Annotated in this window: 47 protein-coding genes and 1 tRNA gene (1 of these 48 cut by a window edge); 36 read left to right on the top strand and 12 right to left on the bottom strand. The window is 31.7% G+C overall.

Going from position 1 to position 48,477, the window contains the following annotated elements; all coding sequences use genetic code 11:
- Positions 1 to 136 precede the first annotated feature (136 nt).
- From ACE3PD_RS02505 to ACE3PD_RS02480, 6 genes are all read right to left on the bottom strand, one after another.
- Positions 137 to 541 (bottom strand): Arm DNA-binding domain-containing protein, encoded by a 405-nt coding sequence (locus tag ACE3PD_RS02505; protein ID WP_374399218.1) that lies wholly within the window; start codon positions 539 to 541, stop codon positions 137 to 139.
- 272 nt (positions 542 to 813) lie between these two features.
- Positions 814 to 888: transfer RNA gene (locus ACE3PD_RS02500), tRNA-Val, on the bottom strand.
- Positions 889 to 970: 82 nt separating this feature from the next.
- Positions 971 to 1,357: a DUF4258 domain-containing protein gene (locus tag ACE3PD_RS02495; protein WP_374399216.1), complete on the bottom strand. Its 387-nt coding sequence runs from the start codon at positions 1,355 to 1,357 to the stop codon at positions 971 to 973.
- Between the two features lie 58 nt (positions 1,358 to 1,415).
- Positions 1,416 to 2,612, bottom strand: coding sequence for an alanine dehydrogenase (locus ACE3PD_RS02490; RefSeq protein ID WP_374399214.1), 1,197 nt, complete (start codon positions 2,610 to 2,612; stop codon positions 1,416 to 1,418).
- Positions 2,613 to 2,713: 101 nt separating this feature from the next.
- The gene (gene tsaE, locus ACE3PD_RS02485; protein WP_026725814.1) at positions 2,714 to 3,127 is read right to left on the bottom strand and encodes a tRNA (adenosine(37)-N6)-threonylcarbamoyltransferase complex ATPase subunit type 1 TsaE; all 414 of its coding nucleotides are present in this window, start codon (positions 3,125 to 3,127) and stop codon (positions 2,714 to 2,716) included.
- Positions 3,128 to 3,175: 48 nt separating this feature from the next.
- Positions 3,176 to 4,729 carry a bifunctional response regulator/alkaline phosphatase family protein gene (locus tag ACE3PD_RS02480; RefSeq protein ID WP_291109426.1) on the bottom strand — a complete coding sequence of 518 codons (1,554 nt, stop codon included), beginning with the start codon at positions 4,727 to 4,729 and terminating at the stop codon, positions 3,176 to 3,178.
- 132 nt (positions 4,730 to 4,861) lie between these two features.
- On the opposite strand from ACE3PD_RS02480, the gene ACE3PD_RS02475 reads away from it, so the two are divergent.
- The 33 genes from ACE3PD_RS02475 (at position 4,862) to ACE3PD_RS02315 (ending at position 39,125) form a co-directional block, all read left to right on the top strand.
- Entirely contained in the window at positions 4,862 to 6,097 is a 1,236-nt protein-coding gene (locus tag ACE3PD_RS02475) for an HD domain-containing protein (RefSeq protein WP_374399212.1), read from the top strand.
- Positions 6,098 to 6,217: 120 nt separating this feature from the next.
- Positions 6,218 to 7,237 (top strand): UDP-3-O-(3-hydroxymyristoyl)glucosamine N-acyltransferase, encoded by a 1,020-nt coding sequence (lpxD, locus tag ACE3PD_RS02470; protein WP_374399210.1) that lies wholly within the window; start codon positions 6,218 to 6,220, stop codon positions 7,235 to 7,237.
- A 15-nt stretch (positions 7,238 to 7,252) separates the two neighbouring features.
- Positions 7,253 to 8,641, top strand: a complete 1,389-nt coding sequence (locus ACE3PD_RS02465) for a bifunctional UDP-3-O-[3-hydroxymyristoyl] N-acetylglucosamine deacetylase/3-hydroxyacyl-ACP dehydratase (protein WP_374399208.1) — start codon at positions 7,253 to 7,255, stop codon at positions 8,639 to 8,641.
- Between the two features lie 9 nt (positions 8,642 to 8,650).
- On the top strand, positions 8,651 to 9,436 hold the full coding sequence (lpxA, locus tag ACE3PD_RS02460; RefSeq protein ID WP_374399206.1) for an acyl-ACP--UDP-N-acetylglucosamine O-acyltransferase: 786 nt from the start codon (positions 8,651 to 8,653) through the stop codon (positions 9,434 to 9,436).
- A gap of 54 nt (positions 9,437 to 9,490) precedes the next feature.
- Positions 9,491 to 10,057, top strand: a complete 567-nt coding sequence (gene efp, locus ACE3PD_RS02455; RefSeq protein WP_026725820.1) for an elongation factor P — start codon at positions 9,491 to 9,493, stop codon at positions 10,055 to 10,057.
- An 87-nt stretch (positions 10,058 to 10,144) separates the two neighbouring features.
- The gene (locus ACE3PD_RS02450) at positions 10,145 to 11,086 is read left to right on the top strand and encodes a UDP-3-O-(3-hydroxymyristoyl)glucosamine N-acyltransferase (protein ID WP_374399203.1); all 942 of its coding nucleotides are present in this window, start codon (positions 10,145 to 10,147) and stop codon (positions 11,084 to 11,086) included.
- Positions 11,076 to 11,438 (top strand): nuclear transport factor 2 family protein, encoded by a 363-nt coding sequence (locus ACE3PD_RS02445; RefSeq protein WP_374399201.1) that lies wholly within the window; start codon positions 11,076 to 11,078, stop codon positions 11,436 to 11,438. Before ACE3PD_RS02450 ends, ACE3PD_RS02445 begins: the two co-directional genes overlap by 11 nt.
- An 84-nt stretch (positions 11,439 to 11,522) precedes the next feature.
- Positions 11,523 to 12,395 (top strand): succinate--CoA ligase subunit alpha, encoded by an 873-nt coding sequence (gene sucD / locus ACE3PD_RS02440; protein ID WP_026725823.1) that lies wholly within the window; start codon positions 11,523 to 11,525, stop codon positions 12,393 to 12,395.
- A 107-nt stretch (positions 12,396 to 12,502) separates the two neighbouring features.
- A complete protein-coding gene (gene fabG / locus ACE3PD_RS02435) occupies positions 12,503 to 13,249 on the top strand; it encodes a 3-oxoacyl-[acyl-carrier-protein] reductase (RefSeq protein WP_374399199.1) in 747 nt (248 codons plus the stop codon).
- 40 nt (positions 13,250 to 13,289) lie between these two features.
- Entirely contained in the window at positions 13,290 to 13,667 is a 378-nt protein-coding gene (locus tag ACE3PD_RS02430; RefSeq protein ID WP_374399197.1) for a four helix bundle protein, read from the top strand.
- Positions 13,668 to 13,698: 31 nt separating this feature from the next.
- Positions 13,699 to 15,726, top strand: coding sequence for a hypothetical protein (locus ACE3PD_RS02425; RefSeq protein WP_374399195.1), 2,028 nt, complete (start codon positions 13,699 to 13,701; stop codon positions 15,724 to 15,726).
- An 85-nt stretch (positions 15,727 to 15,811) separates the two neighbouring features.
- Positions 15,812 to 17,770 (top strand): LTA synthase family protein, encoded by a 1,959-nt coding sequence (locus ACE3PD_RS02420; RefSeq protein ID WP_374399193.1) that lies wholly within the window; start codon positions 15,812 to 15,814, stop codon positions 17,768 to 17,770.
- 121 nt (positions 17,771 to 17,891) lie between these two features.
- Positions 17,892 to 18,329 carry a thioredoxin family protein gene (locus ACE3PD_RS02415; protein ID WP_374399191.1) on the top strand — a complete coding sequence of 146 codons (438 nt, stop codon included), beginning with the start codon at positions 17,892 to 17,894 and terminating at the stop codon, positions 18,327 to 18,329.
- Positions 18,326 to 19,309 (top strand): FAD:protein FMN transferase, encoded by a 984-nt coding sequence (locus ACE3PD_RS02410; protein ID WP_374399189.1) that lies wholly within the window; start codon positions 18,326 to 18,328, stop codon positions 19,307 to 19,309. The genes ACE3PD_RS02415 and ACE3PD_RS02410 overlap by 4 nt, the downstream gene beginning before the upstream one ends.
- 2 nt (positions 19,310 to 19,311) lie before the next feature.
- Positions 19,312 to 19,521, top strand: coding sequence for a DUF4266 domain-containing protein (locus ACE3PD_RS02405; protein WP_374399187.1), 210 nt, complete (start codon positions 19,312 to 19,314; stop codon positions 19,519 to 19,521).
- Positions 19,522 to 19,539: 18 nt separating this feature from the next.
- Positions 19,540 to 20,862: a DUF3570 domain-containing protein gene (locus ACE3PD_RS02400; protein ID WP_374399185.1), complete on the top strand. Its 1,323-nt coding sequence runs from the start codon at positions 19,540 to 19,542 to the stop codon at positions 20,860 to 20,862.
- A gap of 11 nt (positions 20,863 to 20,873) precedes the next feature.
- Positions 20,874 to 21,539: a response regulator transcription factor gene (locus tag ACE3PD_RS02395; RefSeq protein ID WP_374399183.1), complete on the top strand. Its 666-nt coding sequence runs from the start codon at positions 20,874 to 20,876 to the stop codon at positions 21,537 to 21,539.
- A 1-nt stretch (position 21,540) separates the two neighbouring features.
- Positions 21,541 to 22,425 carry a cation diffusion facilitator family transporter gene (locus ACE3PD_RS02390; protein ID WP_374399181.1) on the top strand — a complete coding sequence of 295 codons (885 nt, stop codon included), beginning with the start codon at positions 21,541 to 21,543 and terminating at the stop codon, positions 22,423 to 22,425.
- Positions 22,426 to 22,428: 3 nt separating this feature from the next.
- Positions 22,429 to 23,817 (top strand): sensor histidine kinase, encoded by a 1,389-nt coding sequence (locus ACE3PD_RS02385; protein WP_374399179.1) that lies wholly within the window; start codon positions 22,429 to 22,431, stop codon positions 23,815 to 23,817.
- Positions 23,818 to 23,902: 85 nt separating this feature from the next.
- A complete protein-coding gene (locus ACE3PD_RS02380) occupies positions 23,903 to 24,280 on the top strand; it encodes a hypothetical protein (RefSeq protein ID WP_374399177.1) in 378 nt (125 codons plus the stop codon).
- Between the two features lie 91 nt (positions 24,281 to 24,371).
- Entirely contained in the window at positions 24,372 to 28,706 is a 4,335-nt protein-coding gene (locus ACE3PD_RS02375; protein ID WP_374399175.1) for a CusA/CzcA family heavy metal efflux RND transporter, read from the top strand.
- A gap of 9 nt (positions 28,707 to 28,715) precedes the next feature.
- Complete coding sequence (locus ACE3PD_RS02370) at positions 28,716 to 29,831, top strand: efflux RND transporter periplasmic adaptor subunit (RefSeq protein WP_374399173.1); 1,116 nt, start codon at positions 28,716 to 28,718, stop codon at positions 29,829 to 29,831.
- Positions 29,832 to 29,844: 13 nt separating this feature from the next.
- The gene (locus tag ACE3PD_RS02365; protein ID WP_374399171.1) at positions 29,845 to 30,345 is read left to right on the top strand and encodes a hypothetical protein; all 501 of its coding nucleotides are present in this window, start codon (positions 29,845 to 29,847) and stop codon (positions 30,343 to 30,345) included.
- Between the two features lie 261 nt (positions 30,346 to 30,606).
- Positions 30,607 to 31,464, top strand: a complete 858-nt coding sequence (gene hisG / locus ACE3PD_RS02360; protein WP_374399169.1) for an ATP phosphoribosyltransferase — start codon at positions 30,607 to 30,609, stop codon at positions 31,462 to 31,464.
- Positions 31,465 to 31,499: 35 nt separating this feature from the next.
- Positions 31,500 to 32,774, top strand: a complete 1,275-nt coding sequence (gene hisD / locus ACE3PD_RS02355) for a histidinol dehydrogenase (RefSeq protein ID WP_374399167.1) — start codon at positions 31,500 to 31,502, stop codon at positions 32,772 to 32,774.
- 5 nt (positions 32,775 to 32,779) lie between these two features.
- Entirely contained in the window at positions 32,780 to 33,841 is a 1,062-nt protein-coding gene (hisC, locus tag ACE3PD_RS02350; RefSeq protein ID WP_374399165.1) for a histidinol-phosphate transaminase, read from the top strand.
- A complete protein-coding gene (gene hisB, locus ACE3PD_RS02345) occupies positions 33,813 to 34,964 on the top strand; it encodes a bifunctional histidinol-phosphatase/imidazoleglycerol-phosphate dehydratase HisB (protein ID WP_374399163.1) in 1,152 nt (383 codons plus the stop codon). Before hisC ends, hisB begins: the two co-directional genes overlap by 29 nt.
- Positions 34,965 to 35,042: 78 nt before the next feature.
- Positions 35,043 to 35,624, top strand: a complete 582-nt coding sequence (gene hisH / locus ACE3PD_RS02340; protein ID WP_374399161.1) for an imidazole glycerol phosphate synthase subunit HisH — start codon at positions 35,043 to 35,045, stop codon at positions 35,622 to 35,624.
- Positions 35,625 to 35,648: 24 nt separating this feature from the next.
- Positions 35,649 to 36,392: a 1-(5-phosphoribosyl)-5-[(5-phosphoribosylamino)methylideneamino]imidazole-4-carboxamide isomerase gene (gene hisA, locus ACE3PD_RS02335; RefSeq protein WP_374399159.1), complete on the top strand. Its 744-nt coding sequence runs from the start codon at positions 35,649 to 35,651 to the stop codon at positions 36,390 to 36,392.
- 62 nt (positions 36,393 to 36,454) lie between these two features.
- The gene (gene hisF, locus ACE3PD_RS02330; RefSeq protein WP_374399157.1) at positions 36,455 to 37,210 is read left to right on the top strand and encodes an imidazole glycerol phosphate synthase subunit HisF; all 756 of its coding nucleotides are present in this window, start codon (positions 36,455 to 36,457) and stop codon (positions 37,208 to 37,210) included.
- Between the two features lie 76 nt (positions 37,211 to 37,286).
- Positions 37,287 to 37,886 (top strand): bifunctional phosphoribosyl-AMP cyclohydrolase/phosphoribosyl-ATP diphosphatase HisIE, encoded by a 600-nt coding sequence (gene hisIE, locus ACE3PD_RS02325; protein WP_374399155.1) that lies wholly within the window; start codon positions 37,287 to 37,289, stop codon positions 37,884 to 37,886.
- 78 nt (positions 37,887 to 37,964) lie between these two features.
- Entirely contained in the window at positions 37,965 to 38,354 is a 390-nt protein-coding gene (locus tag ACE3PD_RS02320; protein WP_026725850.1) for an acyl-CoA thioesterase, read from the top strand.
- 102 nt (positions 38,355 to 38,456) lie between these two features.
- Positions 38,457 to 39,125, top strand: a complete 669-nt coding sequence (locus tag ACE3PD_RS02315; RefSeq protein WP_374399153.1) for a DUF2461 domain-containing protein — start codon at positions 38,457 to 38,459, stop codon at positions 39,123 to 39,125.
- 74 nt (positions 39,126 to 39,199) lie between these two features.
- Here the strand turns inward: ACE3PD_RS02315 and ACE3PD_RS02310 are convergent, their stop codons facing one another.
- From ACE3PD_RS02310 to ACE3PD_RS02290, 5 genes are all read right to left on the bottom strand, one after another.
- Positions 39,200 to 39,586 carry a glyoxalase gene (locus ACE3PD_RS02310; protein WP_374399151.1) on the bottom strand — a complete coding sequence of 129 codons (387 nt, stop codon included), beginning with the start codon at positions 39,584 to 39,586 and terminating at the stop codon, positions 39,200 to 39,202.
- A gap of 99 nt (positions 39,587 to 39,685) precedes the next feature.
- On the bottom strand, positions 39,686 to 40,933 hold the full coding sequence (locus tag ACE3PD_RS02305; protein ID WP_374399149.1) for a mechanosensitive ion channel family protein: 1,248 nt from the start codon (positions 40,931 to 40,933) through the stop codon (positions 39,686 to 39,688).
- On the bottom strand, positions 40,933 to 41,211 hold the full coding sequence (locus ACE3PD_RS02300) for a DUF3817 domain-containing protein (protein WP_374399147.1): 279 nt from the start codon (positions 41,209 to 41,211) through the stop codon (positions 40,933 to 40,935). Before ACE3PD_RS02300 ends, ACE3PD_RS02305 begins: the two co-directional genes overlap by 1 nt.
- Positions 41,208 to 41,816: a YqaA family protein gene (locus tag ACE3PD_RS02295; protein WP_374399145.1), complete on the bottom strand. Its 609-nt coding sequence runs from the start codon at positions 41,814 to 41,816 to the stop codon at positions 41,208 to 41,210. The genes ACE3PD_RS02300 and ACE3PD_RS02295 overlap by 4 nt, the downstream gene beginning before the upstream one ends.
- A 117-nt stretch (positions 41,817 to 41,933) precedes the next feature.
- On the bottom strand, positions 41,934 to 42,302 hold the full coding sequence (locus ACE3PD_RS02290) for a hypothetical protein (RefSeq protein ID WP_374399143.1): 369 nt from the start codon (positions 42,300 to 42,302) through the stop codon (positions 41,934 to 41,936).
- 194 nt (positions 42,303 to 42,496) lie between these two features.
- Here ACE3PD_RS02290 and ACE3PD_RS02285 point away from each other — a divergent pair, with 194 nt between their 5' ends.
- The 3 genes from ACE3PD_RS02285 (at position 42,497) to ACE3PD_RS02275 (ending at position 46,748) form a co-directional block, all read left to right on the top strand.
- Positions 42,497 to 44,416: a DUF294 nucleotidyltransferase-like domain-containing protein gene (locus ACE3PD_RS02285; protein ID WP_374399141.1), complete on the top strand. Its 1,920-nt coding sequence runs from the start codon at positions 42,497 to 42,499 to the stop codon at positions 44,414 to 44,416.
- Between the two features lies 1 nt (position 44,417).
- Positions 44,418 to 45,026: a PolC-type DNA polymerase III gene (locus tag ACE3PD_RS02280; protein ID WP_374399139.1), complete on the top strand. Its 609-nt coding sequence runs from the start codon at positions 44,418 to 44,420 to the stop codon at positions 45,024 to 45,026.
- A gap of 171 nt (positions 45,027 to 45,197) precedes the next feature.
- Positions 45,198 to 46,748 (top strand): hypothetical protein, encoded by a 1,551-nt coding sequence (locus tag ACE3PD_RS02275; protein ID WP_374399137.1) that lies wholly within the window; start codon positions 45,198 to 45,200, stop codon positions 46,746 to 46,748.
- A gap of 506 nt (positions 46,749 to 47,254) precedes the next feature.
- On the opposite strand, the gene acs is transcribed toward ACE3PD_RS02275, so the two are convergent.
- Positions 47,255 to 48,477, bottom strand: partial view of an acetate--CoA ligase gene (acs, locus tag ACE3PD_RS02270; protein ID WP_374399132.1) — the 3' portion only. 685 nt of this gene lie beyond the right edge of the window; the window shows 1,223 of its 1,908 coding nt (coding positions 686–1,908); its start codon lies off the right edge, out of view; the stop codon is at positions 47,255 to 47,257.

Here is a 48,477-nt window from a genome sequence, read left to right as displayed (position 1 = left end):
GTGTATTTCTACGAATGTCTTTGATGAAATTCTCTGCTGTTTTTTTCTTAGGTGTTTTCATACTATTTCAAAGTTAATAATTTTTGAAAACACTCTCTTAGTTTTGAACTAAATCAGTCCACTTTTTGCTGATGATTTACACTAAAGTTCCATAGGCATAACCATTTCCAATTAGGTCTTTAATTTTATCATTATGACTTTGATAAATTTGAATGATCATTCGCTCACGTTCTTGTGTTCCAGTTAGTTTTGATTTAAAATTTTCTATTGTCAAATCTTCATTTTTGTGGAGCAATTCCATCTGAATATCAATAACTTTTGATTTCATTAAATCAAGATAGTTATTTATTGTCCTAGCTTCTTCTGAATTACCTTTCATTTTTGATTGTTCAGGGGACCATTTGGATTTTTCAATGAATTTTTTAGTACTGAATTCAAAACGTTCTCCGTTTACAGTTAACCTGAAATAAATTGGTAATTGACCATTTTTGTTGGCTTTTGAAGTTTTTGCATAAATATGCACAGTGATTTTTGCTTTCATGGTGGTGACCTTTTAATTAGTATTCAATTTAATTTTTAAACTTTTAGTAAACAAGATGTACACTTTTTGAACAAGCATTGAACAGGTTGTTAGCACAGTGTTTACAGTGCTTGAGTGAATTTAGCGAGACCCAAAATTGTAGAAATTTTTAGGGTCTCGATTTTGTCCCTTTCGCATTAAGATTGAATGAATAATTTGGTATATGCCCCAAAGCAAAAAGCCGATAAATCATAAGATTTATCGGCTTTTGAAACCATTTGTTTTTAAATATGTGGGCGATGAGGGGTTCGAACCCCCGACCCCCTCGGTGTAAACGAGGTGCTCTGAACCAGCTGAGCTAATCGCCCCAATAAAGTGCTTTACTATTTCTGTATTGCGAGTGCAAATATACAAGGAATATTTGTTTCTGCAAGCAATTTTAAATAAAAATTACTTTTTTTCTATCTTTTCTAACAAGACTTTGTTTGAATAATTCACCATAGTTATGGTAATTTCTTCATTATTAGAAGTTTTGCCTTCAATTACATAAACTTTGCCTTTTCTGTAGGCTTCATTACTTTTTGAAAAATCGACATCACCATAGCGTAAACTGTTACGAATATCTTCTAAGGTAACCCATTTTCCATCTAAAGACTTTTGCGCTAGTGAATCAATTTCTAGTGATTTACTTCTTAAATCTTTCAAAACTCTACAATTTGGAAAATAGCAAAATTCAACACCTTTGTCTGTTGCCTTGGCTTTTAAAAACCACATTACAAAAACGCCACCTAAAAATAAGCCAAAAAGGTAATATGCTAAACGAAACTGAAATTTCATAAAATTATAATTTCCGCAAATTTAGTTCAAATAAAGAACAAAAGGAATATTTTTTGGTTTAAAAAACAATCAGATTAATATCGCGATACTCTAAATTAAACCAGTCGGCAATAGCTTTATTGGTAAGTAATCCGTGATAGCTATAAATACCATTTTTCAAACCTCTGTTACAACGGATAGCACTTTCAATTCCGCCATCTTCTGCAATGTGCAGCAAGAAAGGAGAAATAATATTACTAATCGACATGGAAGCCGTTTTAGAATAACGAGAAGGGATATTTGGAACACAATAATGAATCACCCCGTTTTTAATGAAAGTTGGTTTTTCATGTGTAGTAACTTCTGAAGTTTCAAAACAACCACCTGTATCAATGCTAACATCTACAATAACAGCTCCTTTTTTCATGTGTTCTACCATGGTTTCTGTAACCACAACAGGAGCTCTGTTTTTTCCTTTCATTGCGCCAATAGCAACATCACATCGTCTCAGTGCTTTTAAAAGCGATTTTTCTTGAATGGTAGAAGTAAATATTCTTTGATTTAAGGTGTTTTGTAAACGACGTAATTTGGTAATCGAATTATCAAATACTTTTACATGTGCGCCTAATCCTAAAGCAGTTCTTGCAGCGTATTCCGCTACAGTTCCAGCACCAATAATAACAACTTTAGTAGGAGGGACGCCAGTAATATTTCCGAAAAGTAAGCCTTTACCAATATTTTCACCAATCATCAATTCGGAAGCGATTAGAACAGATGCGGTTCCTGCAATTTCTGATAATGATTTTACTGCGGGATACGAGCCATCTTCATCTTTTATAAATTCAAATGCTAAAGCCGTAATTCTTTTAGCAGCTAAAGCTTCAAAATATTCTTTTTTCTGCGTTTTTAATTGAATTGCCGAAATCACAATCGTTTGCGGATTCATCATTTCAATTTCAGTAAGGGTAGGTGGCTCTACCTTCAAAATCATTGGGCAACCCAACACTTTTTTTCTGTCTTGCGTGATTTCTGCACCTGCATCGCTGTATTCTTTGTCGGTATAACTTGAAGTTTCTCCAGCTCCTGATTCTAACATTACGCGATGTCCGTGCGAAACTAATGAAGAAACCGCATCAGGCGTTAAGCAAATTCTTCTTTCTTGATAGGAAGTTTCTTTTGGAATTCCTATAAATAATTCGCTTTTATGACGCGCTACTTCAAGTTTTTCTTCTTGTGGAAGCAATTGCGAAGCAGAAAAAGGAGTGTATATCGACATTACTTTTGATTTTGAGGTTCTAAATTAGGAATTATTTTAGACTTGGGAAATAGATTCACAAAAAAAGAGAATAGAAGTTGATTTTCTATTCTCTTTCGTATTTAATTTTTGAGCGTTAGTTCACGTTTACCATTTGGTAAAATTTTTATAGAAATACTCGCATGGTCAATCGGAATTAAGTTTGGCGTTTTTTCAGGCCATTCGATAAAGCACCAATTATCAGAATAGAAATATTCGTCTAATCCCATATCATATCCTTCTTCTTCCGAATTTAAACGATATAAATCAAAGTGATACACCGTTTCGCCTTCAAAAGTTCTGTATTCGTTTACTAAAGAAAATGTTGGGCTGCTTGAATTATCTTTTACGCCCAACTCTTTGACCAATTCTTTAATCAAAGTCGTTTTTCCAGCGCCCATTTGCGCATGAAACGTGATGATTTTCTTTAACGAAGGTGTAGCAAGAATCTGTTTTGCAATGGCATTTATTTCTTCTAAACTGTAAATTACGGTCATACTAAATTTTGCTTTTACTGAACACTTTTGACTGAATACTGAACACTTTTACCTCGGCTCTAAAACTAAGAATGGAATCACCATTTCTTCTAACGAAATTCCTCCATGTTGATAGGTATTTCGGTAATAACTCACATAATGATTGTAGTTGTTTACGTAAGCCAAAAATAAATCGTTTTTCGCAAAAATAAAAGAGCTACTCATGTTTAGTGCTGGTAACCCAATTTTCTTCGGATCTTTCACGGCGTAAACATCTTTGTCTTCATAAGTTAAACTTCTTCCTGTTTTATAGCGAAGATTTAAACTCGTGTTTTTATCACCAATAACTTTCGACGGATTTTTACAATTGATAGTTCCGTGGTCGGTAGTTATAATCAATTTAAAACCAAGTTGTTGAGCTTGTTGAATCATATCCAAAAGCGGAGAATTCTTGAACCAACTTGCCGTTAAAGAACGATACGCTTTATCGTTTGAAGCTAATTCTTTCACCACATCCATTTCGGTTTTAGCGTGCGATAACATGTCTACGAAATTGTAAACAATTGTTGTCAAATCATTGTTTTTTAACGATTTGAAGTTGTCTGCTAATTTTTTTCCCGAAGCAAAATTCGTAATCTTATAATATTCTTGTTTGATGTTTAATCCTAAGCGTTTTAATTGCTCGGTTAAAAATTCGCCTTCATAGAGGTTTTTTCCACCTTCATCAGGATCGTTTTTCCAATATTGCGGAAATTTTTTTTCCATTTCCAAAGGTGTTAATCCTGAGAAAATAGCATTACGAGCATATTGAGTAGCAGTTGGTAGAATAGAGAAGTAGCTCACTTCTTTTTCTAATTTGTAGTGATTGTTTACAACACTTTCAAACGCTTTCCATTGGTCGTAACGTAAATTATCGATAACTACAAACAATATAGGTTTGTCTTTTTTACGGATTTCAGGCGCTACTAATTCACCAAAAATTTCATGAGAAAGAATCGGTTTGTCTGCTTTTGGTTGGAACCAATCTTCGTAATTACGTTCGATGAATTTTCCAAATTGCACATTAGCTTCGATTTTTTGACTTTCCAAAATTTCTACCATGCTTTGGTCTTCGATATTTTCCAGCTCTAATTCCCAAAATAATAGTTTTTTGTACAATTCTACCCAATCTTCATAAGTACGAACCATTGCCATATCCATCGCAATTTTTCTGAATTCTTTCTGATAATCTAATGTTGTTTTTTCAGAAATCAATCGCGAATGGTCTAAATTCTTCTTTAAACTCAATAAAATCTGATTTGGATTAACCGGTTTTATCAAATAATCGGCGATTTTAGAACCGATGGCTTCTTCCATGATGTACTCTTCTTCACTTTTAGTAATCATAATCACCGGAACCGAAGATTTCTTTTCTTTTAATTCAGATAAAGTTTCTAAACCGCTTAAACCTGGCATATTTTCATCTAAAAAAACAATGTCGAAGTTATTTTCTTCGAACAAATCGATAGCGTCTTGTCCGTTATTGCAAGTGGTTACGTGATAGTTTTTCTTTTCTAAAAACAAGATATGGGGTTTTAATAAATCAATTTCATCATCTACCCAAAGTATTTTTATCTGACTCATATTTCTTAATTTGTGTGCAAGTTACTATTTATTAAACGAGGTTTGTATTAAATATTGTATAAAATTTTCAATACTTTTTAACGATTTCATTTTGTAAAAAATCGCTACATTTGTTACTAAAATTTTCAAATTGTGAGCCAAACCAATAAACTCAAAATATTTAACGATCCTATTTATGGTTTTATTACCATTCCCAATAGTTTAATTTACGATTTAATTCAGCATCCTTACTTTCAACGTTTACGAAGAATTTCTCAAATGGGTATGTCGTATTTGGTCTATCCAGGAGCGCATCACACGCGTTTTCATCATGCGTTGGGTTGTATGCACATCATGCAAAAAGCAGTTCAAACCTTGCAATTTAAATGTGTTTCTATTTCGGAAGAAGAAGAAAATGCGCTATATATTGCGATTTTGTTGCATGATATTGGTCACGGACCCTACAGTCACGCAATGGAACACAGTATTGTAGAAGAAGTGCATCACGAAGAATTATCGTTGTTGTTCATGGAGCAATTGAATAAGGAATTTGATGGAAAATTATCGCTTGCTATTCAAGTTTTTAAAGGCGAATATCATAGAAAATTCATGTTGCAATTGATTTCAAGTCAGTTGGATATGGATAGAATGGATTACCTAAAACGCGATAGTTTTTATAGCGGTGTAGCAGAAGGAAACATCAACAGTGAACGTTTAATCCAAATGATGAATGTGCAAGATGATTATTTGGTTATCGAAGAAAAAGGAATTTACTCAGTAGAAAAGTTTTTGGTTGCTCGAAGATTGATGTATTGGCAAGCGTATTTGCACAAAACAAGTGTTGTTGCGGAATTAATCTTAACTAAAATTCTAAAACGAGCAAAAGAATTGACTCAAAAAGGAATTCTTTTGCCTTGTAGCGAACCTTTGCAATTCTTTTTGCAAAACAAAATTTCATTGTCTGATTTCGATAAAAGCGTGTTAGATAAGTTTTCTTATTTGGATGATTATGATGTTTTAGGTGCGATAAAAGCTTGGCAATTTCATGATGATTTTGTCTTACAATCACTTTGCCGAATGATACTAAATCGTGATTTATTAAAGATTCAAATGAGTGATGATAAACCAATCAAAGAGAATCTATTAACGATAAAAAATAAATACATTTCTATATCTGGAATTTCGGACAAAGAAGCTGATTATTTTGTTTTCAAAGGCAAGTTGAAAAATCAGGCGTATAGCAAATCAAGCGAACCGATTCGCATCTTAAAAAAGGATAAAACTATTGAAGATGTGGTAGAAGCTTCAGATCAATTGCATTTAAAAGCTTTGTCAAAACCAGTAACAAAATACTTCATTTGTTTTCCAAAAGTGGTATTAGAATCTTAACTTTTTAATTAAATTTTATATTTTTGCCAAGTTGAAGTGGAATCAATACTTGGTATTGAATGAAAATGCGTATTTTTATATCCCAAAATCTATCTAATTAGATAGTAATAAAATTTTTAAATGAAGTTTACAGCAGCGCAAATAGCAGGCATTTTAGAAGGTGAAGTAGTGGGTAATCCAGAGGCTGAAGTTTTTAAATTGTCTAAAATAGAGGAAGGAACCGAAGGCTCATTGACGTTTTTGGCGAATCCTAAATACACCAATTATATTTATTCTACAAAGGCAACTGTTACGATTGTTAACAGCACTTTTGAACCAGAGCAAGAAATTACAACGACTTTAATTAAGGTTGAAGATGCTTATAAATCATTTTCAAAGTTGTTAGAATACTACAATCAAGTAAAATTGATGAAATCAGGAATTGAGCAACCTTCAGTTATTTCAGAAGGTGTAACTTATGGTTCTGATTTGTATTTAGGAAGTTTTTGTTACATAGGAAAAAATGTAACAATTGGAAATAATGTAAAAATTTATCCGAATAGTTTCATTGGAGACAACGTAACCATTGGTGATGATTGTGTTTTCTTTGCTGGTGTTCGAATTTATTCGGAAACGGTTATTGGAAATCGTTGCACGATTCATTCTGGAACAATCATTGGTTCTGACGGATTTGGTTTTGCGCCACAAGAAGATGGGACGTATGCAAAAGTCCCACAAATTGGAAATGTAATTATTGAAGATGATGTTGAAATAGGTGCGTGTACAACAGTTGACAGAGCTACTTTAGGTTCAACTATCATCAGAAAAGGAGTGAAATTGGATAATCATATCCAAGTTGCTCACAATGTTGAAATTGGTGAAAACACCGTAATAGCAGCACAAACCGGAATTGCAGGAACAACTAAAATAGGTAAAAACTGTTTAATCGGTGGTCAAGTTGGTTTTGCTGGACATTTGGTAATTGGTGATGGTGTTAAAATTCAAGCGCAATCAGGAATTGGTAAAAATTTAGAAGCTGGAGAAGTAGTTCAAGGAAGTCCTGCATTCAATTACGGAGATTTCGCAAAATCATTTGTACATTTTAGAAATTTACCAAAGATTGTTACCGATATAGAAGAATTAAAAAATAAAATTAAATAATTTAAAATTTTTATCATGGCGAAGCAAACAACAATTGCTGCAGAAATATCATTAAAAGGTGTAGGTTTACACACAGGTCAAGAAGTTGTAATGACTTTTAAACCAGCTCCTGTAAACAACGGATTTACATTTGTACGTGTAGATTTAGAAGGGCAACCAATTATTGAAGCTGATGCAAATTATGTTGTAAATACGCAACGAGGCACTAATTTAGAAAAATTAGGAGTAATGATTCAAACACCAGAGCACGTTTTAGCGGCGCTTGTGGGTTGCGATTTAGATAACGTTATTATAGAATTAAACGCTTCTGAACTTCCTATTATGGATGGTTCTTCTAAATATTTTGTTGAAGCTATAGAGAAAGTTGGAATTATTGAACAAGAAGCTGAGCGAAAAATATACGTTGTAAAAGATGTAATTTCTTATTTAGATGAAACTACAGGAAGTGAAATTACTGTAATTCCTTCTGATGAATATTGTGTAACCGCAATGGTAGATTTTGGTACTAAAGTTTTAGGAACTCAAAACGCAACAATGAAAAGTATAAAAGAGTTTAAAACTGAAATCGCTGATTGTAGAACGTTTAGTTTCTTACATGAGTTGGAATCGCTTTTGAATAACGGCTTAATCAAAGGTGGTGACTTAAATAATGCCATTGTTTATGTTGATAAAGAAATTTCAGCAGAAACAATGGAAAATTTAAAGAAAGCTTTCAATAAAGAAACGATTTCGGTTAAATCTAACGGAATTTTAGATAATCTTACGTTGCATTTTCCTAACGAAGCCGCTCGTCATAAATTATTAGATGTTGTAGGTGATTTATCTTTAATAGGAACAAGAATCCAAGGAAAAGTTATTGCCAACAAGCCTGGACACTATGTAAATACACAGTTTGCCAAGAAAATTGCTAAAATCATTAAATTAGAAGAGCGTAATAATGTTCCTAGTTATGATATCAACAAAGAACCTGTAATGGATATTCATGGTATTATGGAATTATTACCACACAGACCTCCATTTTTATTAGTTGATAAAATTTTAGAATTATCAGAAACACATGTGGTTGGATTGAAAAATGTAACAATGAATGAAGATTTCTTCGTTGGACATTTTCCAGGAGCTCCAGTAATGCCCGGTGTTTTACAGATTGAAGCTATGGCACAAACCGGTGGAATTTTAATTTTAAGCACCGTTCCAGATCCAGAAAATTACTTAACGTATTTCATGAAAATTGATAATGTTAAGTTCAAAAATAAAGTCTTACCAGGTGATACCTTATTCTTTAAATGTGATTTAATTTCTCCTATTAGAAGAGGAATTTGTCACATGCAAGCTTATGCGTATGCTAATGGTAAATTAGTATCAGAAGCCGAATTAATGGCACAAATTGTTAAAGTAAAATAAAAAAATCATATGAATCAACCATTAGCTTATGTGCACCCAGGTGCTAAAATAGCAAGAAACGTAGTAATTGACCCTTTTACTACTATTCATAACAATGTTGAAATAGGTGAGGGAACTTGGATTGGTTCAAACGTTACCATTATGGAAGGTGCTCGTATCGGTAAGAATTGTAATATTTTTCCTGGTGCAGTAATTTCTGCGGTTCCTCAAGATTTAAAATTTGGAGGCGAAGATTCATTGGCTGTTATTGGTGATAATACAACAATTAGAGAGTGTGTAACAATTAACAGAGGGACAGTGGCTTCAGGTCAAACCGTAATTGGAAAAAATTGTTTGATTATGGCTACAGCTCACATTGCACACGACTGCCACATTGGAGATAACGCTATTATCGTAAATGGTGTAGCTTTAGCAGGACACGTTACGGTAGGTAATTTTGCAATTATTGGAGGTTTAGCTGCTGTTCATCAGTTTATTTCAATTGGAGATCACGCTATGATTTCTGGTGGTTCATTGGTAAGAAAAGACGTTCCTCCGTATACAAAAGCGGCAAAAGAGCCTTTGTCTTATGTGGGAATCAATTCAGTTGGGTTAAGAAGAAGAGGATTTTCAACAGATAAAATCAGAGAAATTCAAGATATCTATAGAATTTTATACCAAAAAAATTACAATACTTCACAAGCAGTAAGCATCATTGAAGCTGAAATGGAAGCTACAACTGAACGAGATGAAATTTTAGATTTCATTAAAAATTCTTCTCGTGGAATCATGAAAGGTTACACTAGCTCATTGTAATTTTAAATTTAAATTTAAAAAAGAATAAATCAATAAACATCAAATAAAAACAAAATGGCAAGTACATCAGATATTAGAAACGGATTATGTATCAAATACAATAACGATATTTATAAAATTATCGAATTTCTTCACGTAAAACCAGGTAAAGGACCAGCTTTCGTAAGAACAAAATTAAAATCGTTAACAAATGGAAAAGTATTAGATAACACATTTTCTGCTGGACACAAAATTGATGAAGTACGTGTTGAAACACATACCTTCCAATATTTATATGCTGAAGGAGATCAATTTCACTTCATGAATAACGAATCATTTGAACAAATTACGTTAGACAAAAAAGTATTAGATGCTCCAGATTTATTAAAAGAAGGAACCAACGTAATGATTCAAATTAATGCTGAAACAGAAGCACCTTTATCAGTAGATATGCCAGCTTCTATCGTTTTAGAAGTGACTTATGCTGAGCCAGGAGTTAAAGGAAATACAGCTACAAATGCTACAAAACCAGCAACTGTAGAAACAGGAGCTACTGTAAACGTTCCGTTGTTTATCAATGAAGGTGATAAAATCAAAATTGATACAGCAACCGGAAACTACATGGAAAGAGTAAAAGAATAGTTTTCAGTTTACTGTCGCAGTTGGCAGATTCCAATAAGAACTGAAAACTGCGACTGTAAATTGTGACTGAACACAAATCACAAATAAATGAAATTTCCAAAAGTTTATCCTCTAAAAGATATTGCCCAAATTATCAATTGTAATTTTGTGGGTGATGCCGATTTTCCAGTTCACGGTATGAATGAGATTCATGTGGTAGAACCTGGCGATATCGTATTCGTAGATCATCCAAAATATTATGACAAAGCACTTCAATCGGCTGCTACTATTGTTTTAATTAACAAAGAAGTGGAATGCCCAGAAGGAAAAGCATTGTTAATTTCTGATGATCCTTTTAGAGATTTCAATAAACTTACAAAACATTTCAGACCATTTCAAGCTTCAAATGCTGCAATTTCAGATTCAGCTATAATCGGAGAAGGAACGGTTATTCAACCCAATTGTTTCATCGGACATAATGTTCAAATTGGTAAAAATTGTTTGATTCATCCAAATGTTACGATTTACGATAATACTGTAATTGGTGATAACGTAATGATTCACGCTGGAACTATTTTAGGAGCTGATGCTTTTTATTATAAAAAACGTCCAGAAGGTTTCGACCAATTATTATCTGGTGGGCGAGTAGTAATTGAAGATAATGTTGGAATCGGAGCTTTATGTACGATTGACAAAGGAGTTACAGGCGACACCACTATCGGAGCTGGAACTAAAATTGATAATCAAGTGCATGTTGGCCACGATACCGTTATTGGAAAAAAATGTTTGATTGCTTCACAAACTGGAATTGCAGGATGTGTCGTTATTGAAGATGAAGTAACGCTTTGGGGACAAGTTGGAACTACAAGCGGAATTACTATTGGAACCAAAGCTGTCGTTCTGGCACAATCCGGAGTTTCCAAGTCTTTAGAAAGTGGAAAAGTATACTTTGGTTATCCGGCTGAAGAATCTCGTGAGAAATTAAAACAATTAGCCAACGTAAAACGAATTCCAGAAATCATTGAAAAATTAAAACAAAATGACAAATAGAACCAAAATCGAATTTTTGTATAAAGAAGATGGTATGCGAAATGACGTTTTTTTAAACGAACTTTTGCACGATGATTTTATTTTAGATTGGGACAGTTCACAAGGAAACGTCAACATGACCAAAGAAGATATTATTAATTTGGCAAAACAGTTAAAACAAAATTACGTGGATTCCTTCATGGAAATTTCTCACTTTATTGAAGATGATAATCAAATCATGGTGAAATATAACCATAAAGTAACTACTATCGAAAATCCAAAAGAGTTTGTTCTTATTGCAAAAGTCGTTGCTATTTGGGAATTTGAAGACAATAAAATTAAAAAAGGATATCAAATTAGCAAATCTAATTAAAAAAATACAATAAAAATTACGTGATTATTTGGTAAAAAACTTACTTTTGCATCACAAATTTAAACACAATTTAATTCATATATCATGAGCGTTTTAGTAAATAAAAATTCAAAAATAATTGTACAAGGATTTACAGGTAGCGAAGGAACTTTCCACGCTTCTCAAATGATTGAGTACGGAACAAATGTTGTAGGTGGTGTAACTCCAGGAAAAGGTGGTTCAACACATTTAGACAGACCGGTTTTTAACACAGTTAAAGATGCTGTTGAAAAAGCAGGTGCTGATACTTCAATTATCTTCGTTCCACCAGCATTTGCTGCTGATGCAATTATGGAAGCTGCTGAAGCAGGTATCAAAGTAATCATTTGTATTACTGAAGGTATTCCAGTTGCAGATATGATTAAAGCGTATGATTATATTAAAGGAAAAGATTGCCGTTTAGTTGGTCCTAACTGTCCAGGTGTAATTACTCCGGAAGAAGCTAAAGTGGGTATTATGCCAGGTTTCGTTTTCAAAAAAGGAACAGTTGGAATTGTATCTAAATCAGGTACTTTAACTTACGAAGCTGCTGACCAAGTAGTAAAACAAGGATTAGGAATTACTACAGCTATCGGAATTGGTGGTGACCCAATTATTGGAACAACTACTAAAGAAGCAGTAGAATTATTAATGAACGACCCAGAAACTGAAATCATCATTATGATTGGTGAAATTGGAGGTCAATTAGAAGCAGATGCTGCTCGTTGGATTAAAGCTGACGGAAACCGTAAACCAGTTGTTGGATTCATTGCAGGTGAAACGGCTCCAAAAGGAAGAACAATGGGTCACGCAGGTGCAATCGTTGGTGGTGCTGATGATACAGCTGAAGCTAAAAAACGCATCATGAGAGAAAACGGAATTCACGTTGTAGATTCTCCAGCTGAAATTGGTAAAAAAGTAAAAGAAGTTTTAGGATAGTTTTTTTCAAAGACATATAAATAAAAGCCTTACATTTTGTAGGGCTTTTATTTTTTAAGAATCTAAATTATTATATTTGCTTAACAAAATATCAAATTATATAGAAAATGAAATTATTAGAAGGAAAAGTTGCCATTATTACAGGTGCAAGCCGTGGAATTGGTAGCGGTATAGCAAAAGTTTTTGCAGAACAAGGAGCAAATGTTGCTTTTACATATAGTTCGTCTGTAGAATCAGCTTTGACATTAGAAAATGAATTAAATGCTTTAGGAATTAAAGCTAAAGGATACAAATCAAACGCCGCAGATTTTAACGAGGCACAAAAATTAGTGGATGACGTTATTGCTGAATTTGGTACAATTGACGTTTTAATCAACAATGCTGGAATCACAAAAGATAATTTATTAATGCGTATGTCGGAAGAAGATTTTGATAAAGTAATCGAAATTAACTTGAAATCGGTTTTCAATATGACAAAAGCAGTACAAAAAATCATGTTGAAAAACCGTAAAGGTTCTATCGTAAACATGAGTAGTGTAGTAGGAGTAAAAGGAAATGCGGGTCAAGCTAACTACGCAGCTTCTAAAGCAGGTATGAACGGATTTACTAAATCTATTGCGTTAGAATTAGGTTCAAGAAACATTCGTTGCAATGCAATCGCTCCAGGTTTTATTGAAACTGAAATGACTGCAAAATTAAATGAAGATGTAGTAAAAGGATGGAGAGAAGCTATTCCATTAAAACGCGGAGGAACTCCAGAAGATGTAGCCAACGTTTGTGTTTTCTTAGCTTCTGACATGAGTGCTTATGTAACAGGACAAGTTATTAATGTTGACGGAGGAATGTTAACGTAAAGTTTAAACGGTTAAAGTTTATGAGTTTAAAAGTTATGAAATGAGAGTTTTTAGTTTTGAAAAGTTAATTGCTTGGCAAAAAGGAAGAGAATTAGCTTTAATTATTTATAAGACTACAAAACAATTTCCTAAGGACGAAACTTTTGGTTTAACAAGTCAAATGAGACGTTGTTCGATTTCAATAGCTTCAAATTTAGCCGAAGGTTCTGGGAGAAACTCCTACAAAGACAAAGCTAGATTTTCTGAAATTGCCTATGGTTCTTCGTTAGAATTATTGAATCAAGTGATTTTGTGTCATGATTTTGAATACATTAATGAAAATGAATACTTATTGGTACGAGAAAAAATAACAGAAGTCAATATGCTTATAGATGGTTTATATAAATCACAAATGATTAAAGCGAATCAACCCTCTTAAACTTTTAAACCTATAAACTTTTAAACACATAATGACAACAAGCACAATTTTACTTCTCCTATTATCAGTAATTATTGCTGCTGGATTGTCGTTTTATCAATATTTATATAAAGTCAAAAACCAGTCAAAATTGTACTGGTTTTTGGCATTTTTACGTTTTATAAGTTTGTTTTCGATCTTTTTATTGTTGATTAATCCGATTATTAGTCGAAAAATTACTGAAATTAAGAAAACACTTTTACCAATAGTTGTAGATAATTCCAAATCTATTTCCGAATTAAAAGCAACAAAAGAAGCGTCAGAGTTATATCTAAAAATTGCAGAAAATAAAGCTATTACAGAAAAATATGATGTGCAATTATTTTCGTTTGATGACGAATTTCAGTCATTGGAAAAATTAGATTTTAAAGGCAATCAATCCCATATTGATGGTGTAGCTAAAAATTTAAAGCAATTGTACCGAAACACTAATTATCCAGTGGTTTTATTTACCGACGGAAATCAAACCATGGGTAATGATTATGTGTTTAGTTTTCAGGAAAATACAAGTGTTTTCCCCGTTGTTTTAGGCGATACTACTACGGTTTTAGATTTGAAAATCAACCGAATCAACGCTAATAAATACGCTTTTTTAAAGAATAAATTTCCAGTTGAAGTATTTTTACAATACAATGGAAATGAAACCATTACATCTAGTTTTTTAATCCAATCAGGAAATCAAACAGTTCACAAGCAAACAGTTACTTTTTCAAAAGACAAAAAAGCCCAATCGGTTACCGTTTTATTAAATGCTGATAAAGTTGGAATTGCCAAATATAAAGCGGTAATTTCATCTAATATAAAAGAAAAAAATACCTCTAATAATGCTAAGAATTTTGCAGTTGAAGTAATCGATCAACGAAGTGAAATTGCTTTAATTTCTGCCATTAATCATCCTGATTTAGGTGCTTTAAAAAGAAGTATTGAAGTTAATCAACAACGTAAAGTAACTATTGTTAAGCCAAATGAAATCAAATCATTACAAAATTATAATGTTTTAATTTTGTATCAACCTAATACAACTTTCAAGTCTATATTTGAGCAAAATAAAGCAGCCCAAATCAATACTTTTATTATATCTGGAACTGCAACAGATTTTGGTTTTTTAAATCAAATGCAAGATGATTTATTATTTAAAATGTCGGCACCAAAAGAAGATTATTTAGCTACTTATGAATCCGATTTTAATTTGTTTGCTCAAACGAATATTGGATTTGAAAATTTTCCTCCATTAGAACATAATTTTGGAGTTGTTGCTGCTAAAAATAATGTAAATACGTTGCTATCTGCAAGAGTAAGAAATGTTCCGGTTCAGAATCCGATTTTGACATTTACAGAAAACGGAAGTAAAAGAAAAGCGTATTTGATTGGAGAAAATATTTGGAAATGGCGTTTGGAAAATCACTTAAATAAAAAATCATTTGAAGATTTTGATTTGTTTACCGATAAAATTATTCAGTTTTTAGTTTCTAATGCTTCTAAAAAGAATTTGAATGTTACTTATGAAAGTTTCTACAATTCAGGCGAAAATATTGAAATTACGGCGGAATATTTCAATAAGAATTTTGAGTTTGATGATAAAGCACAACTTACTATTCAGGTTGTAAATTCAAAAACCAAAGCCACAAAAAAATACGATTTACTTAAATCAACCAATTCTTACAAAGTGAATTTAGACGGATTGGAAGCAGGAAATTACAGTTTTAAAGTAACTGAAAAACAATCAAATACTACTTTTTCTGGTGGTTTTGAAGTTTTAGATTTTGAAATCGAGAAACAATTCGTAAATCCAGATAAATCTAGATTAGAGCAATTGGCAATAAATACCAAAGGAAAAGTTTTTTATCCAAATCAAATCGAGAATGTAATTCAAACCTTGATTGATAATGAAAACTATATTCCAACACAAAAAGAAACCATTAAAAAATCACCACTTATTGATTGGATTTGGTTACTTCTTATCGCTGTTTTTGCTCTTACTTCAGAATGGTTTATTCGAAAATATAATGGTTTATTATAAATTAAGTAAATCTTAATTTATTTTTAAGCTAGCCTTAAGCAATTCTTTTTATTTATGACTCAATTTTGTAGAAAATTTGAGTTTTATGGAATCAATCAATAGGGTATCAAAACGATATGCACTTCTATTAGGTTTTTCGGGCTGGTTTGTGTTTTTTTCTTTTTTATTAAGAATTGTCTTTTTGTTTTGGCAGTTAAGTGAAATTGACATTACAGTATTTAATCTGCTTAAAATATTGTCTTTTGGATTACTATTTGATATAGGTGTGCTTTCATTTTTATTTGTAATAAGTACATTGTATATCTTATTAGTTCCAAAGAAATATATAGGAAGTATAGTTGATAAAATCTTTATATATTTTGGTTTTTTAGTAACCTTATTAATATTTGTCTTTACATTCTTTGCTGAGATTACTTTTTGGGAAGAATTCAAGTGTCGTTTCAATTTTGTAGCGGTAGATTATTTGATTTATACTTTTGAAGTGGTACAGAATATTCACGAATCTTATCCGTTGTATATATTAATTCCTTCTATGTTGATTATTACAGGAATTATATACTTTTATTTTGTTAAAAATGATTTTTTCAATAAAACATTTACGACTAAAATTTCATTTAAAAACCGTATTATTCCTTTTCTGTTTTCAGTAGCTTTAATGTTGTTTTATCTCTTTTCTATTTCCAACTCAAATGCCGATTGGTCGAAAAATAGATACAACAATGAAATTTCAAAAGCTGGAATTTATTCTTTTTTTGCAGAATTGCGAAACAACAAGTTGGATTTTAAAACTTTTTACAATTCTATTTCAGATGAATTGGCTTTTCAATTGGTTCGAAATAATTTAAAAGAAGAAAATGCAAGGTTTTTAGCTAATGAATTTTCCATTAAACGAAAAATAAAAGACAGTTTAGATTCAGATTTGAAACCAAATGTAGTATTCATTCTTATGGAAAGTATGAGTGCAAGTTTTATGACAGAATTTGGAAATGAAAAAAAAATTACTCCGTTTTTAGACAGTATTGCCAATAAGAGTTTGTTTTTTAAAAACCTACAAGCTACAGGAAACAGAACTGTTAGGGGAATGGAGGCTGTAACCTTATCAATTCCACCAACTCCCGGACAAAGTATTGTAAAGCGACCAAATAATTCAAATTTATATACGATTTCAAATGTTTTTAAAAGTAAAAATTATCAATGTAATTTCTTTTATGGAGGAGATGGTTATTTTGATAACATGAATGCATTTTATGGAGGAAATGGTTTTGATATTTATGATAGAGGTAGAGGAAGTGTTTTAAGTGATAAAATTAAAACAACACGCCATAATATTGATAATAACGAAGTTACATTTGAAAATGCTTGGGGTATTTGTGATGAAGATATTTACAATAAAATGATTAAAGTTGCCGATGAATATCATCAAAAAAAGAAGCCTTTTTTAAATTTTGTTATGACGACTTCTAATCACAGACCTTATACGTATCCAGAAAATAAAATAGATATTCCTTCGGGTACAGGAAGAGATGGAGCTGTTAAATATTCCGATTTTGCTCTTCAACAAATGCTTAAAAAAGTAAAGAATAAACCTTGGTTTAAAAATACTATTTTTGTGTTTGTTGCAGACCATTGTGCAAGTAGTGCTGGAAAAGATGAAATTGATGTAGAAAATTATCATATTCCTGCAATTATCTATGGTCAAAATTTAATTCAACCTCAAAAAGTGACTAAATTATGTAGCCAAATTGATGTTTTTCCTACTTTGTTTGGACAATTACATTGGAGTTATACATCTAACTTTTTTGGCACGGATGTGTTATCTAAAAACTATCAAGAAAGAGCTTTAATTGGTACTTACTTAAAATTAGCTTTACAAAAAGACAAAGTAATTACTATATTATCTAATAAAAAAACAAATACACGTTATAATTGGTACAAAGAATCAAACAAATTAAAGGTAGTTCCTAATAATAAAACCGAACTAAACGAAACCATTTCTTGGTATCAAACAGCTGATTATTTATATTTGAATAATAAACTGAATTAAACTTAATTTTTACTTAATGTAACAAGTGAAGAACAATTATTTGAGTTTAATGAAGTTATTTTGTATAATAATTGCTAAGGTTTTTGAAAATCAAAATGGCATATAAAAATATTAAAATAAGATGAAAAAACTATTTGTAAGTATTATCCTTTTTGTTACATCATTAGGGTTTTCGCAAGATTGGAAATATAATTTTGAAGAAGCTAAAAAGTTAGCAGCTGAGCAAAATAAAAATATTGTAATTGTGTTTTCAGGTTCTGATTGGTGTGCGCCTTGCATTAAATTAGACAAAAACATTTGGCAATCGGATGCATTTAAAAAAGAAGCGGCACAAGATTGGATTATTGTAAGAGCTGATTTTCCAAGAAAAAAAGCGAATGAATTATCAAAAGAACAAACAGAACACAACAGAAAATTAGCCGAAAAATATAACGTTGATGGTAGTTTTCCTCTAGTTGTTGTTTTAGATAAAAATGGAAAAGTATTGGGAAAAATGGGCTTTAAAAACGTTTCTCCAGAAGAATACATAAAAATGATTCATGCCTTTGAGAAAAAATGAAAAAACAATTAATTCTTTTGCTTTTAGCAACGCAAACACTTTCATTCGGTCAACAAATTTTCAAGAAAAAGCAAAGTTTGTTGGGAAGCCCATTTGAAATTACTGTTGTGGCAAAAGATTCCATTCAAGGCAATTTATTTTCTGATTTAGCTATTACTGAAGTAAGACGAATTGAAAATTTAATATCGGATTGGATTCCTACTTCTCAAATTTCAAAAGTAAATCATAACGCGGGAATTTCTCCAATAAAAGTAGACAAAGAGGTATATGATTTGGTTGATAGAGCTACTAAAATTTCAAAATTAACATCAGGAGCTTTTGACATCAGTTATGCCTCTATGGATAGAATTTGGAAATTTGATGGTAGTATGAAAGAAATGCCTACACCAGAAGAAATTAGAAAATCAGTTGAAAAAGTTGGGTATCAAAATATAATTCTTAATCCAAAAGACACCACTATTTTCTTAAAGAACAAAGGAATGAAATTAGGTCTAGGCGGAATTGGTCAAGGCTACATTGCTGATAAAATTAAAGTTTTATTACAAGAAAAAGGCTGTTCCTCTGGATTGGTAAATGTTTCGGGTGATATTAACACTTGGGGGAAACAACCCAATGGTAATCTTTGGACAGTTGGAATCGTAAACCCAATGAATAAAAATAAAGTGTTTGCTACTTTTCCTTTAGATGATTCTGCTGTTGAAACTTCAGGGAGTTATGAAAAGTATGTTACTTTCAACGGAAAGCGTTATTCACATATTATTGACCCAAGAACTGGTTATCCAGCTACAGGAATTGTGAGTGTTTCTGTTTTTGCAAAACAAACTGAAATTGCAGATGCTTTAGCAACCGGAATTTTTGTGATGGGAGTAGAAGTTGGATTAGATTTAGTAAATCAATTAAAAGGGATAGGTTGTATCATTGTTGATGATAAAGGCGGTATACATGTTTCTAAAAATATAGACATTAAAAAATATCAATAAAGATGAGAAAAGTTGTAGTAATTATGCTAGTTCTTGTTGGAATTACCTCTTGTAATTCAGTTAAAGAATACGACAAACAATACATTAACGACCCAGATATGAAGTTATCGGCAAGAACCTCTGAACGATATGAAACCACTTTTCAAGTTTACCGAGAAGCTGCTTCTGGAGCAAATGGAGGAAAAACTGGTGGTGGTTGTGGATGTAATTAGGTAAAAGAAAATTGGTTTATGAAAAATATAAGTATAATAGTGTTGTTTTTTGTAACTGCTGTGGGTTTTTCTCAAAAGAAAGATTCCACAGAAGTTGTTTACAAAAAACGTGTTTTAGAATCTATTGAAGTAGATTTTTTAATGAGTTACTATAAACAGGACGGAATTCACTCCGCTGTTTCTGGAGGAAATGGTATGGAAGAATTAACCAATATTACACCAACATTCGTGGTTGCAATTCCATTAAACGATGATGATGTATTAACAGTTGATGCCGGAATTTCAGCCTATTCCTCGGCTTCTTCTGGAAACATTAATCCGTTTGATAGTAATACTCCAAGTCCTTGGCAAGCGAGTTCTGGAGCTTCAGCTCAGGATGTTTTGACTTCTTTGGTTTTAAATTACAGTCACAGTTCAGACGATAGAAATACGATTTGGAACGGACATGTTTCGGGTTCGGTGGAATACGATTACTCATCTATCGGTTTTGGTGGTGGTGTTTCGAGATTATTCAATGGGAAAAACTCTGAAGTTTCTGTAAATGCTAATGTTTATTTAGACACTTGGAAACCAATTTATCCAAAAGAATTACAAGATTTTGTAGATTATGGTGGCATGAATGGCGGAATTTACGACGATTTTGTAATTACACCAGGGCAAATTTCTTCAGAAGTATATAATCCTGCTAATTTTAAAGAACACGATAAGAAAAAGAGAAATTCATTTGCTTTAAGTTTTGCTTTTTCTCAAGTGGTAACTAAAAAAGTACAAGGTTCAATTTTTATGGATGTTTTGTACCAAAATGGGCTACTTTCAACGCCATACCAACGAGTTTATTTTGCTGACAAAGGTGATTTTTTCATAAACGAATTTAAGTTAGCTGATGATATTGAGCGTTTGCCAGACAGTCGATTCAAATTACCAATTGGTACACGATGGAATTTCTATTTGAATGAAAAATTCACATTAAGAACTTATTATCGTTATTATTTTGATGATTGGGATATTTCGTCTCATACTTTTAATATCGAAATTCCATATAAATTGACAGATAAGTTTACGGTTTTCCCGATGTATCGTTTTTATACACAGCAACAATCTAAGTATTTTGCACCTTATGAGGGACATTTATCAACAGAAAAATACTATACTTCTGATTATGATTTATCAACCTTCAAGGCAAATCAGTATGGATTTGGGGTTAGTTATACCGATATTTTTACCAATATGAAAATATGGAAATTTGGTTTAAAAAATATCGATTTCAGATTCAATCACTATGATAGAAATGACGGATTGTCGGCAAATATCTTTACCTTCGGAGTAAAATTTGTTCAATAAACTTCAATAAGATGCATATTTTAATTGTAGAAGACGAAAAAGGGATTGTAGATTTTCTAAAACAAGGTTTAGAAGAAGAAGGGTATACAATTTCTTCTGCCTTAGATGGAGAAAATGGACTTAAAAAAGCATTAGACTTACAAGTTGATTTAGTTTTACTAGATTGGATGTTACCAAAAATGCAAGGAATTGAAGTCTGTAAAAGAATACGATTAGAGAAAAGTAATTTACCTATAATCTTTTTAACCGCAAAAGATACGGTTCAAGAAACGATTGAAGGTTTAAAAGCAGGAGCAAATGATTACATAAAAAAACCTTTTTCATTTGATGAGTTACTAGAAAGAATAAAAATTCATTTCAGAGCAAAAGATGAAGTTAAAGTTTTAACTTTAGGAAATATTAAAGTTGATAAATCAAAATTTCAAGTTTTTGTAGATAATAAAGAAGTATCTTTGACGCAAAGAGAATTTGAACTACTCGAATATTTAATTAAAAATAAAGGTCAAGTTTGTACTCGCACAAACATTATTGAAGATGTTTGGGATATTCATTTTGAATACGATACAGGAGTTATAGATGTTTTTATGAACGCTATCCGAAAAAAATTAAACCTTACAAAAGATCAAGAATTAATTAAAACAATTAGAGGAGTAGGATACATAGCAAACGAAATTTAGCATGCCTAATACAGAAAAAGCAATCAAAGCCACTTATTTTAGTATTGTTGGAAATACAGCACTAGCATTAATAAAGGGAATAACGGGTTATTTTGGTAATTCTTACGCTATGATTGCTGATGCAATTGAATCTACAACCGATATTTTTGCTTCTTTTTTAGTACTTTTCGGAATTAAATATTCTAATAAACCAGCCGATGAAAACCATCCTTATGGTCACGGAAGAGCTGAGCCTTTAATTACATTTTTAGTAGTTGGCTTTTTAATAATCTCAGCTACAATTATTGCTTACGAAAGTATTAACAATATTGGAACACCTCACGAATTACCCAAACCTTTCACACTTTTTGTTTTAGGAGCAATTATTTTATGGAAAGAAATATCTTTTCAAATTGTAATGAAAAAAAGTATCGAAACTAAAAGTAGTTCTTTAAAAGCCGATGCTTGGCATCATAGAAGCGACGCTATTACTTCTGTTGCGGCATTTATTGGTATTTCGATTGCTTTAATTTTTGGGAAAGGATATGAATCTGCTGACGATTGGGCGGCTTTACTAGCATCCGTTTTTATTCTTTACAATTGTTATAAAATCTTTCGTCCTGCTTTAGGAGAAATCATGGATGAACATTTATATCACGATTTAGAAGATGAAATTAAAAAAATTTCACAAACAGTTAAAGGTGTAATTTGTATAGAAAAATGCTTTATTAGAAAAGCAGGTATGAAATATCACGTAGATTTACATGTAATGGTGGATGGAACAATATCAGTCAAAGAAGGTCATGATATTGCTCACGATTTAAAAGATACTTTACGAGAAAAACTAATTGAATTAGGTCATGTTTTAATTCACATTGAGCCTAATTTTGAATCCATAGAACGCTAATTTATGTTTTCATTTTCCTTTAAAAATAGAATTGCTTTTAACTACATCGTAAGTGGTTCTATTCTTATTGCAATTGTTTTTTTATTCATTTACAATATTGTAAAATACAGCGTTAATAAACATGTTAATGATGAAATTCAAGAAGAATTATTAAAGCATTTAGATGATGTGTCAACCGATTCAAATGATACTTACTTAATTCAAGTGGATCAATGGAGAGCTCGTGAGCACAATTCCATTAGTGTTAATCCTGTTTTTGTTCAATTTTATGACAACAACAAAGAAGTCATTGACAAATCTCCAAATCTTAAAAATTCCAATCTAAAATTATTTAATGATAGCAATAACATATTTATTGATACAAAATTAAATGATATTCCATTACGACAAATTCAAACTGCAATTATCAATAAAGGAGAAGTTATAGGTTATTTAGTAGTTGCAATGTCACTAGAAGATTTTGAGATTGTTTTAATTTTAAAGAACATTCTTTTAATTACTTTTCCGTTAATTCTAATTTTATTGTTTTTAATTGCTCGTTTTTTTGCAGGTAAAAGCATTAAACCTGTTCGAACAATCATTGATACTTCAAGTCAAATTACTAAGGATAATTTACAAACTCGAATTCCTTTACCAAAAAATAAAGATGAATTGTATGTTTTATCCGAAAACATCAACAATCTTTTAAACCGAATCGAAAGTGCCATTGATCGTGAAAAACAATTTACTTCAGATGCTTCTCATGAATTAAGAACACCATTAGCCGTTATCAAAGGAACAATGGAAGTTTTAATCAGAAAACCTAGAAATCAACAAGAATATGAAGAGAAAATTCAATTCTGTATTTCAGAAGTAGATAGATTAAATCATATGGTAGATCAATTGTTGCTTTTAGCTCGTTTTGAAAATCAGAAGCAAAATGTAAAACAAGAAACGATTTATTTAAATGCTTTAATTTTAGATAATCTAACTCGTTTTTCTGAGAAAACCGAAAACAAAAAAATTAAAATTATTGCCGATTTTACTGAAGATTTTTATGTTCAATCAGATAATTATTTGGTTTCAATCATATTTAGTAATCTGATTTCTAATGCAATTAAATATTCCAATGATAACGGGAAAATTGAATTAAAATTAGAGAAAACTTTAACAGACATAATCTTCACCATTGCTGATAATGGGGTTGGAATTTCAGAACAAGATTTAAATAAAATTTTCAATTCTTTTTATCGTTCCGACGTTACCAATCATCCTGATATCAAAGGTACGGGTTTAGGTTTATCAATAGTAAAAAGACTTTGCGATTTATTAAGAATCAAAATTTCAGTTGAGAGTAGAATTAACGAAAAAACAAAATTCATCTTACAATTTTCTTCAGCTAAACTTAAGTAGTTCTTAAGTTTTTGTTTATTTTTATTGTTTACATTTGTAATGTAATTTTTAGCTTACAAAAATGTAACTATTTCAATTATATAAAATGAACAAATTAATTGCCTATTTCTTAATCTCTGTATTTATGTGTACTAACACATCGATGGGGCAATTATTAAAAGTTCCAAACTTAATCGAGCATTATGTTGAGCATAAAAATGAATTAACTACCACTTCAATTTCATTTATTGACTACATTAAATTACATTATTCTAAAAACGTAGACAATAACCAACACGAACATCAAGATTTACCATTTAAAACTCTAGATAATTCGCTAACTGTATTATTTACGTTTTCGGTTATTACTTATGAAATACAATTATTAAAGCTTCTAATTTCTCATAAAAAGAAATTTTTCTACAATAAATCTTTTAAATCCAATTTGATTGCTTCAATTTGGTTACCACCTAAAATAGTCTAATATTTTGTTTTATTAATTGATTCATTTTTAATGATTCAGTTGAGTTTATCTGCAATGATAAATGTTGTTTTATTTATTTAAATTTACTAAAATGTTAGAAAAAATTATTGCTTTTAGTTTACGAAACAAACTTATAGTACTATTATTCACTTTAGGTGTATTTGGATTTGGTTTGTTTTCTGTTTTCCAAATTTCTATTGGAGCTGTTCCAGATGTAACGAACAACCAAGTACAAGTTATTACAACTTCACGAAATTTATCAACTCAAGATATAGAACAATATATTACGTATCCAGTTGAAATAGAAATGGCAAATTTACCAAGTGTAAAAGAAATTCGTTCTATTTCTAAATTTGGTTTATCTGTGGTAACTATTGTTTTTGGAGAAGAGATTGGAACCTATTTGCCACGACAATTAATCGCGGAAAAAATAAAAACCGCTTCAGAGAAAATACCTGAAGGTTTTGGAACTCCTGAAATGGGACCTATAACAACGGGTTTAGGAGAAATTTATCAATATACGTTAGAAGTTAAACCCGAATTTAAAAATCAATATACAGTCACCGATTTAAGAACTATTCAAGATTGGGTAGTGAAACGTCAATTATCAGGAATTAAAGGAGTTGTCGAAATTAATACTTGGGGAGGTTATTTAAAACAGTACGAAATCGCTATCAATTCGGCAAGCTTAAAAGCAATGAATATTTCAACTTCTGATGTATTTACGGCTTTAGAAAAAAATAATAGCATCGCAGGAGGTTCTTATATAGAAAAAACCAACGAAAGCTATTTCATACGTGGCGAAGGAAAAGTAAACTCTATCGAAGATATTGAAAATATTGTTGTTAAAAACGAATCTGGAACTCCTATTTATATTAAAAATGTAGCCAAAGTACAATTTGGTCACGCCAATCGTTTTGGTGCCATTACTGGAAATGGAGAAGGTGAAAAAGTGTTAGGCCAAGTAATGATGCTTAAAGATGCGAATTCGAAACAAGTTATAGATGATGTAAAACATAGAATTGCAGAAATTGAAAAAACTTTACCTGATGGCGTTTACATCAACGGATTCTTAGAGCGAAGTGAACTAGTAGGAAAAACAACCTTCACCGTGGCTGAAAACTTAATTTTAGGATGTTTAATCGTAATTTTTGTTGTTGTTCTTTTATTAGGAAACTGGCGTTCTGGATTGGTAGTTGCTTCAGTAATTCCACTTTGTTTATTATTTGCCATTTCGTTTATGAATATTTTCAATATTGATGCTAACTTAATGAGTTTAGGTGCAATTGACTTTGGGATTATAATTGACGGAGCTGTAATTATTGTGGAATTCATTGCATTCCAAATCGTAAATAAATCAAGTCATTTAGTAGGTTTAGATAAAAAAGAACGCCAATATGAGATTGACCAAATTACGTATAAAAGTGCTTCAAAAATGATGAATTCAGCTGTTTTTGGACAGTTAATTATCTTAATTGTATTCATCCCAATTTTATCACTTTCAGGAGTAGAAGGAAAAATGTTCAAGCCTATGGCAATGACGTTTAGTTTTGCGTTATTAGGTGCCATGTTGTTCTGCTTTACTTATGTTCCAGTTGCCGCATCATTATTTTTAAAACCAAAAGAAGAAAATCCAAATTCATTTTCAAATCGACTAATCAATAAATTAAATTCATGGTATCTTCCTGTAATCAAATGGGCTTTAAACAACACCAAGAAAGTTTTATATGGTGCGGTTGTTTTACTTTTCATGGCAATTGCTTTATTTTCAACCATGGGTGGCGAATTTATCCCACAATTAGATGAAGGTGATTTTGTAATTCAACCCGTTTTAAAAACAGGAACTTCTCTTACTAAAACCATTGAAACAACGACTAAAATTGAGAGAATCATCTTAAAAAATTTCCCAGAAGTCAAACAAGTAGTTAGTAGAATTGGAGCAGCCGAAGTTCCAACTGATCCAATGAGTATGGAGGAAAGTGATGTTATTGTGAAATTAAAACCAAAATCAGAATGGGTTTCAGCTCATTCAAAAGATGAATTAGCTGATAAAATCAAAGCGGCTTTAGAAGAGAAAATTCCAAACATGGAAATTGAGTTTACGCAACCTATCGAAATGCGTTTCAACGAATTAATTTCGGGTTCTCGTTCTGATGTGGCAATTAAAATATTTGGTGAAGATTTAGATATTTTAGCTAAAAAAGCTCATGAAGTAGAGAAAGCCATTCGAAATGTAGAAGGCGCTTCAGATATCATCATTGAAAAAACAGAAGGTTTACCTCAAATGTTTGTGCAATATGACCGAAGTAAAATCGCTCGATATGGTTTAAACATTGCCGATTTAAATGAAATGATTGCCTTAGGTTTTGCAGGTAAAGTTGTAGGAAATGTATTTGAAGGTGAAAAACGTTTCGATATGGTCATTCGTTTAGATCAAACCAACAGAACGGACATTGAAGATTTACGAAATTTATATGTTGCTACTCCAAATGGCGAGCAAATTCCATTACGAGAACTAGCTAATATTGAATATACTGAAGGTCCAGCAAAAATATCAAGAGACAATACCAACAGAAGAATTGTGGTAGGAATCAACGTAAGAAACCGTGATTTACAAAGTGTAGTAGACGATGTAAAGAAAATAATTGAAGCTAAAGTCGATTTGCCACCAGGATATCGTGTTACTTACGGAGGTCAGTTTGAAAACTTAGAAAGCGCTAAAGCTCGATTAATGATTGCGGTTCCAATTGCTTTGTTCTTAATTTTTATCTTATTGCATTTTGCTTTTGGTTCAATCAAAGAAGCAATGATGGTTTACACAGCCATTCCGCTTTCTGCTGTAGGAGGGATTTTATTTTTATGGATTCGCGATTTACCTTTTAGTATTTCAGCAGGTGTTGGATTTATTGCACTTTTCGGAATTGCAGTACTAAACGGAATCGTTCTAATCGAACACTTCAAAGAATTAAAGCATAGCGGTATGAAAAACATGAACGAACTGATTTTAAAAGGAACAACAGATAGACTTCGTCCGGTATTATTAACAGCAGCTGCAGCAGCTTTAGGATTTTTACCAATGGCCATTTCATCTGGAGCAGGAGCAGAAGTACAACGCCCGTTGGCAACAGTTGTTATTGGTGGTTTGATAACAGCAACTCTTTTAACATTAATCGTTTTACCTGTTTTATTCAAGATTTATGACGAAAAAGAAGAGAAAAAACTAAAATTCAAAAAAATGAAAAACAATAATATCATTATCTTTTTGTTATTCAGTTCGTTATTAGGCTACAGTCAACAAAGTAATCCAGAATTAGATAGCTTGGTTTCTAAGGCAATTACCAACAATAAAAATATAAAATCTGGTCAATTGCAAGTTGATAAAGCAAAAGAAACAATAAAACTAGCATATGATTTTGAAAAAACAAATGTGTATTACAGTTACGATCAGAATAATTTAGCTTTAAACAATCAGCCATTAAAAGTATTTGGAGCCCAACAATCGTTTGCATTTCCAACAGTTTATGGTGCACAGCGTAAAGTATATTCAGCTGAGTATGAAAAGGAAAAAGCAGGTTTTGAAATACAGAAGAATAAACTTTCTCTTGAAGTTTCAAAAGTATATCATGAAATCGTTTATTTGAAACATCAAGAAAAATTGTATCAATATTTAGATAGTTTGTACCAAAATTTCTCTAAAGCAAGTAATCGAAGATTTGAATTAGGCGAAACCAATTATTTAGAAAAAATTACCGCCGAAGCAAAATTTAGACAGATTAGAACCAAGTTATCACAAATAGATAAAGCAAAAGCAGCTCAGTTCGAATTGTTACAATCATTAGTACAAAGCGATGAAAAAATAGGAATTGGATTATCAGAAATTAAACCGTTGATTAATTTTCAGAATACTTCAAGTAAAGAGTTATATACTTCTTATTTAGAAAGTGTTACAAAAAAATATAAATCAAATGAAAGTTTGCAAAAACAAAACTGGTTACCCAATTTGAATTTGGAATATTTTCAAGGAAAAAATTCAGGATTATCACAATCTTTATATGGTTTTCAAGTTGGATTATCAGTTCCAATTTTGTTCAATGGAAACATAGCCAAATCAAAAGTAGCTAAGTTAGAATCACAAGCTTGGGAGCAACAAAAGCAAAACGAACAAACAAAAATTGAGGCTTATATTAATCAAAAAAGTAGCGAGTTAAATCAATACCAACATGCAATCGATTACTATAATCAATACGGAAAAAAAGTATCTGATGAAATCATTAAAGTAGCCAACAGTAGTTACAAACACGGTGAAATCGACTTTTTTCAATACATTTTAAGTTTAGAAAATGCAACTTCAATTCAAGTCGAATATTTAGATGCAGTTATTCAATACAACAAAACTCAACTAGATTTACAATATATCAATTTATAAGAAATACCAATGAAAAAGATTTTATATATACTTACGTTAATCACTTTAACTGTTTCATGCAAAAATGAAGTAGTGGAAGAACAACTTGTAAAAGATGATGGATTAATAACTGTTACTGCGGAACAATTTAAATCCTCGGGAATGATTGTTGGCACACCGTCAGAACAAGATTTTGATGTTACAGTAAAAGCATCAGGAAAAATAGATGTTCCACCACAATATCGCGCTAAAATAACACCTTTTATTGGTGGTTATGTTAAAGCAACTAAGCTATTAGTAGGTGATAAAGTTTCAAAAGGGCAAGCTTTAATAACATTAGAAAATACAGAGTATTTAGACATTCAAAAAGAGTATGTCGAAGTAGCTGAACAAATCAATTATTTAAAATCTGAATTTGAGCGTCAGAAAACATTGTATAATGAAAAGATTACTTCTCAAAAAAACTATCTAAAAGCGGAAAGCGATTATCGTCAAGCAAAAGGTATGTATCAAGGTTTACGCGAAAAATTACTTTTACTAAACATCAATCCATCAAATGTTGAAAAGGGAAGATTTACATCCGTAATCACGTTATCATCGCCAATCTCAGGAGATATTACAGTTATGAATGCGAATGTTGGAATGTTTATGTCTCCATCAGATATAATTTTAGAAGTCGTGGATACCAATTATTTACATTTGAATTTAAGTATTTTTGAAAAAGATATTTTACATGTTAAACAAGGACAAAATATAAGTTTTACTATTCCAGAAGCAAGTAAAGATGTTTTTAATTCAAAAGTACAATTGGTTGGAAAATCGATTGAAAATAAAGACAGAACCATTTCCGTTTTTGGAGTTTTAAATCCGTCAGATAAATCAAAATTACTATCCGGAATGTTTGTAGAGGCTGGAATAGTTATCAGTTCTAAAAAAGGTTTAGGAATTCCAGTTGACGCATTAATTACAGAAAACAATAAAAATTTCGTACTTTTATTACAAGAAAATAAAGGAAATTATATTTTTAAGAAAACACTAGTAAACATTGGTGAAAAATCAGAAAAGTATGTTGAGATTTTACCAAACGAAACCATTAATGAAAACTCAAAAATAGTAACAAAAGGAGTTTTCGATTTAACTAATTAAAAAACAAAAAATCATGAACGACGCACATTTACACATGGTAGTAAACCATTTTCCAATCATAGGTTTATTCTTCGGAATTGGTATTTTAGCTTACGGAATTTTCAAAAAACAAACCATTTTAGTCAATACAGCATACGTAATTTTCATCGTTTGTATGATTATGGCAAAAGCTACAATGATGACAGGAGAAGGAGCAGAGGAAATTGTTGAAGAATTAGGTATTTCACATGACATTATTCACGAGCACGAAGAAATTGCAGAAACCTTCATGAAAATACTTTATGCCTTAGGAATTCTTTCAATTTTAGGATTAGTCGCCAATGTAAAAAAACATGCAAAAGCTGCGATTGTTTCTTATGTTGTTTTAGTTTTAGCAATTGGCGCTGCAGTTTTGTCTAAATCTGTTGGAACTTCTGGAGGTGAAATTCGTCATACTGAAATCAGAGAAAGTGCTAGTGTAAGCAATACTTCAGACACTAATCATCATGAAGAATCACACAACGATGATCATTAAACAAAATATAAAATTTCAAAAACATTTTGTTTATTCGAAAAATTAGCCGTTAAATTTGCAGTGTTAATAAATAACAGAAATTATGTTTTTAAACCAATTACATCATCATCATCTTACCTCCGCTCAAGCGAAGTAATGATGCTATGTAATTAAATCATATAAATCAGAAACCCGTTTGAGTACATCAAGCGGGTTTTTTGTTGGTAAGCATTTTTTAAAAATCTTCTTGGTGTACTCATTTTAAAATTAAATAAAATTAAAATGAACACGTTAAAAATTGCTATTCAAAAATCAGGTCGCCTTCACGATGAAAGTATTCAAATCTTAAAAGATTCTGGAATTTCAGTGTATAACGGAAATGACCAACTCAAAGTTACCGCTTCCAATTTTCCTTTAGAAGTGTATTATTTACGAAATTCTGATATTCCACAATATTTGATTGATGGTGTGGTAGATATTGCGATTGTTGGTGATAATTTAATAGTTGAAAAAGAGCAAAACATTCAAATTGCCGAAAAACTCGGATTCTCAAAATGTAAAGTTTCAGTAGCGGTTCCAAAGAATTTCAACTATAATTCCATACAAGATTTAAACGGATTACGAGTGGCTACTTCTTATCCTAAAACGGTTATGGATTACTTTTCTTCGAAAGGTATTGCTGTAGACATTCACCAAATTTCAGGTTCGGTTGAAATCGCACCAAACATCGGACTTTCTGATGCGATTGTAGATATCGTTTCCAGCGGAAGCACCTTATTTAAAAACGGTTTAAAAGAAGTGGAAGTAATTCTAAAAAGCGAAGCGGTTTTAGCTGTTTCTCCTCAAATTTCGGAAGAAGCCAAACAAGTTTTATCCAAATTACAATTTAGAATCCAATCGGTTTTGCGATCAAGAAAATCAAAATATATTTTGATGAATGTACCCAATGATAAAATCTCAGAAATCAGCAAAATTCTCCCTGTTTTAAAAAGTCCAACAGTTATGCCATTAGCAGAAGAAGGTTGGAGTAGCGTACATTCTGTTATCGATGAAGATCAATTTTGGGAAGTCATAGATCAGTTAAAAGAAGCTGGAGCTGAAGGTATTTTAGTTTGCCCAATTGAAAAAATGGTCCTTTAAAAGAAAATAGAAAAAAGAATTTAGAATATAGAATCATGAAAAAAATATACAACCCACAACCCGAAACTTGGTCAGAAATTTGCAAAAGACCAACCCAAACTTTCTCAGACGTAGAAGAAACGGTAAAGCAAATCTTCAAAGAAGTACAACAAAAAGGTGATAAAGCGATTGCAAAATATACATCTTTCTTTGATGGTGTAACTTTAGAAAATATTCAAGTAACATCAGAAGAAATTGAAATCGCTAAAAGTGAAGTTTCACAGGAATTAAAAGAAGCAATTCAATTAGCCAAATCAAATATCGAACAATTTCACGCTGCTCAAAAAACAGATAAAATTGTAGTAGAAACAACTATCGGAGTTACGTGTTGGCTAGAAAAACGTCCGATTCAAAAAGTAGGACTGTATATTCCAGGTGGAACTGCACCTTTATTTTCAACGGTTTTGATGTTAGTTGTTCCTGCAAAATTAGCAGGTTGTCAAGAAATTGTATTGTGTTCGCCATCGGATAAAAATGGAAAAATTAATTCCGCAATTCTATATGCTGCCGATTTGTGCGGCGTAACAAAAATCTACAAAGTAGGCGGAATTCAAGCGATTGCCGGAATGACATTCGGAACAGAAACCATTCCACAAGTGTATAAAATCTTCGGACCAGGAAATCAATTTGTAACCATTGCGAAACAATTCGCTTCTCAAAATGGAGTTGCCATTGATATGCCGGCAGGTCCAAGTGAATTATTAGTGTATGCAGATGAAACGGCAATTCCAAGTTTTGTAGCTTCCGATTTACTAAGTCAAGCCGAACACGGAAAAGACAGTCAAGTGATTTTGGTTACTACCAATAAAAACATTTTAAACGATGTGGAAGAAGAAATCTACAAACAATTAAAAGAGTTGCCAAGACAAGAAATCGCCCAAGTTGCCATTCAAAATTCCAAATTAATCTTTGTAGAAACCGAAAAAACAGCTTTATCGTTAATTAACGAATACGGTCCAGAACATTTTATTGTATGTTCAAAAAACGAAGATTATTTTGTTGATGGCATTCAAAATGCGGGTTCGATTTTTATTGGAAATTATACTCCAGAAAGCGCTGGTGATTATGCTTCTGGTACCAATCACACATTACCCACAAACGGCTATTCTAAAAGCTATAGTGGTGTAAATTTAGATAGTTTTTTGAAAGCGATGACATTCCAAAAAATATCAAATGAGGGAATTCAAAACATCGGAAAAGCAATAGAAACTATGGCAGAGGCCGAAGGTTTACAAGCACACAAAAATGCAGTTACACTAAGATTAAAATAAGAACTATGAATTTAGAAAACTTAATCCGAGAAAACGTTAAAAAACTGAGCCCCTATTCCTCAGCACGTGATGAATTTGAACAGTTCACAAAACCCATGATTTATTTGGATGCCAATGAAAATCCATTTTCAAACGGTATGAATCGTTATCCAGATCCGCAACAAAAGGAACTAAAATCCATTATTGCAGATAAAAATAATGTTTCCAAAGACACTATTTTATTAGGAAACGGAAGTGATGAAGTTTTAGATTTGATTTTCAGAGCTTTCTGTGAACCGAATCGCGATAATATCATTACATTGCCGCCAACCTATGGAATGTATAGCGTTTTAGCAAACATCAACGCTATTGAAAATCGTGAAGTATTGTTAAATGAGGAATTTCAACCGAATATAGAAGCAATTCTGAATACTGTAGATAACAATACGAAAATCATCTTTTTGTGTTCGCCTAACAACCCAACAGGAAATTCTTTTACAGATTCGTCAGTAATCAAAATTCTGAATCAATTCAAAGGTTTAGTGGTAATTGATGAAGCGTATATTGATTTTTCAAAAGACGAAAGTTGGTTAAGTGTTTTGAAAGATTTTCCTAATTTGATAATCACTCAAACCTTATCAAAAGCGTATGCAATGGCAGGATTACGAATCGGAATTTTGTATGCATCTAGAGAAATTATTGCAGTTTTGAATAAAATTAAGCCACCTTACAACATTAACGGTTTGTCACAAGAAACTGCTGTCAAAAAATTGTTGCAAAGTACGATGCCAACGCAAGTTAGAAAAATATTGGTGGAGCGAAATAAACTCATCGAAGCACTTTCAAAATGCGAATTTGTTGAAAAAATATATCCATCAGATGCCAATTTTATTTTAATTAAAGTGGATGATGCGAATTTTAGATACCAACAATTTATTGAAAATGGAGTAGTGGTTCGTAACAGAAGCAATCAACCTTTGTGTGAAAATTGCTTGCGAATAAGTATTGGAACCAAAGAAGAAACTGAACAAATTATTGAATTACTAAAAACTTTCAACAATGCCGAAAAGAGTATTATTTATCGATAGAGATGGAACTTTGGTTTTAGAACCAGAAAATTATCAATTAGACAGTTTAACCAAATTAGAATTCTATCCAAAAGTGTTTCAATTCTTAAGTAAAATTGTCAAGGAATTGGATTTTGAATTGGATTTTGAATTGGTTATGGTAACCAATCAAGATGGTTTAGGAACCGAGAGTTTTCCTGAAGAAACGTTTTGGCCAACCCAAAATTTCATCCTCAAAGCATTTGAAAATGAAGGAGTAACATTCGATGAAATGTTTATTGATAGAAGTTTTCCAGAAGAAAACGCTCCAACCAGAAAACCAAGAACGGGAATGTTAACCAAGTATTTGAATAATCCGGAATACGATTTGGAGAATTCATTTGTAATTGGCGATAGAATTACCGATGTAGAATTGGCAAAAAACTTAGGTTCTAAAGCGATTTTTATCAAAAACGAAGAGAACTTAGGCGGAAACGAAATAGCAACTTCATTAGAAGAATTGCAAAATGTAATTACTTTACAAACAACTGATTGGCAAAAGATTTACGAATTTCTAAAATTGGATGAAAGAAAAGCTTCTATTAAAAGAACTACTAATGAAACAGACATCGCTATCACTTTAAATTTAGACGGAACAGGAAATAGCAACATCAACACTGGAATTTCCTTTTTTGATCACATGCTAGACCAAATTGCACGTCATGGTCAAATGGATTTAGATATTCAAGTGAAAGGCGATTTAGAAGTTGACGAACACCACACGATTGAGGATACAGCAATTGCCTTAGGCGAAGTTTTTGCAAAAGCTTTAGGCAACAAACTAGGAATCGAACGCTACGGATTTTGTTTACCAATGGACGATTGTTTAGCGCAAGTAGCAATAGATTTTGGCGGAAGAAATTGGTTGGTTTGGGAGGCAGAATTTAAACGAGAAATGATTGGTCAAATGCCAACCGAAATGTTTTTTCACTTCTTCAAATCGTTCACCGATGGAGCAAAAGCGAATTTAAACATCAAAGCAGAAGGTACAAACGAACACCACAAAATTGAAGCAATATTTAAAGCCTTTGCAAAAGCAATAAAAGTAGCTGTGAAAAGAGATACAGAAAAAATGATTTTACCTTCAACTAAAGGAATGTTGTAAAATAAGCCACAGATTACAAAGATTAACACGGATTATAAAATCCTGAAAATCCTTTAATTCGTGGCAAAAAATAAAAATATGAAAATAGCAATAATAGATTACGGAGCCGGAAATGTTCAAAGTGTTTTATTCGCTTTAGAACGACTTGGCTTTGAAGGAATTGTTACTAATGATAAGAATACGATAAAGAAAGCTGATAAAGTAATTTTTCCTGGCGTAGGCGAGGCAAGTAGTACTATGAGAATGCTGGTTGATAGTGGATTAGATGTGTTGATTCCAACCCTGAAACAACCGGTTTTAGGAATTTGTTTGGGCATGCAATTGATGTGTAAACATTCAGAAGAAGGCAATACCAATGGATTAGGAATTTTTGATGTCAATGTTGTGAAATTTTCTCAAGAAGTAAAAGTGCCTCAAATGGGTTGGAATACGGTTTATAATCTGAAATCGCCATTATTCTCAGGAATTAAAGAAAACGAATTCATGTATTTGGTACACAGTTATTATGCGCCATTATCTGAAAATACCATTGCAACCACGAATTATGAACACGAATATAGTACGGCATTGCAACGCGATAACTTTTTCGGAGTACAATTCCATCCAGAAAAAAGTGGAATCTTCGGAGAACAAATTTTGAAAAACTTTTTAAACTTATAATTTGAGCTTGAAATTGAACTTGATATGAGAATAATCCCAGCCATAGATATCATCGAAGGAAAATGCGTCCGACTTTCCAAAGGCGATTACAATTCGAAGAAAATATACAACGAAAATCCGCTTGAAGTAGCCAAATCCTTTGAAGCACACGGAATTCAGTATTTGCATTTGGTTGATTTAGATGGAGCCAAATCCAGTAGAATTGTGAACTACAAAGTTTTGGAACAAATTGCTTCAAAAACAAGTTTAAAAATCGATTTTGGAGGTGGTTTAAAATCCGACTCTGATTTAAAAATTGCTTTCGAAAGTGGAGCGAATCAAATCACAGGTGGAAGTATTGCCATCAAACAACCCGAAGTTTTCAAGAAATGGATTCAGCAATACGGAGCCGATAAAATCATTTTAGGAGCCGATGCAATGAATGAAAAAATAGCGATTTCAGGTTGGTTAGAAGAATCAAAAGAAGAAGTAATTCCCTTTATTCAAAATTATCAGAAAGAAGGGATTCAATACGTGATTTGCACTGATATTTCAAAAGATGGCATGCTAGAAGGTCCAAGTTTTGAATTATACAAGAGAATTTTGGATTCCGATTTGTCAAATCGAGCGGAGTCGAATTTAAAACTCATCGCTTCAGGAGGTATTTCCACTTTCGATGAATTACCCAAGTTAGCCGAATTAGGTTGCGAAGGAACCATCATCGGAAAAGCCATATATGAAGGCAGAATTACCTTAAAACAATTAGAAAATTATATTATTAAAAAGTAAAAAGTAAAAAGTAAAAAGTTCTTTAAGCTAATCACTATTTACTAATCACTTATCACTAAATTATGTTAACAAAAAGAATCATTCCTTGCTTAGATATCAAAAACGGTAGAACTGTTAAAGGTGTCAATTTTGTGGATTTAAAAGATGCTGGAGATCCAGTGGAATTAGCCAAGAAATACGCTGAAACTGGTGCAGATGAACTTGTTTTTCTTGATATTTCCGCTACAGAAGAACGTCGTACCACTTTAATCGATTTAGTTCGAAAAGTGGCAGCTGCGATTAATATTCCGTTTACCGTTGGTGGTGGTATTTCTTCCGTTTCGGATGTGGATATTTTGCTTCGCAATGGCGCGGATAAAATTTCGATTAACTCTTCAGCAGTTAAAAATCCAAATTTGATAAACGAGATTGCAGCCAAATATGGAAGTCAGTGTGTGGTCGTAGCTATTGATGCCAAACAAATTGATGGCGATTGGACAGTTCATTTGGTTGGAGGAAAAGTTCCTACGGACTTAAATTTATTTGATTGGGCAAAAGAAGTCGAGCAACGTGGTGCTGGCGAAATCTTGTTTACTTCTATGAATAATGACGGAACCAAAAACGGTTTTGCTAACGAAGCCTTAGCTCAATTATCAGAAATCGTGAATATTCCCATAATTGCTTCTGGTGGTGCGGGAACAATGGAACATTTTGCAGAAACATTTATCAACGGAAAAGCTGATGCCGCATTAGCTGCCAGTGTTTTTCACTATCAAGAAATCGAAATTCCTAAATTAAAAAAATATTTAAAGGGAAAAGAAATTATCATTAGATTATAGAAATAAGAATTAATTTAAAATGAAACTTAGTGAAACTTCGTGCTTAACTTAGTGAAACTTTGTGCAACAGAATATCATGAAAGTAAACTTCAACAAAACCCCAGACAACCTAATCCCAGCTATCATTCAAGACAACGAAACGAAAAATGTTTTAATGTTGGGCTACATGAACCAAGAAGCATTGGACAAAACTTTGGCAACTAAAAAAGTAACCTTCTTCAGTCGTACTAAAAACCGATTGTGGACAAAAGGCGAGGAGAGTGGCAACTTCTTAGAACTAATTTCCATTAAAGAAGATTGTGATAACGATACGCTTTTAGTGAAAGTAAAACCCGCTGGTCCAACTTGCCATAAAGGTTTAGATACGTGTTGGCAAGAATCTAATAATCAAGAATTTGGGTTTTTATCAAAATTAGAAAACACCATTGCAATACGTAAAGAAAATGCCGATGCGGAGAAGAGTTATGTAGCTTCCTTATTTGCAAAAGGCATTAACAAAATAGCACAAAAAGTTGGAGAAGAAGCCGTTGAAGTAGTTATTGAAGCCAAAGACAACAACAACGATTTGTTCTTATCTGAAAGTGCCGATTTATTATTTCACTATTTGATTTTACTGCAAGCGAAAGGTTTTCAATTAAATGATGTGGTGGAGGTTTTGAAAAATAGAGAAAAGTAATACCCTTATTGATAAAAGAATTAATTGAGGATTTATTTTTACAAATGTATTTCATTACCTTTAAAATAAAAATTCAAGATGCGATTTCATACCAGAAAATGGGTAAAACCCGAAGATTTGAATGCCAACGGAACATTATTCGGAGGTAAATTATTAGCTTGGATAGACGAAGAAGCTGCTTTGTATTCGATTGTGCAATTGGAAAACCCTAAAGTGGTGACCAAGTTTATGAGTGAAATTAATTTCATGAGTGCCGCCAAACAAGGCGATATAGTGGAAATTGGCTTAGATGTGGTACATTTTGGAAAATCATCATTAGTATTAAAATGCGAAGTTCGTAACATGATGACACGCGAAAAAATCATTACAATTGATAACATCACGATGGTAAATTTAGGCGAAGATGGTAAACCAAAACCACATGGCAAAACTCAAATCGAATTTATTGAAGATCGATTAAAAAAATAATATCATTTTGCCACGGATTAAAAAGATTAAAAGGATTAAAACAATTTTAAAAGTAAATAATCCGTGCTAATCTGTGTAATCAGTGGCTAAAAAAATTAAAATATGCTACAAAAATCAACCTTAGAGTTTCTAAAACAACTTAAAGAAAACAACGACCGCGATTGGTTTGCGACAAATAAAAAAGCTTTTGAAACCGAACAAAAGTTAGCCAAAACGTTTTTTACATCGGTAGGCGAGCAATTGGGAAAAATGGATAGTATTGAACGTATTCAGATTTTTAGAATTTATCGCGATGTTCGTTTTTCTAAGGATAAAGCGCCTTATAAAAATCATTTTAGCGTTGGGTTCACCCGAACAAAACCGATGCTTCGTGGCGGTTATTATTTGCATATTGAACCTGGAGGAAGTTTTGTAGGTGGCGGTTTTTGGGAACCCAATGCAGCAGATTTGCATCGTATTCGTAAAGAATTTGAAATGAATGATGAAGAAATTAGAACGATTGTTTCTGATTCAACTTTCAAAAAATTCTTTGGTGAATTGAAAGGCGAGGAGTTAATAACAGCTCCAAAAGGTTTCGATAAAACGCATCCAGCTATTGATTTGATTCGAAAAAAGCAATATTTACTCACTCGAAGTTTTTCGGACAAAGAAGTTTTGGCTCCTAATTTTCAGGAAGAAGTTTTAGCGACTTTTCAAGCCATGCGACCTTTCTTCGACTATATGAGCGAAGTATTGAGTACGGATTTGAATGGAGAATCTTTTTATAATTAGCCAATTGTTCAATGTGCCGATGTGTCAATTATTTCCTTTCCATTGGCACATTGACTAATTGTCTTATTCTCACATTAAATAATCTGAATTTGACTTTTCAATCGTTCAATCAATAAATTCATCATGCGATTGTTTAAGTTGGATGAATTTTGAGTGTATTCTTTGTATTCGGAAACAGTAAACATTCCGAAAACAATTCCTTTTAATGAATTTCGAAACTTAATATCACGTTGAATTGCGTTTTCAATGTAATTTTCCTTTTTCTCTGGAGAAAGTGTGAAATAAACGCCTTTTTGTTTGACAGCGTAATTTCTAAAAACTTCAATAAACAATTCATTTTGGAATTTCAAAATAGGTCGCAATGTCTGATTTTGAAACTTTTCTTCGGAACTTGATTGTTCGTTAATTACACCAATACTTGCTCCTCTAATTTCTAAAAGCGATTCGTCTTTCGTTTTCATGATAAAGTGAATTTGTTTGAATTAAAGTTAAAAAAAATAACCTCCAATTTCATGAAGGCTATTTTAAGTTATTAAGAATCAGTTGTTAATTACTTTATATTATTCAGTAGTTATTTTTGAACTTGATGCGTTAATTTCTGATATTTCTAAACTAAAATAAGGCAATGATGCGATGATGTGATCAAAAATATCGGCCATAATATGTTCGTAATTCAACCATGTTTTATCTTTTGAAAAACAATATATTTCTAAAGGAATTCCTTTTTCTGTGGGTTGCAAATGACGCACCATCAATTGCATATCTTTATTTATTCCAGGATGCGATAAGATATATTGATTGATATATTTTCTAAACAAACCTAAATTGGTTAGGTTTCGACCATTTACAATCACACTTTTATCAATTCTGTTATTAGTATTGTATTTATCAATATCCGCTTGACGGTGTTCGATATAAGAAGTTAAATGTTGAATTTTTTTGAATTTTTCTAACTCATCTGTTTGGATAAATCGTACCGAATTTGCTTTAATTAAAATATGACGTTTGATTCTTCTACCATCAGAATTTAACATACCACGCCAGTTTTTAAAACTATCCGATATTAAGCTATAGGTTGGAATCGTAGTTGTTGTATTATCAAAATTTCGAACTTTCACGGTTGCTAGATTAATTTCAACAACATCACCATCGGCACCAAATTTTTCCATCGTAATCCAGTCGCCAATGCGAACCATGTCATTTACAGAAACAGAAATACTAGCTACAAATCCTAAAATAGTATCTCTAAAAATTAAGATGATAATCGCCGAAATCGAACCAAAAGTGGTTAATAATGTAGTTTTGCTTACATCGAAAAGAATTAGCACGAAAGAAATAATTCCAAACAACCACAAAAACAACATGAAGACTTGAATGTAACTGTCGATAGGTTTATCACTAAAACGAGGTTTCTGTTTTAAATAATCACGAAGCGAATTGAAAATACTTCGGGTAATCCAAAGCGATAATATAATGATGTAAATTTTAATTCCTTTTTCAAAAATATATTCCCAATAGGTAAAATTCTTTAGAATTACAGGAACTGTTTTGTAAATAAATAATAAAGGAACTAAATGTGCTAAATATTTGGCAGTTTTGTTAGCCACAAGAAAATCATCAAAAGAGGATTTTGTTCGAGCAGCTACAATTGCCAAGAAAATAATGAAAAGTTTCTTAAAAAGGTAATCTAAAATATAAGCTACAATAATAAGAACAACAATATTGATGGCTAAATTCAAATAAGAAGACAGCGCATCGCTAAAATCGAGACTTTTAAAAATATCGTATGCCCAATTAAAGATTTTCATTATGGATTTTGCAGGTATTTTTTCTCAATATAAAAGGTTCCAAACGGAAAAATAGAAGCTAAACAAACAATTGCGAATGTTTTACTATCCCATTTTTGCTCATTTTTAATCAGAATTGCAAAAGCAATATACAACATAAAAAGAATTCCGTGAGCCATTCCAATGTTTTTTACATAAATTGGATCATTAGCGATATATTTCATTGGCATTGCAAAAAAATATAAGGCAAGAGTTGAAATTCCTTCTAATAACGCAATTGAGCGAAAAGATTTTATCATGATAAAGCAGAATAAATTACAAATCCATAAATTATAAAACGGAAGAAACGAAGTAAACCAAACAAGAAGAAATGTTTTCTCGAGTAGTTAATCATTCCGGCAGCCAAACAAGCTATTGCAAAAGGTAAAGGTAATAACGCACCAACAGCAATTAAAAAGCCTCCCCATTTTTGCATATTAATAATATGCTTTGACATTTTACCGTATAAATGTTTATTTATTGATGGAACTGCAGCAATTGCCATTCCCATGAAATATGCAATTACTCCGCCTAAATAGGACAAAAATGCTAAAATAGACAAGTAGAGTAGAGGACTTTCGGTATTTTTTGTCCAAGCGATAAAAATATCAGGTGGAATTAATCCTAGGATACTTTCAGAAGCCAGGAATACTCCAAAAATAAAGAAATCACTGAAATTTTGTGTAATATAAACTATGGCTTCATTAAGATTGATAACCTTATAATTTACATAAAAAAGAATAGCAACAATAATAGCTGTAGGCAAAATTGCGCCTTTAACACCTTGCCAAATAAAGGAATAAAATCCTGTGTATTTGTAGTATTGGTGAAGTAATTTTATTCTTGATTTTTTAGTTCTAGACATCGGGGTTAAAATTTGAACAAAATTAATGAGATTGAAAAGATAATAACGTTAAGAAAAACAAAAAAAATCGGTAAATATTAATTACCGATTTATATATTATGTAAAATAGAATTTAATCTAATACGCTAAAAATGCTTTGTTGTATTCTTTTAAATCTAATACGTTATTCTTCTTATCTAAATCGGTAAGTAAAGAAAGGAAATAATTGAAGCTTACAATGTTATTTTCTTCTGAAATATTGGCTTCAACTTGAGCATCTTTACTGTCAACAGGTTCATCATCTGGAATACCAATAAAAAATCCGTTGTTGCATTCTAAATGATCGTAAGCTAAACGCAAAGCTTTCGTTACAACAGGATTATTTAATTCTAAAGTAATTTCTCTTAGTTTTTTTAAATCGGTTACAATTTCAGAAACTTCAAAATTATCTTTAAATAATTCTTTCTGAATCTTTTCGATTAATTTAAGGGCTTGTCTGTTTTCCATGATTCTTGTAATAAGGGACTGCAAACTTAAACTTTCTTATAATTTTACACAAACGTTTTGAGCAGTATTTTAAGAGATTTGAAAATGTTTTGTAATTGAATTATAATATACATTATGTAAAATAGAAAATTTAAACAATTGTTTTAATAACCAGACTAAACTTTGTATCTTCGTTTGTATAATTATACATCTTTATGAAGAACCCTATTGCTGAACGTATCACCGATTTTTTAAAACATTACCCGCCTTTTTCTAGTTTAGAATATGCTAAACTTTTGGAGATTTCTAAATCGTGTCAGGTTTTGTATTTAGAAAAAAAACAGACTTTGTTTAAAATTAATGATTCAACGCATTCCTTTTTTTATGTAGTAGCATCTGGTGCAATTGGTTTATCAGTAACTTCGGATACTGATGATGTATTAATTGATAAATGTGACGAAGGCGATATCTTGGGTTTACGTCCGTTCTTCGCAAAAAACAATTACTTAATGACGGCTAAAGCACGTGAAGAAAGTATTGTTTACGCCATTCCTATTGAAACTTTTAAACCTTATGTAGCAGCAAATCCAGAGGTTTTGAGTTTTTTATTAGAAAGTTTCGCTTCTAATACAAGAAATCCATACGATAAAAATCACAAAGGGAAATTAGTTTCTGAAAATGTTATTTATAATGATCAAAATGCAGAGATTCAGTATTATCAACCTATAAAATATACCGAAAATCCGATTACTGCTTCTCCTACAGATATTGTAAAATTTGTTGCTCAAACCATGGCAAGCAGTAAAATTGGCAGCATGATTATTCACGAAAATCGTAAGCCTATAGGAATTGTTACCGATAAAGATTTACGTTCTAAAATTGCAACAGGGCTCTATTCTATTGATGTTACGATTGATAAAATCATGTCTTCACCCGTAATTACAGTAGCTGACAATCTTTCTATTGCGGAAGCTCAAATTATGATGTTAAAGCATAATGTTTCTCATTTGTGTGTAACTAAAGACGGAACAAATGATTCTGAAATTACTGGAATTATTACCGAACATGATATTGTGGTTGCCCAAGCGAATAATCCTGGAGTACTTTTAAAACAATCAAAACGCGCTCAAAAATCAGCTGATTTAAAAGAAGTTAGAAAAAAATTAACTGATTTAATCCAACATTCGCTTGATAAAAATGTTCCTATTAATCATATAACGTCAATTGTTGGTGAAATTAACTTAGCGATAACAAAACGTGCTATTGAATTAGCCATTGAAAAAATTGGAACTCCTCCTCCAGCCCAATTTGCTTGGATGAACATGGGAAGTCAAGGTAGAAAAGAACAGCTTTTGCTTACCGATCAAGATAATGCTATTGTATTTGAAGATGTTCCAGAAGATAAATACGATGCAGTAAAAAAATATTTTATTGATTTAGCAGAAAAAGTAACGAAAACATTGAATAAAGTTGGGTACGAGTATTGTCCAGCCGAAATGATGGCGAGTAATCCACTTTGGTGTAAATCGGTAACCGATTGGCAACACCAATTCAAAGGATGGATTAATGCTCCAGGCGAAAAAGGAATTTTAATGTGTACCATTTTCTTTGATTATGATTTTGTTTATGGAAATGAAGATTTGGTAGATGCAATTAGTAATACGATTCACGAAGAAACCAATGATAATCAGTTGTTCTTTGCTTATTTAGGAGCTGATGCTTTAAAAAATCCGCCACCTTTAGGGTTTTTCCGTCAGTTTTTAGTAGAAAGCGATGGCGAACATAAAGACACCTTTGATTTAAAAGGAAGAGCTTTAATGCCTTTGATTGATGCGGCTCGAATTTTATCCTTAAGCAAAGGAATTAAGAATGTTGCAAATACGATTTCAAGATATTCAAAATTAGCCGAATTAGAACCTCAAAATGCACCCGTTTATGAAGCTTGTGCCGATGCTTTTGCCGAATTACTAAAGTTCAGAACCGAAGAAGGTTTGAAAAATGAAAATGATGGTAGGTATTTGAATTTAAGTGAGTTATCAAAATTAGATAAAGTAAAACTTAAAAACGATTTCCAACCGATTAACGATATTCAAGAAGTGATTAAAAATCGTTTCCAATTAACTTATTTTACGTAATATGAAGTTCAATTGGTTTAAGAAAATAGTAAAAGATTATCCTAAATTTTGGGAAACCTATTTGTCTTATTTTGATGAAAATCAGAGTAAGGATAAGCGCTATGTGGTTTTTGATTGCGAAACAACTGGTTTGGATTATAAATCAGATAGAATTCTTTCTATTGGAGCAGTTGCTATTCAAAATAACCAAATTATTGTTGGTGATTTTATGGAAGTTTTTCTCCAACAAGATATCTTTAAACCCGAATCAGTTCCAATTCATGGGATTTTAAAAGAAGGAAAAGAAGAAAAAATTGTCGAAGCGGAAGCCGTAATTCGTTTTTTGGAATTTATTAAAGATGCTACTTTGGTAGGGCATCACGTCGATTTTGACATTGAAATGATAAATCAAGCGTTAGACAGATTAAATGTTGGAACCTTGAAAAATCAGGCAATGGATACTGATGTTATGTATCAAAAGTTGAAATATTTACCATACGAACAACATACATCATTAGATGAATTGTGTGATATTTACAAAATCAAAAAATCAGACCGACATACCGCAAGTGGTGATGCATTTATTACCGCATTACTTTTCTTAAAATTGAAGAAGAAATTAGAAATATAATTATCCTATGAAGCGTTTGATTAATTTAACAAAAAAATAACTATTTTTTAAAATTAATATTTTTTATTTATAAATAGTCTTATATTTGTAGGTAATTTAAAGAATTATTGTACTAATATTTGCATAGTTATTTATTTTTAATTAATATATATACAAAAAATCCTTATAATCATGATTAATTATTTATTATTTAATAAAAACTTTGAAAGTTTAAGTTTTTACAAACATTTTATTTTACTTTTTTCTATTACATTTAGTTTTAACTTATATTCACAAGTAGGTATTGGAACAACTGTTCCAAAAGCCGCATTAGAAATAAATGCAACAAATCAAGGATTAATAATTCCTCGTGTAGCCTTAACTTCGAAAAATGTGGCATTACCAGTAACAAATCCACAGGGAGGAGCAATTTTAGAAAGCACAATAGTTTATAATACCGCTACTGCTGGTACAACTCCTAATGATGTTGTTCCAGGATATTATTATTGGGATGGTAGTAAATGGTTACAATTAGCCACAAATAATAGTGCTGTATCTGGAGCTTATTGGAGTTTAACAGGTAATACAATTTCTGACACCGACTACATTGGAACTAATAATTATAAACCATTTAATATAAAAGCAGGAGGAACTTTATTAGGTTCTTTTCACCCTGGAGGAAGTATAAAATTAGGTGAAAATACTATTGGTTCAAATATAAATGCATTTGCAATTGGTTATGGAGCAAATTCGGCAACATCTGAATCTTATGCATTTGGTTCTAGTGCTTGGGCAAACAGTTGGAGATCTTTAGCTTTAGGTAGTAATACAAAAACAGACGGGGCAAATTCAGTAGCTATAGGTAATTTTGCTTCAACTGGAGTTTTAGCAGCAAATTCTATAGCTATCGGATATTATGCCACAACTACAGCTAACGAAGCTTTTGCAATAGGCTCTAAGGCTCATGCGAGTGGCGATAATTCTGTTGCATTAGGATTTAATTCAGTATCATCTTCAAGTAGAACAATTGCATTAGGTTCTGGCACTAATGCTTCAAACACTGGAGCAACAGCGTTAGGTTTTGGAGCCACATCTAGTGGTTTATATTCTACAGCAATTGGATATAATGCTACCACATCACAAAACAATGCTATTGTATTAGGAGATGCTTCTTCTACGAGTACAAATGTTGGTGTTGGAACTTCCAGTCCTAATGCTAAATTACATATTGTTTCTTCAACAGCATCAAATGGATTTCAATTGCAAGATGGAAATCAAAGTTTAGGAAAAGTTCTAACTTCTGATGCAAATGGAAAAGCTACTTGGAAAAGCCTAGGTGATGATCAAGCAATTGGTGAAATATTAAAGACCAGTAATTCAAGTTTAAACTCTGGTCAAATCGCATTAGGTACTTCAAATGTAAATATAAATGTGAGTAATGGTGGTAATTATATTCAAGTAACAAAAAGTGGTTTATATAAAGTTACATATCATGTTAATCTGCAAAAAAATGCTACAGCTGGTTTGGTAAGCGGGTATTTTTATTTAACAAATTGGGGTACTGAATGGGCAAATACTCGCTCCTATTTTTCAATAAATCCAAATGAAAACACTTCTGTTTCTATAACTCGTTATTTGACTTTAAATGCTTGGGAAAGTTTATCTTTATACTCATCTATAAGTGATGGAAATGTAACCATTTTATCTAACGGAACTTTCATTTCATTAGAATTTGTTAGATAAAATTGTATTAATAATTCAATTTATTGATTTAGCCTTAAATATGTTAATTTAAGGCTAATTTTTTTTTATAATATAATTTTTTTTTTAATGAAGCGCTTAATTAACATAGGCTTACTTTTAACTTTCCAATTTTGCTACTTAGAGTGGCCAAATAATACTTCTTTTGTATTCCAAGCTCAATATGAAATCTTTTCTAAAACAGATCAATTTTTGCAAAATTTTTCACATCCAATTATATTAATTGAATTCATTTCACAGATTTCAATTTTACTCGCTATAATTTTCAAGAATTTCAATTCTAAACTAAATTTTATTGGAATTTTAGCTTTAACTACTGTTGTACTTTTGTTTCTTATAGTTGGTATTGTAAGTTTTAATTTTAAAATAATAATTTCAACTATCCCGTATTTGCTGTTATGCTTTTTGTTTTTTAAAAATAAAAAATCATTTACATAAAAAAAACTGCCTCATTTCTGAAGCAGTTTTTAACCAATAAAACTAAAAAACTAGAGCTTGCCGTTTTTAATTTCTTCCACTATTTCAGGATTCAATAAAGTGGAAATATCTCCAAAATTAGAGAAGTCTCCTTCGGCAATCTTTCTTAAAATTCTTCTCATGATTTTACCCGAACGTGTTTTTGGTAAACCACTTACAAACTGTATTTTATCTAATTTCGCAATCGGACCAATTTGATCAGAAATCAATTGATTAATCTCTTTTGCTAAGTTGTTTCTATCACGACCTTCACCTGTTTCTTTTAAGATAATGAAACCATAAAGGGCATTTCCTTTGATATCATGAGGGAAACCTACAATTGCACTTTCTGCAACCGCTGGGTGTTCGTTGATAGCATCTTCAATTGGAGCTGTTCCTAAATTATGTCCAGAAACAATGATGACATCATCTACTCTACCCGTAATTCTGTAATATCCTACTTCATCACGTAAAGCACCGTCTCCTGTGAAATATTTTCCTGGAAAAGCAGTGAAATAGGTTTCTTTATAACGTTGGTGATCGCCCCAAATAGTTCTAGCCATTGAAGGCCAAGGAAATTTAACACATAATGCACCGGTTACTTGATTTCCTTCAATTTCATTACGCAATTCATCCATTAAAACCGGTTGAATTCCAGGTAATGGTAATGATGCATAAGTTGGTTTTGTTGGTGTTACAAACGGAATTGGCGAAATCATAATTCCTCCAGTTTCGGTTTGCCACCATGTATCTACTAATGGACAACGCTTACCTCCTACGTGATCGTTGTACCAGTGCCAAGCTTCTTCGTTAATTGGCTCACCTACAGAACCAATAACTTTTAAAGAACTTAATGGAAATCTTTGTACATAATCGATACTTTCTTTTGCTAAAGCACGAATAGCGGTTGGTGCTGTATAAAACTGCGTAATATTATGTTTTTCAATCACTTCCCAAAATCTACTGAAATCAGGATAAGATGGAACTCCTTCAAAAATAACCGTAGTTGCTCCATTTAAAAGTGGACCGTATAAAATATAAGAGTGCCCCGTAATCCAACCTATATCAGCTGTACACCAATAAATATCATTCTCTTCGTAATTGAAAACATTTTTGAAAGTGTAAGCCGTATAAACCATATAACCAGCTGTCGAATGAACCATTCCTTTAGGTTTTCCTGTTGAACCTGATGTATACAATATAAATAAAGGATCTTCTGCATCCATAATTTCAGCTACATTATTTCCAACAGCAG

This window comes from Flavobacterium sp. (genome assembly GCF_041911335.1).
Classification (GTDB): domain Bacteria; phylum Bacteroidota; class Bacteroidia; order Flavobacteriales; family Flavobacteriaceae; genus Flavobacterium.
This window is presented reverse-complemented; position numbering and strand designations above follow the sequence as displayed.

Excerpts from the sequence above, each read along its gene's own strand:
- ACE3PD_RS02450 (WP_374399203.1), top strand. The coding sequence starts at position 10,145 with ATGAAATTTCCAAAAGTTTATCCTCTAAAAGATATTGCCCAAATTATC.
- ACE3PD_RS02320 (WP_026725850.1), top strand. The coding sequence starts at position 37,965 with ATGCGATTTCATACCAGAAAATGGGTAAAACCCGAAGATTTGAATGCC.
- ACE3PD_RS02505 (WP_374399218.1), bottom strand. The coding sequence starts at position 541 with ATGAAAGCAAAAATCACTGTGCATATTTATGCAAAAACTTCAAAAGCC.
- ACE3PD_RS02400 (WP_374399185.1), top strand. The coding sequence starts at position 19,540 with ATGAAAAATATAAGTATAATAGTGTTGTTTTTTGTAACTGCTGTGGGT.
- fabG (WP_374399199.1), top strand. The coding sequence starts at position 12,503 with ATGAAATTATTAGAAGGAAAAGTTGCCATTATTACAGGTGCAAGCCGT.
- lpxA (WP_374399206.1), top strand. The coding sequence starts at position 8,651 with ATGAATCAACCATTAGCTTATGTGCACCCAGGTGCTAAAATAGCAAGA.
- hisB (WP_374399163.1), top strand. The coding sequence starts at position 33,813 with ATGCCGAAAAGAGTATTATTTATCGATAGAGATGGAACTTTGGTTTTA.
- hisH (WP_374399161.1), top strand. The coding sequence starts at position 35,043 with ATGAAAATAGCAATAATAGATTACGGAGCCGGAAATGTTCAAAGTGTT.
- ACE3PD_RS02395 (WP_374399183.1), top strand. The coding sequence starts at position 20,874 with ATGCATATTTTAATTGTAGAAGACGAAAAAGGGATTGTAGATTTTCTA.
- efp (WP_026725820.1), top strand. The coding sequence starts at position 9,491 with ATGGCAAGTACATCAGATATTAGAAACGGATTATGTATCAAATACAAT.
- ACE3PD_RS02430 (WP_374399197.1), top strand. The coding sequence starts at position 13,290 with ATGAGAGTTTTTAGTTTTGAAAAGTTAATTGCTTGGCAAAAAGGAAGA.
- ACE3PD_RS02365 (WP_374399171.1), top strand. The coding sequence starts at position 29,845 with ATGAACGACGCACATTTACACATGGTAGTAAACCATTTTCCAATCATA.
- ACE3PD_RS02310 (WP_374399151.1), bottom strand. The coding sequence starts at position 39,586 with ATGAAAACGAAAGACGAATCGCTTTTAGAAATTAGAGGAGCAAGTATT.
- ACE3PD_RS02275 (WP_374399137.1), top strand. The coding sequence starts at position 45,198 with ATGATTAATTATTTATTATTTAATAAAAACTTTGAAAGTTTAAGTTTT.
- ACE3PD_RS02445 (WP_374399201.1), top strand. The coding sequence starts at position 11,076 with ATGACAAATAGAACCAAAATCGAATTTTTGTATAAAGAAGATGGTATG.
- ACE3PD_RS02425 (WP_374399195.1), top strand. The coding sequence starts at position 13,699 with ATGACAACAAGCACAATTTTACTTCTCCTATTATCAGTAATTATTGCT.
- ACE3PD_RS02300 (WP_374399147.1), bottom strand. The coding sequence starts at position 41,211 with ATGATAAAATCTTTTCGCTCAATTGCGTTATTAGAAGGAATTTCAACT.
- sucD (WP_026725823.1), top strand. The coding sequence starts at position 11,523 with ATGAGCGTTTTAGTAAATAAAAATTCAAAAATAATTGTACAAGGATTT.
- ACE3PD_RS02315 (WP_374399153.1), top strand. The coding sequence starts at position 38,457 with ATGCTACAAAAATCAACCTTAGAGTTTCTAAAACAACTTAAAGAAAAC.
- ACE3PD_RS02380 (WP_374399177.1), top strand. The coding sequence starts at position 23,903 with ATGAACAAATTAATTGCCTATTTCTTAATCTCTGTATTTATGTGTACT.
- hisG (WP_374399169.1), top strand. The coding sequence starts at position 30,607 with ATGAACACGTTAAAAATTGCTATTCAAAAATCAGGTCGCCTTCACGAT.
- hisA (WP_374399159.1), top strand. The coding sequence starts at position 35,649 with ATGAGAATAATCCCAGCCATAGATATCATCGAAGGAAAATGCGTCCGA.
- ACE3PD_RS02390 (WP_374399181.1), top strand. The coding sequence starts at position 21,541 with ATGCCTAATACAGAAAAAGCAATCAAAGCCACTTATTTTAGTATTGTT.
- ACE3PD_RS02415 (WP_374399191.1), top strand. The coding sequence starts at position 17,892 with ATGAAAAAACTATTTGTAAGTATTATCCTTTTTGTTACATCATTAGGG.
- ACE3PD_RS02490 (WP_374399214.1), bottom strand. The coding sequence starts at position 2,612 with ATGTCGATATACACTCCTTTTTCTGCTTCGCAATTGCTTCCACAAGAA.
- ACE3PD_RS02370 (WP_374399173.1), top strand. The coding sequence starts at position 28,716 with ATGAAAAAGATTTTATATATACTTACGTTAATCACTTTAACTGTTTCA.
- ACE3PD_RS02295 (WP_374399145.1), bottom strand. The coding sequence starts at position 41,816 with ATGTCTAGAACTAAAAAATCAAGAATAAAATTACTTCACCAATACTAC.
- ACE3PD_RS02290 (WP_374399143.1), bottom strand. The coding sequence starts at position 42,302 with ATGGAAAACAGACAAGCCCTTAAATTAATCGAAAAGATTCAGAAAGAA.
- ACE3PD_RS02375 (WP_374399175.1), top strand. The coding sequence starts at position 24,372 with ATGTTAGAAAAAATTATTGCTTTTAGTTTACGAAACAAACTTATAGTA.
- hisC (WP_374399165.1), top strand. The coding sequence starts at position 32,780 with ATGAATTTAGAAAACTTAATCCGAGAAAACGTTAAAAAACTGAGCCCC.
- ACE3PD_RS02280 (WP_374399139.1), top strand. The coding sequence starts at position 44,418 with ATGAAGTTCAATTGGTTTAAGAAAATAGTAAAAGATTATCCTAAATTT.
- lpxD (WP_374399210.1), top strand. The coding sequence starts at position 6,218 with ATGAAGTTTACAGCAGCGCAAATAGCAGGCATTTTAGAAGGTGAAGTA.
- ACE3PD_RS02405 (WP_374399187.1), top strand. The coding sequence starts at position 19,312 with ATGAGAAAAGTTGTAGTAATTATGCTAGTTCTTGTTGGAATTACCTCT.
- ACE3PD_RS02480 (WP_291109426.1), bottom strand. The coding sequence starts at position 4,729 with ATGAGTCAGATAAAAATACTTTGGGTAGATGATGAAATTGATTTATTA.
- ACE3PD_RS02410 (WP_374399189.1), top strand. The coding sequence starts at position 18,326 with ATGAAAAAACAATTAATTCTTTTGCTTTTAGCAACGCAAACACTTTCA.
- ACE3PD_RS02420 (WP_374399193.1), top strand. The coding sequence starts at position 15,812 with ATGGAATCAATCAATAGGGTATCAAAACGATATGCACTTCTATTAGGT.
- tsaE (WP_026725814.1), bottom strand. The coding sequence starts at position 3,127 with ATGACCGTAATTTACAGTTTAGAAGAAATAAATGCCATTGCAAAACAG.
- ACE3PD_RS02305 (WP_374399149.1), bottom strand. The coding sequence starts at position 40,933 with ATGAAAATCTTTAATTGGGCATACGATATTTTTAAAAGTCTCGATTTT.
- ACE3PD_RS02465 (WP_374399208.1), top strand. The coding sequence starts at position 7,253 with ATGGCGAAGCAAACAACAATTGCTGCAGAAATATCATTAAAAGGTGTA.
- ACE3PD_RS02385 (WP_374399179.1), top strand. The coding sequence starts at position 22,429 with ATGTTTTCATTTTCCTTTAAAAATAGAATTGCTTTTAACTACATCGTA.
- hisIE (WP_374399155.1), top strand. The coding sequence starts at position 37,287 with ATGAAAGTAAACTTCAACAAAACCCCAGACAACCTAATCCCAGCTATC.
- hisF (WP_374399157.1), top strand. The coding sequence starts at position 36,455 with ATGTTAACAAAAAGAATCATTCCTTGCTTAGATATCAAAAACGGTAGA.
- hisD (WP_374399167.1), top strand. The coding sequence starts at position 31,500 with ATGAAAAAAATATACAACCCACAACCCGAAACTTGGTCAGAAATTTGC.
- ACE3PD_RS02495 (WP_374399216.1), bottom strand. The coding sequence starts at position 1,357 with ATGAAATTTCAGTTTCGTTTAGCATATTACCTTTTTGGCTTATTTTTA.
- ACE3PD_RS02285 (WP_374399141.1), top strand. The coding sequence starts at position 42,497 with ATGAAGAACCCTATTGCTGAACGTATCACCGATTTTTTAAAACATTAC.